Below are 57,671 nucleotides of genomic sequence, written 5' to 3'. Positions count from 1 at the left end.
TATTCACGTTCTAGAGCCGCCATATCCGCCACTATTCTCTGTTGCGTAGCTAATTGATCCGTTAATTGATTAACTAAGAGGGTGACGGCTTGCTCATTTTGGGCTAACTCAGGAGTGAGTGCTTGCTCACATGTCTTTTGCCACTGTTGGTTAAAAGCATCGAATTGTTCATTGGTTTGCTGTTGTTGCTGTAAGTTTTCGTTCTGACGTTGTTTTTGTGTGTGAAGTTGTGATTCTAACTGAGCTTGTTGCTGTTTTAATTGGTCGAGTTTATCTGTTAGTTCAATGAGTTGTTGCTGCGTTTCACTGAGATGGATTGATTGATAATCGTTAACTGCAGGGTGCTCTGTTGCACCACATAATGGGCAGGGGTTACCTGCTATGAGTTGCTGGCGCTCATGCTCTAGGCTGACAATTTTTTGTTCTAATTGTAATTTATCATTGGTTAGTTTGACGCGTGGGGCTAACTCATTAATACGTGTCAGGGCAATGCTCAACTCTTTTTGCGTTGCAGTGATACTTTGTGCTAATTCAACATCTTTTTGAATTTCTTTCTGTTTTTGTGTTTGAGTATTAAGGCATTGAGATAATATTAGGGGTAATAACTTGGCATGCTGTAATCGAGCTTGTAGCTGTTCAATGTGTTGATTGATGGTGTTAACATCATGTTTTTCTTGATTTTGTTTGTAGGTTTCTTCTTGTTTTTTGAATGCGACGGTGCTGCGCTCTAACTCGAGACGTTTTTGGGCTAATTTTTCAGTTTGCAGCTGTTGTTGCCGTTGTAACTGTGCGACGCCATTTGAAAGTATTTGTTGTTTATTGTGTAAACTTGCCAGTTTGTCGGCTAATTCGAAAATAAAATGACCTTGTTGTTGCCAACTACCTATTTGGGAACTCAGTTCAGCGTCTTTTGGGTGCGCTTCTAGGAATAGGTTGTGTTTCTTTAACTCAATGTGAGCATTTTGGATCTGACTCTGTGTCTCATTAACTAAGTGTTGTTTTTGCTGAAGAGTTGTGTGTTGTTGTTCAATTTGCTGCGTAATTTCAGACTGTTGCTGTTTCAATTGTGCAATTTGGTTATCCAGAGGCCTGACAGTTTCATCAATCAATTGATGTTGTTGTTTAGCAAAATCAAGGTGTTGTTGATACTCGGATTGTGATTTCAACAACTTCTCTTGCAGTGGGGCACGTTCAGCTTGCTGAGTTTGCAAGCTAAGTTGCAAACGTTGTTGTTTATTCGTGTATTCAGTGAGTTGTAGTTGCTGGCGTTCAACTTCCTGCCACAACGGACGAAGGGATTCTGCCGGAGCGCTGTCCGCCAACCGTTTCAACTGAGGCTGAGCAGCTTGGAACTCAAGCTCGTTTTTTTTAAGCTCATCATCAAGTGATTGCATGCGCTGGGTGAGTTGGTGATATTGTTGCCACCAATTAACCCCTTGTTGGTGGCGAGCCCGCTGTTGCTTGGTTTGAGTCTCTTGTTCAAGTAAATGGTTTTGTTGTGCCAATAACTCTTGATGCTCTGCTTCAGTGAGTAAATTAATGCTTTGTGCTTTCGCTTTTAGCAAATCTAAGTCAATTTTAGCTTGCTTGTGTTGATTAAAAACATAAATTGAAATTTGGCTATAAATTTCAGTGCCTGTAATTTCTTCAAGTAAATCAGCGCGTTCTTTCTCTGAAGCATTTAAAAACGCAGCAAAATCACCTTGAGAGAGTAAAATTGATTTAGTAAAACGCTCATAATCAAGCCCAGTTATTTGTGCTACTAATTCCTTTATCTCTGTGATTTTTACGGTCAATATTTTACCATCAGTAACCGTTGCAAGTTCCGCCTTAGGCTGTTGTAAATTGCCGTCAGGTTTTCCTCCTGCTCGTCTTTGGCTCCAAAAGGCACGATAAGCTTTGCCTTTGACCTCAAACTCCACCTCCGCAAGGCATTCCCCAGTGTGGCGAGTCATCAGTTCATTTTGTGCGTTAGAAATGGTTTTTAAACGCGGTGTTCGGTGATAAAGCGCGAGGCAAATTGCATCCAATAAAGTGGTTTTCCCTGCACCTGTGGCACCTGTAATGGCAAATAGCCCATTGCTAGCAAATGGCTCTTCAGTGAAATCAATTTTCCATTCACCTCTAAGGGAGTTAATATTTTTTAAACGTAAACTTAAAATCTTCATATTAACTTTCCTTGCTCATTTGTAATGCGTCATAAGATTGTTGAAATAACTGCACTAGGCGCTGTTCACGCTCAGGATCTTCTAATGACTCTTGGGCAAGGCGACGTAAAAAAACGTCTTCTACGGTGAGTTCACTCAATGTTTCATTGGCCAAGGTTTGGTTTTGTCCCTGTATTTGCTTGCGTGCACGGCGTAGTATCACGATTTCGACAGGGAGGTCTTGTGTCAACGCTTCAATACGTTGTTGGATATCAGCGAGGTAATCTTGTGAAGCGACTTCAATGTCAAGCCAAACTGGTTTATCACCTTGGTAATCTTTCCATATCTCTAATTGCTGTTCTATTTGGCTTAAGGAACCTTTAATGCTTTGTAATGGCTGAATAATGGGGATTTCCAAGGGGGTAATTTGAGTTAATTTACTTCCAGTGAATTCAATAAGGCAGACACTTTTTTGTTGCGCTGTTTCGTCAAAACTTAATGCAATAGGTGAACCGCAGTAGCGAATATTTTCTTGTCCTCCAATCACTTGGGGGCGATGAATATGGCCAAGGGCAATATAGTCAGCAGGGGGAAAGGCCCCAGAAGGAAACGCATCTAACGTACCAATATAAATGTCTCTCACAGAGTCAGTTAAGGCTGCGCCGACAACGGTTAAATGGCCAGTTGCAATAATTGGAATATCCAACCCTAAAGCGGCTCGTTGTTCTAGTGCGAGTTGGTAGCTGGCTTGGTAATGATCATGAATAGCGCTTTGTAGTGAGCGTTGTTTCTCTTCAATATCTTGCCCTGCGATACTCAGTTGAATATCCCGAGGACGTAAAAAAGGAATGGCACAAACTAAGCCGATAGGTTGCGCTTGTTTATTCACTAATGTAATAACATGCGGCTCACTTCCAGATGTAATGACTTGTGTATTCAAGTAACGAAGTAGAGCGCTTGACTCATTGAGTACAGAAACAGAGTCGTGATTACCGCTTAAAATAACCAGTTGGCAACCTGTTTTTTGTAAGTCGACAATAAATTTGTTGTACAGCTCACGTGCATAGCTCGGTGGTGAACCTGTATCAAATATATCACCTGCAACGATGACGGCATCAACATGGTGTAGTTCTACTTGCTCAACTAGCCAATTTAAGAAATGTTGGTGCTCAGGCGCACGGCTTTTGGTAAAAAAATACTGACCAAGGTGCCAGTCTGAGGTATGAATAATGCGCATGAGTTATCAATTCCTATCATCAATAATGAGCATGAACGTTCGATAATGAGAGTATACCTGATCCATATAATGGGTGAGGGGTGTTTGTGACTTTATTACCATGTTGCGGAAATATTTCACTTAAATGACATTTAACCGTTAAAATAAAGATTAATATGCGTTTTACCCATTGATATTCATAATTCTGTCATAAAAGTGACGCATAATGCTTTCACATTTTAAATGTCTTCTTAATTTTACAGGAACAATCATGGCAAGACGCATTCTAGTTGTTGAAGATGAAGCGCCCATCCGAGAAATGGTTTGTTTTGTATTAGAACAGAATGGTTTTCAGCCTATTGAAGCTGATGATTATGACAGTGCGATTGCACAACTCGTTGACCCGCTACCCGACCTCGTCCTACTGGATTGGATGATCCCAGGGGGCTCCGGTATCCAAGTAATTAAACATATGAAGCGTGATAGCGCAACACGTGACGTTCCTGTCATGATGTTAACTGCACGAGGAGAAGAAGAAGACCGCGTAAAAGGTTTGGAAGTTGGCGCGGATGACTATCTTATCAAGCCATTTTCACCGAAGGAATTAATTGCTCGGGTAAAGGCAATTTTACGTCGTATTTCACCAATGGCGACGGAAGATATTATTGAAATGAATGGGTTAACATTAGACCCTACCTCTCATCGTGTGACCAGCAATGACATCCCTATTGATATGGGGCCAACTGAATATAAATTACTACATTTTTTCATGACTCACCCTGAACGCGTATATAGTAGAGAACAGCTACTAAATTATGTCTGGGGAGCCAATGTGTATGTTGAGGATAGAACCGTTGACGTGCATATTCGGCGGTTAAGAAAGGCACTAGAGACGGAAGGTCATGATAAAATGGTACAAACTGTACGTGGTACAGGTTATCGTTTTTCTATCCGTTATTAAAACCCACAAAGGGAGAGGCATGCGTGCTTGAACGTTTATCGATTAAGCAGCTGATTTGGGGGCTGTTTTTATTTATCTTACCCGCCCTTATTTTATCGGTTTTTATTGGCCACCTAGCGTGGCTATTAGTGATATCGCTACTTGCTGCACTGATATGGCATGGGTATAACCTGCTCAAGCTTTCTTACTGGTTATGGCTAGATAAAAGTATGTTGCCCCCTGAAGGGCGAGGTGGGTGGGAACCCATTTTTTATGGTATCTACCAGATGCAGCAACGTAATCGAAAACGCCGCCGTGAATTAGGCCAGTTAATTAAACGGTTTCGTAGTGGTGCAGAATCACTACCTGATGCAGTGGTAATGATGACAACCGAAGGGAATATCTTCTGGTGTAATCGCCATGCGCAGGCTTTACTTGGCTTTCGTTGGCCTGAAGATAATGGTCAACATATTTTTAATTTATTACGTTATCCTGATTTTAGCCGTTACTTCACCATCAAACGTTATGACCAAGCGCTGACTATCGAGCTCAATAGTGGTGAAATCGTTGAGTTTCGTATCTTGCCATATACCGAAGGGCAGTTATTGATGGTTGCGCGAGATGTGACAGAAAAACGTCGTTTGGAAAAGGCGCGTAGGGACTTTTTTGCGAATGTGAGCCATGAATTACGGACTCCCCTCACTGTCATTCAAGGTTACCTAGAGGTTATGGATGACCAAGAAAACGTGACTGCGGTCAATAAAAAAGCACTGCATGTTATGCAAGAGCAAACGCACCGCATGGATAACTTAGTTAAGCAGCTTTTGCAGCTATCACGCATCGAAATTGCCCCTCAAATTAACCTTGATGAGCAAGTGAATATCCCTGTCATTCTCAAAATGATTGAGCAAGAAGCGCTTAGTTTAAGCCAAGGGCGTCATCAATTTGAATTTCATGTTGATGAAAAATTGCGTGTTCATGGTAATGAAGAGCAATTACGTAGTGCAGTGGCGAACTTAGTCTATAACGCGATCAGCCATACGCCTGAAGGCACCAAAATTTGGGTTGATTGGCAGAGAAGCGGGCAAGGGGCGCGTTTTAGTGTGAGAGATAACGGGCAAGGGATACCCGCAGAGCATATCCCTCGTTTAACCGAACGTTTTTATCGAGTAGATAAAGCACGTTCCCGCCAAGGCGGTGGAGGTACTGGCCTTGGGTTAGCTATTGTTAAACATGCATTACAACATCATAGTAGTCAGTTGGTGGTGACGAGCCAGTTAGGTAAAGGGAGTGAGTTTTCATTTACGTTACCAACAGTACTAATTGTTGATGATAAAAAACTTAAAAATGGGTAAATAATTCCACTTTATTAATATGATCAAAATATTAATAAAGTGGATTATTTCTATTCACCAGTCCATATAGGTATTCAATTCAATATTCATATATTTAATGCTTATAATTGTCGTCACGTTAATTATATATTCTGTTAAATAATCAATTATAATCACTAGAAAAAGATGAGTTGTTCATTTTTCGAACAAAGCATATAACGAGTATTGGGATTTTACTGAAAGTAATCACTAGTTCTGAAAATTAGTTTAGTTATTTATTCTTGTTTTTAGGTTTGCTATTGCCTTTTTGCCCTATAAAAGTTCTACTTGTTGTCAGTTATTGGCGAATTTTTCTGTTTTTTGACTTTTCATTTCGTGTGATACAAGCAAATATACTTTTTTATATTGTTAACAGTATGTTTATCAGAATTCTATCTCGCTATATATATTTCAAAGGGTTGCTAAGTGTAAACCCATAATTTTCTATTTTGTCACTTAAAAATAACATAATATGGCTCATCGTTTATCATCAAGAGATATCATCGCATTAGGCTTTATGACTTTTGCGTTATTCGTCGGGGCAGGAAACATTATCTTTCCCCCTATGGTTGGTTTGCAGGCAGGGGAACAAGTTTGGACTGCCGCACTAGGGTTTTTGGTTACTGGTGTGGGTTTACCTGTTTTAACGGTTATTGCGCTGGCTAAAGTGGGTGGGGGTATTGAAGCACTCAGTACGCCTGTTGGCAAAACTGCAGGGCTACTATTGGCGGTTGTTGCTTATTTGTCGGTAGGGCCTCTATTCGCAACGCCAAGAACGGCAACTGTATCTTATAAAGTCGGTATCGCACCATTATTCGGTGGTGAGTCCGATATGCTATTACTGATCTACAGCGTGGTTTACTTCGTTCTAGTTATTGGTATTTCATTATACCCAGGAAAACTGCTCGATAGCGTTGGGCACATTTTAGCGCCTGTAAAAATGCTAGCTTTGGCTATTTTGGGTATTGCGGCTGTCATGTGGCCTGCGGGTGATCCGATTCCGTCAACAATAGAATATCGTGAGATGGCTTTCTCGAACGGCTTTATCAATGGTTATCTGACAATGGATACCCTCGGTGCGATGGTATTTGGTATCGTTATTGTTAATGCGGCGCGTTCAAGGGGTATCGAAAACTCTTCATTATTAACTCGTTATACTATGTGGGCAGGGTTAATTGCAGGGGTATTATTGACGCTGGTCTATTTGTCATTGTTTAAGCTTGGTGAGAATAGTGGTTCGTTAATTCCAAACCCTGCTGATGGCGCTGACATTTTACATACCTACGTCCAATATACTTTTGGTAATTACGGTAGCTTCTTCCTCGCGGTATTAATATTTGTTGCTTGTATGGTAACTGCCGTCGGCTTAACTTGTGCTTGTGCAGAGTTCTTCAGCCGGTATGTACCGATTTCTTACCGTAAACTGGTATTGATCCTAGGTGTGTTCTCCATGGTGATCTCAAACTTAGGTTTGAGTAAGTTAATCGCCTTCTCATTACCCGTGCTAGTTTCAATTTATCCACCTTGTATTGTATTAATTTTATTAAGCTTTACTTTGAAGTGGTGGAAAAACCCAACGATAGTGATTGCGCCGACAATGTTAGTCAGCTTTGTGGTCGGTTTAATTGGCGCCGTAAAAGCGTCAGATCATCTGAAAGGTTATATTCCTGAATGGATGACTGCAATGCCACTGTATAAGCAAGATTTAGTCTGGGTATTACCAACTGTTGTTGTGATGGTCGTGGCAATTTTATGCGATAAGTTTGTGGCACCCGCTGCGCAGCATAAACAAGTATAGTAATTTCAATTATTGAATCGAAGGGCCGCTAATGTTAGCGGCCTTTTTTTGTGTAACCAGAGCGGTTACATAACTCGTTTTGAATGGGGCTAATGATATTTTTTTGTTGAAGTTAGTACGGAGTACTAGTAGATTGGATAGGAAATGCGCAAGGAGGTGCAAATGAATTATTTAGAGTTTGTTGAAACTAGAATTTTTAGTTAGCAACGTAAACTAATTATGGAAGATAATGAATTTCAATTATTTCAGGCCTTCTTATTAGAAAACTATGAGTATGGTGACGTAATAAGCCGCTCTGGAGGATGTAGAAAAATACGTTGGAGAGCCTTAAATAAAGGAAAACGTGGTGGTGTTAGGGTTATCTATTATAACAGAACCATGAGCGGTAGGTTGTATTTGCTTACGATTTATACTAAGAACGCAAAGGAAGATTTGAATGAACAAGAAAAAGCGATTTTACGAGCAATCATTCAAAAGCTTGCTTAATGGTTAAATATACTCGTAATCTTTCAAGTTGCAGCGGTGTTGATTACGCTCAGATAGCCGAGTCACATAGTTTATCTATGCTTTCCGTCTATCTTCCTTTATCACCTAACTGCCGCTCGAATTATTTAAAATATAGAATTGAATGAGTTATGTAATAAGGATAATGGTATGGGAAAAAAGCTTTTTGACGATTTAGTGAGTAGCTTAGAAGAGATGGTTGCTATCGAGAAAGGTGAATTAGTTCCTGCTAGTGAAAATATTCATCGCTTCGAACTACCAGATGTTAAAGCTATTCGTAAACACTCTGGTATGAAACAACAAGAGTTTGCAGAAGCGATAGGTTCTAGTGTTGATTTGGTCCGTAGCTGGGAACAACAACGTCGGTTTCCATCAGGAATGGCCCTCAAATTGTTGTATCTTTTAGAAAAGAAACCAAGCCTGATTAATGAGTTGAGGGCCATTCATATTTAATCCAACCCCATCAGTGAAGGGGTTGGATCCTTCGACAGCGATTAATCAACCCCAACTGCACTACCTGCTGGACGGCGTACATCGTTAGAGCCATAAATAAAGCCTTCGCGTACTTTTCCTGAAACAGCGGAATCATTACCCGAAGATTTGGCACTAACACCAGCGCCTTCAGGGATCGCGACCATAATCAACTCGGCAGCTCCCCATGGCGTTTGCTCAACCATCTGGTAACCCATTTTATCGAGGAGCGCTAAGGTGTCTTTAGAAACGCCTCTTTGCTCATAATAAACCTCATCAGGGAGCCACTGGTGGTGAATACGCGGTGCATTAACGGCTTCTTGTGGCGGCATACCATGGTCGATAATATTTAAAGCGGTTTGCAGCGTAATTGAAATAATCCGTGAGCCTCCCGGTGAACCGAGAACTAAAAATACCTTGCCATTTTTCGTCACGATAGTCGGGCTCATGGATGATAATGGGCGTTTACCCGGTGCAATAGCGTTGCGTTCCCCTTGTACTAAGCCATATAAATTCTTCTCGCCGACTTTTGTGGTGAAATCATCCATTTCATCGTTTAAGAAGAACCCTGTCCCCGGAGGGATAACAACAGAACCGAATCGGCCATTAATCGTATAAGTCGTTGAAACCGCATTTCCTTTTTCATCTACTACAGAGTAATGTGTTGTCTCTGGTTTTTCGTGTGGCCCTATTCCCGGTTGAACTTGGGTTGATGGCGTTGCTTGGTTGGGTTTGATTTCTTTGCGTAACTCTTCTGCATAAGCTTTACTGAGTAATTTTTCGGTTGGATTATCGACAAATTCAGGGTCACCAAGGAAGGTGTTTCTATCCATGTAGGCATGGCGCATTGCTTCTGTAAGAGTATGAATATAGTCCGCAGAGTTAAAGCCCATTTCCTTGAGGTCATACCCTTCTAAGATATTAAGCGTTTGGCAGATAGTTACCCCGCCTGAACTAGGTGGTGGAGCAGAGATAAATTGATACCCTCTATAGGTACAACTGACAGGCGCTGTATCTGTAATTGTAAAATCCGCAAAATCTTTTGCTGTTAAGATACCACCATTTTTTTTCGATGCTTCTTCAACAATTTTGGGGATTTCACCTTCATAAAAAGCGGATGGGCCATTCTGGGCAATTTTTTCTAAGGTATTGGCTAAATCTGTTTGGACTAGTAAGTCTCCCGGTTGGAAGGCACTACCATCAGGCTTTAAGAAGATACGAGCCACTTCAGGGTCTTGTTTAAAACGTTCTGTCGTGGTGTCGAGAACATCGGTATCTGCACGGGTTAGAGTAAAGCCTTCTCTGGCTAATTTTATGGCAGGAGCCATCACCTGTTGGCGGCTCATTGTCCCGTATTTTTCTAAAGCATAGTCTAGGCCTTTAACGGTACCGGGTACACCTGACGCAAGATAGCCATAGAGGCTGGCATCTTTAATCAATTTACCGTCTTTATCTAAATACATATCTGCGCTAGCGGCAGCAGGGGCAGTTTCTCGAAAGTTAATGAATAAGTCTTTCCCATCGGCTAGGTGAATAGTCATAAAGCCGCCGCCGCCAATATTACCGCAGCAAGGGTTAACCACGGCTTGTGCATACCCTACCGCAACAGCTGCATCAATGGCATTACCGCCTGATTTTAGAATATCAGCCCCAATTTGTGATGCTAAATGTTGGGAAGAAACGACCATGCCTTTTTTCGCTTCAACCGCAGGTTCGGAGGCGGCATATAGTTGACTGGAAACAAGTAAGGAAAGAAGTAGAACCGCAGGGCGTAATGATGTTTTTATCATTCGTATCTCCCAGTTAAGGTTAGGTGAGGTGTTCTATCGCACAAATATTCAATATGAATAATTTGTTAATTATTTGTGCTTTTAATGTATAGCACACAATAATACAAAACATTGAGTATTTGAGTTAAGAATTGTTAACTGAGTGGAATAATTGCTAGTAGGAAGAGAAAAGATAGACTAGGTTCACAAAAAGTAAAAAGCGGGCTTGATGCCCGCTTTTCTAAAACTCGCGTAACGAATTACAGTTTTGCAGAGTTTTTAGTCAGGTAGTCAGCAACGCCTTTTGGAGAAGCATTCATACCTTCTTGGCCTTTTTCCCACTGAGCTGGGCAAACATCACCGTGCTCTTCGTGGAATTGCAGCGCGTCAACCATACGCAGCATTTCGTCAATGTTACGGCCTAATGGCAGGTCATTAACGACTTGGTGACGGACAACGCCGTTTTTGTCAACGAGGAAAGAACCACGCAGTGCAACGCCTGCATCTGGGTGTTCAATACCGTAAGCTTTGATGATTTCGCGTTTGATATCAGCAACCATTGGGTATTTAACTTCACCAATACCGCCGTTATCTACTGGTGTTTTACGCCATGCGTTATGAACAAACTCAGAGTCAAAAGAAACACCTACAACTTCTACGCCACGTTTTTTGAATTCTTCGTAGCGGTGGTCGAATGCGATCAGCTCTGAAGGACAAACGAAAGTAAAGTCCATTGGCCAGAAAAAGATCACAGCTGGACGGCCGTTCAGGTGGGTTTTCAGGTTGAAGTTATCAACGATTTCACCATTACCTAAAACAGCTGCAGCAGTAAAGTCAGGGGCTTGACGTGTTACCAGAACCATAATTTACTCCTATGAGTTTGAATTAAAGTTTTTTGTCCTGTCTATTTAATCACTGATAAATAGTGTGGACATAGACTGCCAAAAGAATAGAAAAATATCTTTTGATAATAAAGACATTTAAACCGATTATTGTGATAGGTTTTGACTATCAATCATACTAGTTTATTAAATTAATATCAATAAGATAGTTTTATTCCATTAAAGTGCAAGCTTTAATTTATTCCTTTGTGTTAATTGTGACATTTTGTACAAAAAAATGTTGCAGCGCATTAGCCATCATTTCTGGATAAAATTGAAAGAAAATATTTTCTAACGCATCATACTGTAATAAAAAGTCGTTAAATGAACCACTTAGCGCTCCAAGCTTGGGGCGCCTTCTCGCCATACCATTCAGTGATTTACCAATATAATTTTTATCCGCATAGCGTATCAGCCACTGCTGAGGCCAAAGGAATTCATTTAACTCCTGAAATTTTTCAGGAGTATGACAAAGTTGTGGCTCAATTATTGTTCGGCAGTCACGTACAAAGCCCGCTAGCGATATTGATGGCTCAATAGTCGACCAGTGCAGCGACAAAAAATGATCCCAGACTAAATCCAAGGTTATGGGCGCAACACGGCGATATTCATCACGAAACAACAACTTAGCTTCTTTGACTAAAGGGTGGGTATCCGTAATGCGGTCGACGGCTCGATGCATAAAGATACCAGAGACAACTTCAGATGAATAAAGGCCCGTAGGGTTTCCGCGGACGTAGTCAGCCATGATGTTGCCGAGTAAGGAGCTGTCAGCGAGGTGGGCGAGGTGGAGGTGCGCTAAATAATTCACTTTAAAATGTCCGTCGTCTTTCAAACCACAGGGGTGTTAGCTCCGTAAAGCCACCCGAATCACATACTCATGTATGCTCATCGGGATATCTTCACTTGCTGCCTACCTGTGATTCGAAATCCATAGGACATGCAGCGCAGCTTAGCTAGCTTTTTGATTGCTCAAACTATAGCAGTAATTATGTTGAATTCGAAACTCACAGGACATTACTTGGCAGAGGAATAAAGCATTCCTCTAATTCGAAATTCATGGGGTATCAGTACTGAGAGAAAAAAATAAAAAAGTCGAAATAAATTTGTCATGAAAGTTTATTGAAATTGAAATAATTCATTCTTTGAATGGACAAATAGCGTACAGAATTTTTTGCTAACAAAATATTTGTTAAATAATGGTGTTTTTCTGTACTATTTTACGCTTATTTCTTGCGCCAAAGTCAGCGCGGCACTAGACTAGTCGCCTGTTTTTTTAGATTGATGTCAATACAATGCGTGTTTCTGATTTTACTTTTGAATTACCTGAAGAACTGATTGCCCACTATCCGCAGGCTGAACGTAGTGCTTGCCGTTTATTAAGCCTCGATGGCGGTTCAGGGCAGCTCACGCATGGTGTTTTTACCGATATTCTAGAAAAATTGGAGCACGGTGACTTGCTAGTGTTCAATAACACTCGCGTGATCCCTGCACGGTTATTTGGGCGCAAAGTTAGCGGTGGTAAAATTGAAGTTCTGATTGAGCGTATGCTGGATGAACACCGCGTATTAGCCCATGTTAGGGCATCAAAAGCGCCAAAAGAAGGGGCTGAATTACTGTTAGGTGAAGATGAAAGCGTGAAGGCGACCATGGTCGCGCGTCATGGTGCATTGTTTGAACTGCGCTTTGATGATGAACGTGATGTATTAAGCATTCTAAACCAAATTGGTCATATGCCTCTGCCGCCTTATATTGATCGCCCTGATGAAGAGTCAGATAAAGAACTTTATCAAACCGTGTATAGTGAAAAACCAGGGGCTGTCGCAGCACCAACGGCAGGTTTACACTTTGATGAGCCGTTACTTGAAGCATTGCGCCAAAAAGGCGTAGAAATGGCGTTTGTGACATTACATGTGGGAGCCGGTACCTTTCAACCAGTACGTGTTGATACTATCGAAGATCACATTATGCATTCTGAATATGCAGAAGTGCCACAAGAGGTCGTGGATGCCGTTTTAGCCTGTAAAGCTCGAGGTAATCGCGTTATCGCTGTTGGAACGACGTCTGTTCGGTCACTAGAAAGTGCCGCAAAAGCAAGCCAAGACACTTTAATTGCTCCATTTTTTGATGATACCCAAATCTTTATTTACCCTGGGTATGAATATCAGGTGATAGATGCACTAATCACCAACTTCCACTTACCTGAATCTACATTAATTATGTTGGTTTCTGCGTTTGCTGGATATAAAAACACCATGAATGCATACGAAGAAGCCGTTAAACAAAAATACCGTTTCTTTAGTTATGGTGATGCTATGTTTATTACCCCCAATACAAACGCTCGATTTGAGAAAATTGGTGAGTAATCAGTTTTATAAGCGGTGGCATCGGCTGCTTGCTTAGCAAATTAATATTATCGATAGCAACAGACTGTTTTTCTGCTGCTAGGAGGCAAATGTGAAATATGAATTACAAACGACTGACGGCAATGCACGCCGTGGTCGCTTAGTCTTTGAGCGCGGCGTGGTGGAAACCCCTGCATTTATGCCAGTAGGAACCTACGGTACAGTTAAGGGGATGACCCCTGAAGAAGTGAAAGAAACTGGCGCTCAAATCTTATTAGGGAATACTTTCCACCTGTGGTTACGCCCGGGTCAAGAAATCATGAAGTTACATGGTGATCTCCATGACTTTATGCAATGGCAAGGGCCAATTTTAACCGATTCAGGTGGCTTTCAGGTCTTTAGTCTTGGTGCGATGCGCAAAATTAAAGAAGAAGGTGTGCATTTTCGCAACCCTATCAACGGTGAAAAAGTTTTCCTAAGTCCTGAAAAGTCGATGGAAATTCAGTATGACCTCGGCTCAGACATTGTCATGATTTTTGACGAGTGTACGCCGTATCCAGCAGATTGGGACTATGCAAAGACATCAATGGAAATGTCGTTGCGTTGGGCTGCACGTAGCCGCCAACGCTTTGACGAACTAAACAATAAAAATGCTTTGTTCGGTATTATTCAAGGTAGTGTTTACGAAGATTTACGTGATATTTCAGTTAAGGGACTGGTGGAAATCGGCTTTGATGGGTACGCTGTAGGCGGCTTAGCCGTAGGCGAACCGAAAGAAGATATGCACCGAATTTTAGAACATGTCTGCCCGCAAATTCCAGCTGACAAACCTCGTTATTTAATGGGAGTTGGCAAACCTGAAGATTTAGTTGAAGGGGTTCGCCGTGGTATCGATATGTTCGATTGTGTGATGCCAACACGAAATGCACGAAATGGGCATTTATTTGTGACAAATGGCGTGGTAAAAATTCGTAATGCTAAGTATAAATCAGACACATCAACACTGGATGCTGATTGTGACTGCTATACTTGTCGTCATTATAGCCGTGCTTATCTGCATCACCTTGATAGATGTAATGAAATCCTTGGTGCAAGGCTCAATACCATCCATAATTTACGTTATTACCAGCGTTTGATGGCCGGTATTCGCCAAGCCATAGAAAATGGGAATTTTGAAGAGTTTGCTAAAGATTTTTACCAAAAGATTGGTAAACCCGAACCTTCATTAAATATCGAGTGAATTTAAGTGCGAAATGCCACTAATCTGTGTAGCATATCAAACTTAGCTTTTTTGTATGTAAAATTGCTTTCAATAAAACAATGAGGAAAGTTGAATGAGTTTTTTTATTTCTGAAGCAGCGGCGTCAGCAGGTGCACCAGCGCAAGGTAGTCCATACACCATGGTTATCATGCTTGTTGTTTTCGCGCTGATCTTCTATTTCATGATTTTGCGTCCACAGCAAAAACGTGCGAAAGAACACCGTAAATTGATGGAATCTATCACTAAAGGTGATGAAGTTTTAACAACTGGCGGTTTAATCGGGCGTGTAACTAAAGTGTCTGAAACCGGTTATGTGGTTCTTGAGTTGAGTGAGAACACAGAAGTAACCATCAAACGTGATTTCGTTGCTGCTGTTTTACCTAAAGGCACAATGAAAGCAATTTAATTCTGATTCTCCCGAAGGGAACTGCCGTGCTAAACCGTTATCCTTTGTGGAAGTATCTGATGTTGATCTTTGCGATCCTCATCGGTTTGCTTTATGCACTTCCAAACCTATATGGTGAGGATCCGGCTGTTCAGATCACTGGCGTGCGGGGAACCGCCGCCAATGAACAAACGCTGATCCAAGTCCAAAAATCGTTAAAAGACGATAAAATTGAGAGTAAATCTATCTCTCTAGAAAATGGGGCAATTTTAGCCCGATTCAACAACTCTGATGTTCAGTTACGTGCGCGTGAAGTGATCATGAATGCACTGGGTGACCAGTATGTTGTTGCATTAAACCTTGCACCTGCAACGCCTAAGTGGCTCGAAGCGATCGGTGGTGAACCGATGAAGCTTGGTCTTGATCTGCGTGGTGGGGTTCACTTCCTGATGGAAGTTGATATGGACACTGCATTAGGTAAATTGCAGGAACAAAACATGGATGGTTTGCGTAATGACCTGCGTCAAGAAGGCATTGCGTACTCTTCTATTCGTAAAGGCAATGATTACAGCGTGGAAGTTCGTTTCCGTAACGCGGACGATCGTAGCCAAGCTGAAAAAGCATTGTCTCGTAAATACCCAGACTTAGTCTTTAGTGATGGCAGCGATAACACCATGATTGCTGTTATGACCGACGAGCGTTTACGTGAAGCACGTAACTATGCAGTTTCTCAGAACATTACTATTATTCGCAACCGTGTAAACCAATTAGGTGTTGCGGAGCCACTCGTTCAACGCCAAGGTGCTGACCGAATTGTGGTTGAATTACCCGGTATCCAAGATACTGCTCGCGCAAAAGAAATTTTAGGTGCGACTGCGACATTAGAATTCCGTTTGGTGAATACTTCAGTCGATTCTTCCGCAGCAGAAAGTGGCCGTGTACCAGGTGATTCAGAAGTTAAATATGACCGTGAAGGCATGCCTTACGTTTTATATAAGCGTGTGATCTTAACGGGTGACCATATTACGGACTCAACCTCTGAAGCGGATGAAAATGGCCAACCACAAGTGAGTATCAGTCTTGATAGTGCTGGTGGTTCTATCATGTCTGACTTTACACGTGATAACCAAGACAAGCTGATGGCAACGCTGTTTGTTGAATACAAAGACAGTGGCAAAAAAGATGCAACTGGCCGTTCAATTTTGGTGAAAGATGAAAAGGTCATCAATGCGGCACGTATTTCTGCGCGTTTTGGTAGCAAATTCCGTATTACGGGTATTACTAACGGTACTGAAGCTCGCCAGCTTTCATTACTGTTACGTGCTGGTGCGTTGATTGCGCCAATCCAAATTGTTGAAGAACGTACCATTGGTCCAACACTGGGTATGCAAAATATCGAGCAAGGGCTGAAAGCATGTATCGCAGGCCTGTTAGCTTCTATCCTGTTTATGATTATTTATTATCGTAAATTTGGTCTGATTGCGAGTAGTGCGCTGTTAGCAAACTTGGTGTTAATTGTTGGTGTGATGTCCTTATTACCGGGGGCAACACTGACCATGCCAGGTATTGCGGGGATTGTATTAACCCTTGCAGTTGCAGTCGATGCTAACGTTCTTATTAACGAACGGATTAAAGAAGAGCTCAAGAACGGTCAATCTGTTCAGCAAGCGATTCATGAAGGGTATAAAGGCGCCTTCTCAAGTATTACAGACGCAAACTTAACGACACTTATCACTGCGATTATTCTATATGCAGTGGGTACTGGGTCTATTAAAGGCTTTGCGATTACGACAGCGATTGGTGTCGCAACCTCTATGTTTACAGCTATCGTCGGTACACGTGCTATCGTGAACCTGCTTTACGGCGGTAAACGTATTAACAAGCTGTCAATTTAAGGAGCACGTTGTGGCACAGGATTATACTGTTGAACAATTGAACTATGGTCGTAAAGTTTATGACTTTATGCGCTGGGACAACGTTGCCTTTAGCATTTCTATCGTATTACTGATTGCTTCTTTTGTGATTATCGGCATCAAGGGTTTTAACTGGGGCTTAGATTTCACAGGTGGTACGGTAATTGAAATCAACTTAAGTCAGCCAGCTGATTTGGATAAAATTCGTGATAGCTTGTCTAACTCGAACCATAAAGATCCACTAATCCAAAACTTTGGTAGCAGCCGCGACATCATGATCCGTATCCCGCCTATTGAAGGCACCGCGGGTCAAGAAGTCGGCAAAGAAATTATCACGATTATCAATCAAAGTGTGGATGATAAAGCAACCGTAAAACGCATTGAATTCGTGGGGCCAAGTGTTGGGGCTGAATTGGCGCAAACAGGGGCTTTGGCTCTGTTAACTGCGTTGATTTGTATCCTAATCTATGTTGGGTTCCGTTTTGAATGGCGCTTGGCTGCGGGTGCCGTGCTATCTCTTGCGCATGACGTGGTGATTACTTTAGGTATTCTGTCTTTGTTCCATATTGAGATAGATATGACTATCGTGGCGTCATTGATGTCGGTTATCGGTTACTCGCTGAACGACAGTATCGTTGTATCAGACCGTATCCGTGAAAACTTCCGTAAAATTCGTCGTGGGACACCGTACGAAATCATGAACGTCTCTTTGACGCAAACATTGAGCCGTACCATTATGACATCAGCAACCACATTATTAGTGGTTCTGATGCTATACCTGTTCGGTGGCGCAATGTTGGAAGGCTTCTCATTGGTTATGTTAATCGGTGTAACTATCGGTACTATCTCATCTATTTACGTGGCTTCTGCACTAGCACTGAAGATGGGTATGAAGCGTGAACACTTGATGCAAGCGAAAGTCGAAAAAGAAGGTGCAGACCAAGAGTCGTTACTGCCTTAGTTTTAAAAACGATGAGTAACTAAGCCAATTAGTGCTCAAAATAGTTCGTGTTGTAGGTAGGCGGCAAGTGTAATTAATCCCTAGGATCATACATAAAGTATGTGACTAGGGTTAATAAACGATGCCAATACCCCTACGACGGGAATTATGAAGAGTTAAGCCAATTATTAGTGCTCAAAATAGTTCGTGTTGTAGGTAGGCGGCAAGTGTAATTAATCCCTAGGAGCATACAAAAGTATGTGACTAGGGTTAATAAACGATGCCAACACCCCTACAACGCGAAATATGAAGAGCAACGAGAACACCCTAGGAGGCATCTTCTAGGGTGTTTTTTCTCGCATAGTAGGGTAAACTATCTCCCCCTAAATAGATTCAGGAAACGCTATGCACTGCCCATTCTGCTCAGCTGTAGATACGAAAGTTATTGACTCGCGTCTGGTCGGTGAAGGGTCCCAAGTCCGTAGACGCCGCCAATGCTTACTGTGCCATGAACGCTTCACAACCTTTGAAGTGGCTGAACTTGTCATGCCTAGAGTCATTAAAAGCGACGATATTCGTGAGCCTTTTGATGAAGAAAAGCTTAATCGTGGTATGCAAAAGGCATTAGAAAAACGGCCTGTAAGTTCTGATGATATTGAACAAGCTATTATTTCTATTAAATCCCAGCTTAGGGCTACCGGGGAACGTGAAGTCCCGTCGAAATTAATTGGCAGTTTGGTTATGGATGAGCTGAAAAAGCTCGATAAAGTTGCCTATATCCGTTTTGCTTCTGTTTACCGCAGCTTTGAAGATGTGCGTGAATTTGGCGAAGAAATCGCTAAATTACAGGATTAACGCCAATGATTGAACAAGACAACATGTATATGGCTCGTGCTTTTGAGTTGGCACGAAAAGGGCGTTTTACCACATCACCTAATCCAAATGTCGGGTGTGTGATTGTGCGTGATGGTACTATTGTCGGTGAAGGGTATCATCAAAAAGCGGGGGAACCCCACGCAGAAGTCCATGCACTAAGGATGGCAGGAGATAAAGCGCAAGGGGCAACGGCTTATGTCACCCTTGAGCCTTGCAGTCATCACGGTCGTACCCCACCTTGTGCAGAGGCGCTGATCAAAGCGGGTGTAAGCCGCGTTGTTGCTGCCATGCAAGACCCAAACCCTCAAGTTGCGGGCCGTGGCCTGTATATGTTGTCGCAAGCAGGGATTGAAACGCACAGTAATGTTTTACTAGATGATGCTGAAGCGGCAAACCGCGGCTTTTTAAAACGTATGCGTACCGGGTTTCCTTATATCCAGTTGAAACTTGCCGCTTCACTCGATGGCAAAACCGCCCTTGAATCAGGGGAAAGTAAATGGATTACCAGCTCGGCAGCTCGCAAAGATGTACAAGCTCTTCGAGCCGAGGCTAGCGCTATCTTAAGTACGAGCAGCACGGTTGTTGCTGATGACCCTTCTTTAACGGTACGTTGGAACGAGCTCCCATCAGACATCCAACAAGTTTATCCAGAAAACCAAGTGCGCCAGCCCATTCGTATTGTGTTGGATAACCACAATCGTGTAACTTCTGGTCATAAAGTCACTCAATTAGATGGTGAATGCTGGTTAGTGCGTTCAAACCCAGATGAAAATGCAGTATGGCAAGGGCAAGTTGAGCAACTCGCTGTTCCTGCTGATGAAAACGGCACCGATCTAGTTATTTTGATGATGCAATTGGCTAAACGTAATGTGAATAGCATTTGGGTTGAAGCAGGGGCAAAACTTGCAGGCTCATTGCTTAAGTTAGGTTTAGTGGATGAGCTGATTGTCTATATTGCGCCTAAATTATTAGGAAATAGCGCTCGAGGTCTGGTGGACTTCCCACCGCTTAATGCCCTTATTGATGCGCCAAAATTTGAATTTACAGAAGTGAAGCAAGTCGGGCCAGACCTACGCGTCAGGCTTCGTCCCGTATGGTAAGTGGTTTTTTTGAAAATCATACGTACGATACACGAAAGAATGTGATAAAATCCGCGCCCCGCGGGTTATAATTAATATTAGAGGAAGGCTATGAACGTAATTAAAGGTGTTGTTGCTGCTCCACAAGCGCGTGTTGCTATCGCTATCGCTCGTTTTAACAACTTTATTAATGATAGTCTGCTGGAAGGTGCTGTTGATGCGTTAGAGCGCATTGGTCAGGTTTCAAATGACAACATCACAATTGTGTGGGTTCCAGGCGCTTATGAGCTACCGTTGACCACAAAAGCATTAGTTGAAACTAATAAATATGATGCAGTAATTGCATTAGGTACCGTTATTCGTGGTGGTACAGCTCACTTTGAATATGTTGCAGGTGAATGTAGTTCCGGCCTATCTCATGTCGCGATGAACAGTGAAGTGCCAGTGACTTTTGGTGTGTTAACCACTGAAAATATCGAACAAGCCATTGAACGTGCGGGTACTAAAGCAGGTAATAAAGGTGCTGAAGCTGCACTGACAGCACTTGAAATGATTAATGTAATTAAGGCCATCAAAGGCAAATAATACACAATTAGCTCTTTGTTGCCGTTTTTTCGCCACAATGGTGTAGATAACGCAATGCAACAAGTGTTTTTTGTGTACAGTTTTTAAATTTAAGGGGAATCTTGTGAAACCTGCTGCTCGTCGCCGCGCTCGTGAGTGTGCTGTACAGGCCATTTATTCATGGCAATTATCTGGCAATCCAATTGCTGAAGTGGAATATGAGTTTATTGCTGAACAGGACATGTCAGACGTTGACGTAAACTATTTTCGTGAACTGTTATCAGGTGTTGCGACCAACGCGACAAAACTTGATCAACTGATGGCGCCTTATTTATCTCGTCAGCTAGAAGAGTTAGGGCAGGTAGAAAAAGCGATTTTACGTGTCTCTATGTTTGAATTAAGTTTCCGTGAAGACGTACCTTATAAAGTTGCAATCAACGAAGGTATTGAATTAGCGAAAGTTTTTGGCGCAGAAGATAGCCATAAATTTGTTAACGGTGTATTAGACAAAGCGGCACCTGCAGTTCGTCGTAAAAAATAATAATATCAGGGTTCCCTCCTGTAGCACTACGGTAATAAATAGGTAGGCTGGGTTCCAGTCTACCTTTGTGTTTATATGCTCGCGATATTTCAATGACAGGTGAGCGAAGAATAATTGTAGCCAATTAGATACGCTGTTTAGGTTAGCAATTGTGTGCTATTTACCTATTATTGAATTATTAGGGTGTAAATTATTTGCTTCGTCTCAAACGAAAATAGATATAGCGAAAACGGAAAATCTACCATGTCATATGGCGAATTTGACCTCATCGCGCGTTATTTTAACCGTCAAACCACTAACCGACGTGATGTTAATATCGGTATTGGCGATGATTGTGCGTTGATGACCATTCCAGAAAAACAGCAACTTGCAGTAAGTACTGACACTCTCGTTTCTGGTATCCATTTCCTACCTACCATTTCACCGGCTGATCTTGCTTATAAATCATTAGCATCTAATTTAAGTGACCTTGCAGCGATGGGCGCAGACCCTGCATGGGTTTCCTTAGCCATTACATTGCCTTGTGTTGATTGCGATTGGTTGCAATCTTTCAGTGATAGCTTGTTTGAACAGCTTAATTATTATGGAATGCAATTGATTGGTGGTGACACAACTCGTGGGCCAATGAGTTTAACGTATACGGTTCATGGTTTAGTACCAAATGGTAAGGCGATGTCTCGCGCAGGAGCGCGTAATGGCGATTGGATTTATGTCACTGGTACTCTCGGTGATAGCGCGGCAGGCTTAGCTATTTTGCAAGACAAACTGAATGTTGAAAATGTAGAGCATCAAGAATGGCTAATTGCGCGCCATTTACGTCCGCAGCCACGGATTTTACAAGGCCAAGCGTTGAGAAACCTGGCTTCTTCTGCAATTGATATTTCGGATGGTTTAGTTTCCGATCTTAACCATATCTTGAAAGCGAGTGGTTGTGGTGCACGGATTAATTTAGATGCATTGCCTCAATCAGAAGCGTTGAAACAAAGTTGTAGTATTGAGCAAGGGCGTTTATGGTCTTTGAGTGGTGGTGAAGATTACGAACTCTGTTTTACTGTTCCTGAAATTAATCGTGGAGCGTTAGAGATGGCATTAGCGCATACGGGGTCAGGCTTTACGTGTATCGGGCAAATTAAGCCGCAGTCTGAAGGAATTAGCTACTTTTGCAATAACCAAGAAGTTGATGTAAACCTAAAAGGTTTCGATCATTTTGTTTCGGAAGGTGCATAGAATGGCAAGTCGCCAAGAAAAAGCAGAAGCAAAAAAACGGCTGAATATGCGTAACCCTTGGCACTTATTGGCCACAGGATTTGGGAGTGGCCTTTCGCCTATTGTGCCTGGCACAATGGGCTCTCTTGCTGCGATACCTTTCTGGTTATTAATGGCAAACATGCCAATTTGGAGTGTGTGGGTACTCATTATCGTGGGTTTTTGGATTGGTTGCCTAATTTGCCAACGCACTTCCGACGACATGAAAATTCATGACCATGGCAGTATTGTTTGGGATGAATTTATTGGGATGTGGATTACGCTAATGGCGATCCCAGTTGTTGATTATGAGTGGGTCATTACCGCCTTCTTTATTTTCCGTATTTACGACATGTGGAAGCCATGGCCAATACGGTTTTTTGACCGAAAAGTCAGCGGCGGTTTTGGTATTATGATTGACGATATCATTGCGGCGATTTTTTCTTATGTCACTATTTGGTTGTTGGTTTGGTATGACATTATGCCATTCTCAACCAACTAAATACGCGTCATATTTTGCGCTGTGGCGTTGTTGGCTGCGTTCGGTTACCCGAATCACATACTTGTGTATGCTCATCGGGATAACCTCGATTGCCGCCTAGCCACAACCCAAACTATTTAGCGTATTGGTATTTATCGTATTTCAAACTAAATACGCGTCATATTTCAAATTGTAGGGGTGTTGGCTTCACTTATCCGCTCTAGTCACATACTTGTTTATGCTCCTAGGGTCCTATTCGCTTGCCGCCTACCTACAATCTGAACTATTTAGCGTATAAATACGTGTATATTTGATGTGATTGCTTATCGTGGTGACTTCTTTTACTTCTTTTACTTCTTTTTGCGCCGAATACCCATCACTGAGGTTTGTGCTAAGGTTAAACCTTTGGTTTCTGGTGCAAATAGGATAGAAACAATTAGCCCGAGCAAAGAAACACCTGCCCCCATTAACACCACCGAACTGACCCCATATTTAGTGATAAACAGCGGTAATGCCCACGTTGAAAAAATGGTTCCAATACGGCTGATTGACATAATCACCCCAACGGCGGATGCGCGAATATCTGTTGGAAACAGTTCGTTAGGGTAAAGCCATTGTAAAATACCCGGGCCGCCTGAAAAGAATGCGTAAATACCAAACATAATAATTACAAGGCAAATACCGAGGTTTGAGAATAAACCAAGTATGGCAAGAGCAAGGGTCATAATCGCAAAGCTACCAATCAATAGTGGCCGCCGGCCCATTTTATTTAACCAATACATCGCGGGTAAGCAGCCTAACATAAAGAATAAGCTGATAACCACGTTACCCAGTGCAGCATTTTTTCCTTGATCCCACCCGAGCTGACCAACAATTTGTGGGCCAAAGGTGTAAATTGCAAACATCGGGATCACTTGGCAGGTCCAAATAATGGCAGTGAATAGAACAAAAGAAAAATGGCGCTTAGTGAATAATTGGATGAAATGTGTTTTTTGTTGTTCTTCGGCTTCGAATACCACAGGCTGACCAAACAGCTTTTCCATCATTTTTTCGCATTCTTTAACGCGCCCTTTGCGGATCAGCCAAAGAGGTGATTCAGGTAAATCAAAACGACCAATCAAAATGATAATACAAGGGATCACTGAGCTACCAAGCATCCAGCGCCAGCCATCTTCCACGTCATACAACATATAACCGACGAGATTGGCACAGGTTGCACCCACATACCACATTGCCGCAATAAACCCGACAGCAAATGCGCGCTGTTTGGTATTGGAAAACTCAGTGATCATTGACGTTGCAATTGGGTAGTCCGCACCTATTACTATCCCGATTAAGAACCGCATGATAAGCAGCTCCATCGGTGTTGAGACAAACATGGTCGCCACTGAAATAGCACCAATGGCAACAATATCAATTAAAAACATTTTACGACGACCGACTTGGTCGCAAATATAGCCGAATAGAGAAGTACCGATGAATAGACCCGCTAATGTTGCAGCGCCTAATAAGCCAATCCATTCACTACTTAAGCTTAATACGGGTGTGAGTTGTTCTAAGGCAACGCCGATCAGGACTAATACATAACCATCCAGAAAAGGCCCTCCACTGCCCCAAAGCATAATCCGCCGATGAACGGAGGAAAATTGGATATCATCAAAACTTTTTGGTTTCATTATGCATCCCAGTGTCAGCGTAAATAAACGCTTGAAAACTCTCGAAGTTATTAGCTCCGAGAGTTATGCTAAATAAATCAGCCGTAACGAAATTCAATACCGAAAGTGCCGCGTGGGTATTCCCATTTTTCTAATGCACTACCTAAGCCAAGAATGCGGCAGGTTCCACATTCAAGACAACCGGCATAATCGAAACGTACTGAGCCGTCCTCTTGTTTTTTATATAATCCCGCTGGGCAAGCTTTAGTTAATGTTTCGAGCACATTCATATCTGGATGCTCTTTTATCACAATATGCGGGTTTTCTTCATCGACATTAAATTTATTAATGCCGAGTTTGACATCAACGTTGACTGGATTACTCATATTGCTCTGACTCCTTTAATTCCATCTTTGAGCAAATTCATGAAGCCCACTTTCTTCGCGTGTTGTAACATGGTCTTACGTAAAGGCACAGGCGCTTCATTTGAGATAGTGAAGAGTTTTTTGGCAATACCAACTGCCATTTCTGGGTAAGCAGAAAACATGCGAGGGTTATCCAAAAACTCAGGCATTTTTTGGTACATTTTCATGTCCCGCAGTGGGCCTTCGTTGAGCAGTGTGAGGTATTGATTTAAATTTTGTTTGCTGAAATCGTCGGTTTTCATTGCGCTAAGTACGGCTTTTGCTGCCGCTTCACCGGAGGCAACAGCTAAGTCCATACCACGAATAGTAAAACCTAAATTCATACACATACCAGCCGCATCACCAGCAATTAATACCCCATCACGTACTAATTCTGACTGCATTTTTAAACCTGCTTCAGGAACAACGTGAGCGGCATATTCGACCATTTTTCCGCCTTCAATCAACGGTGCAACGGCGGGGTGCTGTTTAAAGTCTTCAAGCATTTGCGGAACAGATTTCTTAGCGTCTTTGATGTGGTGTAAGCCACAGACTAAACCTAAAGAAATAGTATCTTCATTGGTATAAAGGAAGCCTCCGCCCATCAAGCCATCGGTCGGTGAGCCTGCAAATAGCCAAGCAACGCCCTCGTTCTCATTTAAATTAAAGCGGTTGCACAACACATCTTTTGGTAGTTCAATTAATTCTTTAACCCCAACGGCAACATGTTCTGCATTGACGCGTTTTGTCATACCAAGTTGTTCTGCCAGTAGTGAATTGACGCCATCTGCTAAAATGACTACTTTAGCTTCAAGTACATCACCATCAGCTTCCACACCGACGACCTTGCCATCGCGTTCAACTAACTTATCAACTCGAATCCCTGTAATACACTGCGCGCCTGCATTTTCGGCTTGTTCAACCAACCACGGGTCCAGTTTTCCCCTAAGTACAGACCAAGAGGTTTCATCTGGGCTTTGTGCTGCACCATTTTGGAAGTCAACAGTGACAGCACCGGTTTCGGTCATAAATGACAATTTTTCGCGTGTGATCATGCGCTCAATAGGCGCTTCTTGGGTAAAGCCAGGAATAATTCGTTCTAAGCTATGGGCATACATTCGCCCACCTGTTACGTTTTTACCGCCCGCGTAGTTTCCTCTTTCGATTAGGAGAACTTGCGCACCTTCACGGGCAAGCACCAATGCAGCCACAGAGCCGGCTAGGCCTGCACCTACAATGATTGCATCAAAAATATCATCGGACATAGTTTCTCCAAAGGTCACTAAAACAGTGAGGAAAATGCCTCACTGTTATTGAGTTTATTTCGCCAGTTGTTGCGTTAAAGCAGGTAAGATTTTGAACAGATCGCCTACTATCCCGTAGTCAGCAAATTGGAAAATAGGGGCATTTTTATCTTTGTTGATAGCGACGATAGTTTGTGCGCCATTCGCACCGACCATATGTTGAATTTGCCCTGAAATGCCGACAGCGAGGTAAAGCTCTGGTTTGAGCATTAAGTTGGAAATACCCACATAGCGCTCATGTTCCATCCATTTTTCATTTTCTGCGACTGGGCGGGAACAGGCGATTTCTGCTCCTATGGTGTCGGCAAGCGTTTTGGCAATAGCAATATTTTCTTGGCTACCAATACCCCGTCCTACACTGACAACTAAGCGTGCTTTATCTAATTCAACTGAGCTACCTGCTTTTTTCTGAATCGAGGTACGTACAATAGATTGTTTTGGTTCGACCCATTGTGTAGCTTGAGCCGTGCCGTTACGTGATGCATCACTTGGGGCTGCTTCAAATGTACCAGAGGTAAGTGTTGCAATTGAAAATGCGCTATCTAGAGTCTCTTGACCGAAGGCGAGACCACCGTAAACCATATGTTTAATTGCAGGTTTTCCAGATTCGATTGTAACTGCTGTTGCATCGTTAGAGACGACTGCTTGTAGTCTAGCCCCTAATCGTGCTGCTAGTAATTTACCTCTACGGGTATTCGGTAACAGTAATAAACCTTTATCACCATGCTGTTTGATGGTTGAAACGATAGTGTCTGCATAATCTTCAATAATACGGTCGTCGGGTTTACCTGCTAATTGAAAAACTTGGGTCGCACCAAGTTGAAAAGCTTGTGAGCTTTGCGCTTCATCTAGGGCGAAAACATTGACTTGCTCACCAAGGGTGAGAGCACCGCCGATAAGTTCAGGCAAACGGGAAGTCATGTCACTAAATACCCAAACGGTTGATAATTTGCTCATAACTCCTCCGATTAAATGATTTTTCTTAAATGTTCTGCAAATTGCGCAATTTGATCATCTCCATCACCTTCAATAATGATTCGCTGGCGAACTTTCTGTTTTGGTGCGGCGATAGATTGAGACGATAATGCGGCAACGTTATCTAAGCCAATATCTGCCATCGTCCAAGCTTGGACGGGTTTTTTAGCAGCACCTAAGATGGCTTTCATGGATGGAATAACGGGAACGTTAATATCGGAGGTAACAGCGATAATGGCTGGTAATGGAAGGGATAACGTTTCAATTTCGTCTTCCAGTTCACGCTCTACAATCACCGTATCGGCTGTGATAGAAACAATGTTTTTCACACCATTAATGGCAGGAACTTGCAGGGTTTCACCTAATAAAATACTCACTTGTTGTGCATTGAGATCTGCGGAACCATCACCGCAAATAATTAAATCAAAGCCCACTTTCTGTGCCGCGGCACCAAGGGTAATCGCAGTTTGATGGGGCAGTGCATGCTCAAGTTGGTCATCAATAACAACAACCAGCTCATCTGGGCCACGTGATAGCACATCTTTACGCGCTTTCATATTAGTTAGTGCTTTACCACCAATACTTAACGCAATTACTTTGCTGTCTGCTTGCTGCGCTTTTATTTGGTTGGCAGTTTCAATTGCATTTAAATCATATTGACTGATTTTGGTATCGGCACGTGAAAAATCTAAAGAACCATCTGAGCTATTTACAATAATATCTTGTTCATCAGGAACAGATTTATAGCATGTAATAATATTCATTACATCTCCTAAAATAATATTAATAAATATGATCCGTTTCGGTTTCGGATTATATAATTATCATGATCTGGATATTTAAAAATAAAACCTAAGTCACCAATATTGAAAACCTTAAATTAAAGGGAGTTTAATTACTCATACTGATACCCTACTCACCAATATTATAAAAATCACCTAGTTATCAATGAAATGTTCAATATTGCTACCTGAATCACCAATACTGAAGGTATTTAATAACATTAACGTTACACAATATTTTATCTCTATGTATTTATTGGTATTTAGAGTTATTTTAAATAGAAAAAACAATAACAATTATTTATCACGAATAATATTGTGACCTTAATAACAGAATTGTTAATGGGGACTAGACATGATTTAGATAGAATTTGAATTAATACTTAATTAGGTTTCTCGGGATTTAATAATAAATATAAGTTTTAAATAAATGTAAGTATGAGGTTATGTATTAGGTGTTGAGAATAATATCTATTTTAAAACTTATGTATTAAATAATAAATTGGGATCGAACTATGAGCAAAGAAAATAAAAAAGGTGGGATAGAACCGAAGGTTTTTTTTCCACCGTTGATCATTGTTGGACTATTGTGTTGGTTAACTGTCCGTGACCTTGATGCTTCAAATGAAGTTATCAACCAAGTTTTCAGCTATGTCACCAATGTGTGGGGCTGGGCATTTGAGTGGTATATGGTCGTGATGTTTGGTGGCTGGTTTTGGTTGATTTTAGGACCATATGCTAAGAAACGCCTAGGAGAAGAGAAGCCTGAGTTTAGCCGAGCAAGCTGGATTTTTATGATGTTCGCATCTTGTACTTCGGCCGCCGTGCTGTTTTGGGGGTCGATTGAAATCTATTATTACGTTTCTGCACCGCCTTTTGGCTTTGAACCTTATTCAAATGAGGCCAAAAATATTGGGCTTGCATACAGCCTATTTCACTGGGGACCACTCCCATGGGCGACCTATAGCTTCTTATCTGTCGCATTCGGTTATTTCTTCTTTGTTCGCAAAATGGATGTTATTCGTCCAAGTAGTACGCTAGTTCCTCTGGTAGGGGAAAAACGGGTAAACGGGTGGTTTGGTACGCTTGTTGATAACTTCTATCTCGTTGCGTTGATATTAGCAATGGGAACTAGTCTAGGATTAGCAACACCGTTAGTTACTGAATGTATTCAATATTTATTTGGTATTCCTCATACCTTACAACTTGATGCCATCATCATTTTCTGTTGGATCATCCTAAATGCAATTTGTGTGGCTTTCGGCCTGCAAAAAGGGGTGAAAATTGCGAGTGACGTCCGTAGCTACCTGAGTTTCTTGATGTTGGGATGGGTATTTATTGTTGGTGGCGCTAGCTTCATTGTGAACTATTTCACCGATTCTATCGGTGTCCTAATGATGTATATGCCTCGCATGCTGTTTTATACCGATGCGGTAGGTAAAAGTGGCTTCCCACAAGGCTGGACAGTGTTTTACTGGGCATGGTGGGTTATCTATGCCATTCAAATGTGTATCTTCCTCGCGCGTATTTCTAAAGGCCGTACCGTCCGTGAGTTGTGTATCGGGATGGTGGCAGGCTTGACGGCGGGAACAACGTTAATTTGGACTATTTTAGGGAGTAACACACTCCAACTTGTTGACCAAAATATTATTAATGTTCCCAAACTAATTGAAGAATTCGGCGTTGCGCGCGCCATCATTGAAACATGGGCTGCCTTACCTTTGAGCACTGTAACAATTTGGGGCTTCTTCATCCTCTGCTTTATCGCCACTGTGACACTCATTAATGCCTGTTCCTACACCCTCGCTATGTCGACTTGTCGCGCAGTGAAAGATGGTGATGAGCCGCCATTGTTAGTGCGCATCGGTTGGTCTGTCTTAGTCGGTGTTATCGGCATTGTTTTGCTGGCGTTAGGCGGATTAAAACCCATTCAAACAGCGATAATTGCCGGAGGATGCCCACTTTTTTTCGTCAACATCATGGTAACGCTCTCCTTTATTAAAGATGCCAAAGTGCATTGGAAAAATGACTAATTTACTCAGAAACAACATTTAAGAGGTTATTGATATGGATTTTAGATTGAATGATGAGCAGGAGCTGTTTGTCGCAGGGATCCGTGAACTGATGGCCAGTGAAAACTGGGAAAGCTATTTCGCTGAATGTGACCGCGACAGTAAGTATCCTGAACGCTTTGTAAAAGCGTTAGCGGATATGGAAATCGATAACCTGCTGATCCCAGAAGAACATGGCGGCTTAGATGCAGGGTTTATCACCGTTGCTGCGGTATGGATGGAGCTGGGTCGCCTGGGAGCACCAACCTATGTGCTGTACCAACTACCGGGCGGTTTTAATACAGTGCTAAGAGAAGGAACTCAAGAGCAGATTGATAAAATCATGGCGTTCCGCGGTACGGGTAAACAAATGTGGAACTCGGCGATCACTGAACCGGGGGCTGGCTCTGACGTAGGTAGCCTACAAACCACTTACCAACGCCGTAATGGCAAAGTGTATTTGAACGGTAGTAAATGTTTTATCACCAGTAGTGCTTACACCCCATACATTGTGGTGATGAGCCGTGATGCGGATTCACCAGACAAACCTGTTTTCACCGAATGGTTCTTAGATATGAGCAAACCAGGTATCAAGGTGAACAAACTTGAAAAACTGGGTTTACGCATGGATAGCTGTTGTGAAATCACTTTTGATAATGTCGAACTTGATGAAAAGGACATGTTTGGCCGCGAAGGTAATGGTTTTAACCGTGTAAAAGAAGAGTTCGACCATGAACGTTTCTTAGTGGCCTTAACTAACTATGGTACTGCGATGTGCGCGTTCGAAGATGCGGCTCGTTATGCTAACCAGCGTGTTCAATTTGGTGAAGCCATTGGCCGTTTTCAGTTAATTCAAGAAAAATTTGCACATATGGCGATCAAGCTCAATTCAATGCGCAACATGTTATATGAAACTGCATGGAAGAGTGACAACGGATTGATCACCTCTGGAGATGCAGCAATGTGTAAATACTTCTGTGCAAATGCGGCATTTGAAGTCGTGGACTCTGCGATGCAAGTACTCGGTGGTGTAGGAATTGCAGGTGAGCACCGGATCGCCCGTTTCTGGCGTGATCTGCGTGTGGATCGCGTATCAGGCGGTTCAGATGAAATGCAAATACTGACATTAGGCCGTAGCGTACTAAAACAATACCGCTAATAACTGAACGTAATGGGATGGCTTTCACGAGAGGGCCAACCCTGCTTCACAGGAGATAACAACATGGCAGAGCATCTACCTATGCCAGAATTTGGCCCTCTAGCTGGGGTTAGAGTGGTATTTTCAGGAATTGAAATTGCTGGCCCATTCGCGGGGCAAATGTTTGCAGAATGGGGTGCTGAAGTGATCTGGATAGAAAATGTCGCTTGGGCAGACACTATTCGCGTTCAACCCAACTACCCTCAGCTGTCACGACGTAATTTACGTGCATTATCATTGAATATTTTCAAGGATGAAGGGCGTGACGCATTTTTAAAACTGATGGAAACCACGGATATATTCATTGAAGCGAGTAAAGGCCCCGCATTTGCTCGCCGTGGTATCACGGATGAAGTACTTTGGGAACATAACCCTAAACTGGTCATTGCACACTTATCCGGTTTCGGGCAGTACGGTGACCCGCAATATACCAACCTCGCAGCTTATAACACTATTGCTCAAGATTTCAGTGGCTATCTGATTCAAAACGGTGATAAAGACCAGCCAATGCCTGCTTTCCCGTATACCGCAGATTATTTTTCTGGCATGACTGCCACAACGGCGGCACTGGCGGCACTGTATAAAGCACGTGAAACCGGAAAAGGTGAAAGCATTGACGTTGCCATGTATGAAGTGATGTTGCGTATGGGGCAATACTTCATGATGGACTACTTTAATGGCGGCGAAATCTGTCCACGTATGACAAAAGGAAAAGACCCCTATTACGCAGGTTGTGGTCTCTATAGCTGTAAAGATGGTTATATCGTGATGGAAATTGTCGGCATCACGCAAATTCAGGAAATTTTCAAAGATATTGGGTTAGCGCATCTGTTAGGTACACCAGAAATACCGGAAGGCACACAGCTAATTCACCGTGTGGAATGCCCTTATGGGCCTTTAGTGGAAGAAAAACTCGATGAATGGCTAGGTTCACGTTCGATTGATGAAGTGCTAGCAAGACTCGCGGAATTGAATATTGCTAGCGCCAAAGTCCTTACGATTCCTGAGCTAGAAACCAATCCTCAATACATTGCACGCGAATCTATTACCAGTTGGCAAACAATGGAAGGAAAAACCTGCCGTGGTCCTAATGTCATGCCTAAATTCAAAAATAACCCCGGACAAATCTGGCGAGGCATGCCATCACACGGTATGGACACGACAGATATCTTAAAAAATATTGGATACAGCGAAACTGATATTCGGGGGTTAGTCAATAAAGGGCTAGCCAAAATAGTTGATTAATTGAATGGGTACTCAGGGCAATGATGACTATTGAGCTGAGTATTCATCAGGGAAATGATGGGTAACAATTAATGGATGTAATCGGTAAACAAAATTTGCGTCAAATGTGGGATGACTTAGCAGTCACCCACGGTAACAGTCAGGCGCTTATCTTTGAATCCTGCGATGGAAAGGTTAGCGAGTTCAGTTACTTAGAAATGAACCAGCAAATTAATCGCACCGCCAATCTCTTTTTAGCTTATGGCATTCAAAAAGGCGATAAAGTGGCTTTACATTTAGATAATTGCCCTGAATTTTTCTTTTGCTGGTTTGGCTTGGCTAAAATTGGGGCGATTATGGTCCCAATTAATGCGCGTTATAAATACAGTGAAAGTGCCTGGATCATGCAGAACTGCCAACCCAAAATGGTGGTAACTTGCTCCTCTTTCTTAGATATTTATCAACAAGTATTCGCTGATGAAGCGACCAGCTTAGAACATATTTTTTTGATTACAGAAACGCAAATTGAACCCGTAGAGCATATTTCTGACTTTTGGCTTGAGCAGTCACAACAACATACTCAGTTGACTCAGGTGGTTGAATTGCATGTCGAGGATACGGCCGAAATTTTATTTACCTCTGGAACGACCTCGAAGCCTAAAGGGGTAATTATTACCCACTATAACCTCCGCTTTGCCGGTTATTACTCTTCTTGGCAAAACAGCTTACGCTCTGATGATATTTATTTAACAGTCATGCCTGCTTTTCATATTGACTGCCAATGTACAGCTTCTATGGCTGCATTTTCTGCTGGTGCTACGTTTGTTTTATTAGAGAAATACAGCGCACGCCGTTTTTGGCAACAAGTGGTGAAATACAAAGCGACTGTCGTCGAACTTATCCCAATGATGATCCGCACATTATTAAGCCAGCCGCTGGCGGATAACGAAAAAGATCATTGTTTACGAGAAGCCATGTTTTACCTCAATTTAAGTGAAGAAGAACGCGACCAGTTTATGGCCCGTTTTGGGGTGAAGCGGTTTTTAACTTCGTATGGAATGACGGAGACGATAGTTGGTTTGATTGGTGATAGGCCTGGCGATATGCGTCGTTGGCCATCCATTGGCCGCCCTGGTTTTTGTTATCAAGCTCAAATTCGGGATAGAAATAACCAACCTGTCGGAACAGGGGTTATTGGTGAGCTTTGTGTAAAAGGTGAACGTGGTAAAACCCTCTTTAAAGAGTATTACAACAGCCCTGAAGCGACAGCAAAAACCTTTGACGAAGCGGGATGGATGCATACGGGTGACTTTGCTTACCAAGACAAAGACGGCTTTTTCTATTTTGTCGATAGAAGCAGCAATATGATCAAACGCGGTGGAGAAAATGTCTCTTGCAGTGAAATCGAAAATATTATCGCCTCACATCCTGCCATTGTCGATGTTGCGGTGATTGGTATTGTGGATGATATCCGAGATGAAGCGATTAAAGCCTTTATTGTGCTTGAAGAAGGGGAAACCTTAACTCAGGAAGAATTTTTTGCTTTTTGTGAAAAACAAATGGCGAAATTTAAGGTGCCAACGTGTGTTGAGGTACGTAAAGATTTACCGCGTAACTGTTCTGGAAAAGTATTGAAAAAATATCTGCAATAATCGACAAACTTGATTAATTTTGCATACGTTTTCGGGTTGCACATGTGCAACCTGAAGCGTCACTGCACGACGAAGAAAGGATTATATTATGAGCGAATCATTAAAAATCACTCGAAATGGCGCTATTTTAGAAATCATACTCGATAGACCTAAAGCAAATGCAATAGATGCAAAAACTAGTTTCAAAATGGGAGAAGTTTTCCTTAATTTTCGCGATGACCCTTCTCTGCGTGTCGCCATTATTACCGGGGCAGGAGAGAGATTTTTCTCTGCGGGTTGGGATTTAAAATCTGCGGCGGAAGGTGAAGCACCTGATGCTGATTTTGGTCCAGGAGGCTTTGCCGGTTTGACTGAAATTTTTAATTTAAACAAACCTGTTATTGCTGCGGTGAATGGATATGCGTTTGGCGGTGGTTTTGAACTGGCTTTAGCGGCAGATATGATTATTTGTTCTGAAAATGCCAGTTTCGCATTACCTGAAGCCCAACTCGGGATTGTTCCGGATAGCGGTGGTGTTTTACGTTTACCTAAAATTTTACCTGCGCCAATCGTGAATGAAATGGTGATGACCGGCAGACGAATGGATGCGCAGGAAGCATTACGTTGGGGAATTGCTAACGATGTGGTTCCTATTGAGAGCCTGATGGATAAAGCCCGTGAACTTGCAGAACAAATCACCCAAAGTGCGCCACTTGCTGTCGCTGCACTGAAAGAAATTTTCCGCGCTACAGGTGAACTTACAGTTGAAGAGGGGTATAAACTTATGCGTAGCGGCGTGCTGAAAAACTACCCTGCGGTTTTACACTCAGAAGATGCAACAGAAGGCCCGCTGGCGTTTTCCGAAAAACGTTCACCGAGTTGGAAAGGGCGCTAGTACGCTAGCAGTGAGGTGAATCTTGAGTTTTTACGCTTTTGAAGGGGTGATCCCAGTTGTTCATCCCACCGCATATGTACATCCATCAGCGGTAGTGATTGGTGATGTGATTATCGGTGAAGGAGTGTTTGTCGGGCCTAACGCCTCTTTGCGTGGGGACTATGGTCGTTTGATCATAGAAAAAGGTGCGAATATTCAGGACTGTTGCATTATGCATGGCTATAGTGATGTTGAAACGATTGTCCATGAGTGCGGACACATAGGTCACGGTGCTATTTTGCACGGATGTATTATTGGTCGTGATGCTTTAGTCGGTATGAATAGTGTGATCATGGACGGTGCTGTCATTGGCGAGCAAAGCATTGTTGCTGCGATGAGTTTTGTTAAAGCTGGGTTTCAAGGAGAATACCGTCAGATGTTAGTCGGAAGTCCAGCCCGTTTTTTACGCTTAGTGACTGATGAAGAACTGCATTGGAAGCAGTTAAATACTAAGGAATATCAAGACTTAGCGTGCCGGTATCAGCAACACTTACAGGAAACCCAGCCACTAATAGAGCTTGAAGCTAATCGACCCCAATTATTTGGTACAACGGATGTAAAACCTAAGGGGCAATGATTCACAAAAAGGCCGTAAAATAAAAAACGCAGATAGTGAAGTCTGCGTTTTTTATTGATGTGAAGCTAAGAAATAGGTTTAACGACGTTGTGCTTTTGATAGCATCCATTGCCATTTTTGCTCTCGATTTAATTCACTTGGTGGCATAGAGGCTGCTTTTATAGGAGAATCGATAGTGACTTTTTCAGCTTGATGATTTCTTAAACGTGCATAAAGCTGGTTATCAATTTTCTTAACTTTAATAAGCCGCTGGCATTGGCAGCCTCGTCCCGATAATTTATTTGGGATCATTTTTACTTCACACTGAATTTCAGCAACATCAGATAAAATATAAGAAACAATATTGACTGCATTAGGATGCGGGATATCAAAGTTGTTAGATATCTCTCTAGCTGTAGTCCAGCGGCCTTGTTTCATTACCCAGTTTGCAATAGATAAATACAAGGGTTCATTAATATATTGTCCACACATAAGCGCTCCCAAATCTATTTATTAAAATCGACTAAATAAAAATAAACCATATGAAAATTGTAGTTGGAATAGCGTTTATTTGTTTCCTGGTTTGTTAATTAAGAAAACAAAATAATTACTTATTAATTTCTGGTTAAAATTGTTAAAATAATATATTCGTTATAAAAATAAATTATCATTTCTTACATATAAAAAATAATATTTTATAATGATATGTGACGAATATAATTCAGAGACTAAATTACGCTGTCATACAGTGACAAAGTTCATATTAATAGATTTTAAAATAATTTGCATGCCTTTATTGTGAAAATTTACATTCAAGATAAAAGCTTTGTTTGTATTCTTATTTCAGGTAAATAGCTGAATATCGTTGTAGATAAACTGATTATATTTGGTTTTATATTTTATTTTAATGATCTTGAAATATAATAAAAATGTGACATAGGTGATTTTTTTAAATGAACATTAGTGAGTCAGTAATAATAGGGAACTAAACACTTTTTTAGCGTATTAAGAAAAGGAATAAGAGTGATTGGCTTTGTGATTGAATAGGGCATTGTATTGTTAATGCAATGCCCTGAAGATAAAAACTATTTGGCTAAGTAGTTATTAATAGAATTAACAATACCTGTGGAATCTAAGCCCAGTTCAGCAATAAGTTCCTCTTGGGTACCCTGAGAAATAAAATAGTCAGGTAAACCAAGGTTTAAGGTTGGAATGATTTTTTTCTCATGCATTAGGAACTCATTCACACCGCTACCAGCACCACCCATGATGGCATTTTCTTCGAGAGTGACAAGTACATTATGGGTATTGGCCATTTCAAGGACCAGAGCTTCGTCTAAAGGCTTCACAAAACGCATATCTACAACAGTTGCATTGAGTTGTTCAGCAGCAACTAATGCGTGGCTTAATAATGTGCCAAAACATAAGATAGCGACTTTTTCGCCTTGGCGACGAACAATACCTTTACCAATAGGCAGTGGCGATAACGGCTGTAATTCAGCGCCTGTTCCTGTACCTCGAGGGTAACGAACCGCACATGGGCCATCTTGGTAATGGTAGCCAGTATGCAGCATTTGGCGGCACTCATTTTCATCACTTGGAGCCATAATAACCATGGTTGGTATACAGCGCAGGAATGAAATATCAAATGAACCTTGGTGAGTTTGTCCATCAGCACCAACAATGCCTGCCCGGTCAATTGCAAACATGACAGGTACCTTTTGGATAGCCACATCATGAATGACTTGGTCATAACCGCGTTGCAAGAAAGTGGAATAGATAGCAACGATAGGCTTATAGCCACCAATGGCGAGGCCTGCCGCAAAGGTGACAGCATGTTGCTCCGCGATTGCGACATCGAAGTATTGCTCTGGGAATTCTTTAGAAAACCGAACCATACCAGACCCTTCACGCATCGCAGGGGTGATAGCCATCAGCTTGCTATCGTCTTTGGCCTCTTCACACAGCCAATCCCCAAAGATTTTAGAGAATGTTGGCCCCGTCTCTTTGCTTTTAGGTAAAGTGAAGGTACTTGGGTCAAATTTAGGAACAGCATGCCAGCTAATAGGGTCTTTTTCTGCTGGCTCATAACCCCGGCCTTTTTTGGTCATGATATGTAAAAATTGCGGGCCTTTTAAATCACGCATATTTTTTAACGTTTGAACTAAGGCAACAACATCATGGCCGTCAACAGGGCCAATATAATTAAAACCTAATTCTTCAAACATGGTCCCCGGTACGACCATGCCTTTAATGTGTTCTTCTGTCTTTTTCAGTAACTCTTTAATAGGTGGCATGTTAGAAAAAACTTTTTTTCCACCTTCACGCAATGTTGTGTAGAGTTTTCCAGAAAGCAAGTGAGCTAAGTGGTTGTTTAGTGCGCCAACATTTTCTGAAATAGACATTTCGTTATCATTTAAGATAACCAACATGTCAGGTGCAGCATCGCCAGCATGATTCATCGCCTCAAATGCCATTCCTGCGGTAATGGCGCCATCACCAATCACACAAACCGTTTTACGGTTTTGTTTTTCTTTTTCTGCGGCAATGGCCATGCCTAAACCGGCACTAATGGATGTTGAGGAATGGCCAACGCTTAAAATGTCATATTCACTTTCTTCACGCCATGGAAAGGGATGTAAACCATTTTTTTGACGAATGGTATCAATACGGTCACGGCGCCCCGTTAATATTTTATGTGGGTAGGCTTGGTGACCGACATCCCACACAAGGTTATCAAACGGTGTTTTATAGACATAATGTAGTGCGACGGTGAGCTCAACAGCGCCAAGACCAGAAGCAAAGTGACCGCTAGAGCGACCGACGCTACTCAGTAAAAATTGTCTGAGTTCATCACAAAGCTTGGGCAAACTCTCTTTAGGCAACAGACGAAGCTCATCTGGTGTCTCTGCCAAGGCTAGCGTTGGATATTTAGCGATATCAATACTCATTAGTTGCTCACTTATAATTAATAAAAAACCCAACTTACTTAGCCATAACAAAATGACTATTTTCAGTATTTAGCGGCATAAAGCCTCTATGTGCTGTTGGGTTGCCTTCGTTTATCGTGCCTATAACTCGAGTGATTAAGAAGTCATCCATCTATTTTGTTGTGTTATAGGAATGATTCGAAGATACATTAGGGTAATAAATTGCCGTAATTATCGATCTTCTTGTAGCCAAAAGGCAAAGCATATTGTCAGCTTTTACGTTCAATAATGAAATTAGCTAAAGCGCTTAACATTTCTATATTATATCCATGGGACTGGAGTGTCTCTAAAGCATCTATTGCATCATGATATAGCTCACGTGCTTTTTTCTGCGCCGCTTCAAGCCCTAATAGCGATGGATAGGTACTTTTTTCATGTTCGGCATCAGTTCCTTGGCGTTTACCCGTGACTTCACTATCACCGATAACATCTAGAATATCGTCCTGTACTTGAAAGGCAAGACCGATGGATTGTGCATATTTATCTAAAACAGGTAACAATTGTTGACCTTTTTCACCTGCCGCAAAAGCACCAAGACGGATTGCAGCACGAATCAATGCCCCTGTTTTATGTTGATGAATGCGCTCGAGAGATTCAAGGTCAACTTGCTTCCCTTCTGCATCTAAATCAAGTGCTTGTCCGCCACACATACCTGCTAAGCCACTTGCGTATGATAACTCTGCAATCATCGCTATGCGGTCTTTGTCTGTTACATCTGGCATTGGTGCAGATGACAGCAATTGGAAAGCCAATGTTTGCAATGCATCTCCAGCAAGCACCGCATTGCCTTCACCGTATTTAATATGGCAAGTCGGTTGGCCACGACGTAAATCATCATCATCCATTGCAGGTAAATCATCATGGATTAATGAATAAGCATGAATACATTCGACTGCAGCAGCAGGGGCATCAAGGTTTTCTTGGCTAACACCAAACATCGAGCCGATGGCATAAGTTAAAAATGGACGTAAGCGTTTTCCACCTAATAATGTGCCATAGCGCATAGCTTGCGCTAGAGGGAGGTTTGCAAACGGCAGCGCATTTAAGGCATCTAATAGGTATTGATTGACTCTGTCGTAAGCTTGCTTTTGTTGCTGCGTAAAGCTATCTAAATGTTGTTCAGACATAATTTATTCTGTATCAGGTGAAAAATCGGCTAGAGGTTTATTTTCGTCATCGCTTAGCAAAATTTGTACACGTTGCTCTGCTTGCTGTAATACTTTTTGACCTTGTTTAGCAATTTGAACACCACGTTCAAACTCATTAAGGGCATCTTCTAAGGGAAGTTCACCGGATTCTAGGCGAGCGACGATCTGTTCTAGCTCTTGAAGTGAGTTTTCAAAACTAACAGTCGGAACTTGCTGAGTTTTTTCTTTAGCCATAGTCTTTAGCCACTAATGTGAAATCAGTTAATTCGAGGGATTTTAAATATTCAGCAGACTAACGCAGTCTTGCTACGGTTACAATTTATTATTGGGGTTTTTAGATTCAACCCGCAAGATAGTGTTATAATACGCCTCTTTATTGACAATTGGTAACGTGTCATGTGTCTCTGTTAAGGCACATTCGTTTGCCCCCAACCACCATGAACATGCAGCTATTATGAAGTTTATCATTAAGTTATTCCCAGAAATTACCATTAAAAGCCAAACTGTTAGGCTACGTTTCATTAAAATTTTGACCAGTAATATCCGTAACGTGCTTAAACCACTTGGCGAAGAGATTTCGGTTGTCCGTAATTGGGATAACATTGAAGTGCGTGTGAAGGGGGAAACAAAACACGATGAAATTTGTGACATGCTAGGGCGTATCCCAGGTATTCACCATATTCTCGAAGTGGAAGAAAAACCGTTTACTAGTCTGCATCATATTTACGAAATGACACACGAAGCCTATGGCGAGTCATTAGAAAATAAAACATTCTGTGTGCGGGTGAAACGTCGTGGTAAACATGAGTTTTCATCCATCGATGCTGAACGCTATATCGGTGGTGGGTTAAACCAGCACATTGCATCTGCAAAAGTTAAGCTTAAAGACCCTGACACCACGATTCACTTAGAAATCGAAGATGATAAACTTATCTTAGTTAAAGCACGAATTGAAGGCATTGGTGGTTTCCCTATAGGGACCCAAGAGGATGTGTTGTCACTCATTTCCGGTGGTTTTGATTCAGGTGTCTCGAGCTATATGTTGATGCGCCGTGGCTGTCGTGTTCACTATTGCTTCTTTAATTTAGGCGGAGCTGCACATGAAATTGGTGTGAAGCAAATCGCACATTATTTGTGGAACCGTTTTGGTAGTTCCCATAAAGTCCGTTTTATTGCTGTAAATTTTGAGCCAGTTGTGGCTGAAATTTTAGAAAAAGTGGATGATGGCCAAATGGGCGTTGTGCTCAAACGTATGATGGTAAGAGCGGCATCTAAAGTTGCTGAGCGTTATGGCGTGCAGGCGATTGTCACAGGTGAAGCGTTAGGGCAGGTATCAAGCCAGACTTTAACAAACTTGCGTTTAATTGATAATGCTTCTGATACTCTCGTATTAAGGCCGCTAATTTCCCATGATAAAGAACATATTATTAAGTTAGCTCGCCAAATTGGTACTGAAGATTTCGCAAAAACCATGCCTGAATATTGTGGTGTAATCTCAAAAAGCCCAACAGTTAAAGCGGTGAAAGCGCGGATTGAAGCGGAAGAGGCCAATTTTGATTTTAGTATTTTAGAGTCTGTTGTTGAGCAAGCTCAAAATATAGATATTCGACAAATTGCACAAGAAAGTCTTGAAAAAGTTCCTGAAATTGAAATGGTGAGTGAGCTTTCAATTGAAAATGAAGTGATTTTAGATATTCGTTCAATTGATGAATTCGAAGACAAACCACTGAATGTAGATGGAATGGAAATTAAGCACATTCCATTCTATAAGTTGAGCACGCAATTTGGTGACTTACCAAAAGATAAAACCTATTTATTATATTGTGACCGTGGGGTAATGAGCCGCTTGCAAGCGCTATACCTAAAAGAACAAGGTTATGAAAATATAAAGGTTTATCGCCCATAACTTAAAACAGGGTGCTTGTATCACCAACTCACGATCAGAGAGAAATGTGGGGGAAATTTCCCCCACAAGACTAGTTATCGCAGGATAACGTAGCTTGAACCAGCGTGTTTCCGCTGCTGATACTGAAAGAGCACAGTCTTTCTTGCATCAATAACGAAAAACACAATACCGTCAGACACACGGTAACTAGCCCCGGAAGGGCAATTTTGGCCATTCCTCTTGACTCCTTTTCTAAAAGGAGACAGAATCCAATTGTGTGAGTTGGAGACTGCCTCGGATTAAGATTAACATCTAAATTCGGGGCTTTCGTCTTTTTGGCTCTCACTAATGCTTGAACCAAATGATCCAAGCACCCGCGGCAATCATAGCAAAAAATCACTCTAAACAAATGTTTTTATCGTTCATTATTGAAAATAAAATATTTAAATTCAGTTGGTTATAATGGTTTCGATATCATTGATATTAATATGATTACTGATGCAACTGAAATAGAAATGACAAAGTGAGCTGAATAAAAATAAGTAGAGAATAAAAACAGAGTGCTTGTATCACCAACTCACAATCAGAGAGAAATGTGGGGGAAATTTCCCCCACAAGACTAGTTATCGCAGGATAACGTAGCTTGAACCAGCGTGTTTCCGCTGCTGATGCTAAAAGAGCATAGCCTTTCTTGCATCAATAACGAAAAACACAATACCGTCAGACACACGGTAACTAGCCCCAGAAGGGCAATTTTGGCCATTCCTCTTGACTCCTTTTCTAAAAGGAGACAGAATCAAATTGTTGTGTGTTTGAGACTGCCTCGGATTAAGATTAACATCTAAATTCGGGGCTTTCGTCTTTTTGGCTCTCACTAATGCTTGAACCAAAATGATCCAAGCACCCGCGGCAATCATAGCAAAAAAGTACTCTAAACACAGATTTTTTACTATTTAATTTTTATTATTCAATAAGTTAAGTTTTATTTCTAATTCGTTTTTTATAATGAGTTTTATATTTAATCTTCTAAATAATCGTTAATACCATTAGGTAAAACGAGTTGAGCGGCAACTTGGGCCGCAGTCTTTCGGCCTACCAATAATTCAATTAACTTTAATGCAAAGTCAAAAGAAGTGGCGGGCCCTTGGCTAGTTAATAGATTGACACGTTCATCAAAGTAAACTCGGCGATCGACCCATTTATGAGCTGCGATTTTATCTTTCATTGATGGAAAACAGGTCATATTACCTAGTGGAAACAATTGGTGATATTCAAGTACAAGCGCTGGTGCTGCACAAATAGCTGCTACGATTTTACCATCAAGATGCATACGGCGAACTTTTTCAACCACCAGTGGGCTATCGCGGAACGTTTCTGCTCCCGCCATACCACCAGGCAGCACAATGGCATCAAAAGGTTCATCAGCGACTTTAATCAACGGAGTATCGGCAATAATTTTTAGGCCTCGTGAGGCTGTAATGGTTAAAGAGCCATCTTCAGTCACACTCGCTAAGGTCACATCGATACCTGCTCTAACTAATAAATCAGCAGTAATAGTAAATTCAATTTCTTCACTCCCATGAGCGATGCAAACTAGAGCGGAAGTCGTCATATTGTTGTTCTCTATTTTTGACTAAATGATAAAGGCGATCGTTTTCAGGTGTACTGATCCCATGAGCTCGTGCTTGTTTGATTAAAAAGCCAGTGATGTAATCAATCTCTGTACGGCGATTATTTCGCATATCTTGTAACATAGAGGAATAGTTATCAGCGGTATTATTGATAATGCCGTAAATATACTCAGTCAGTTCTGCTTTATCCGTATGCAGCCCTTCTGCCGCCATAACATGACATATTTCATCAATGATCTGAGATATCTGTATGGAATGTTGGATTAATTCACCATTTTTACAGGTATGTTCGACGGTAAGGGGGTTAATGACACAGTTCACAATCAATTTACGCCAGCAAGTGGTTAAAATATTATTATGCCAAGCCACATCAGGTAAGGCTTCATGCAAGATATCTGCTATTGGGTAGTAAGCTTGTGCTTGGGAATTGATAGCGCCGATATGTGTGATGCCATTTGCGACATGAAATACTTGGTTATTTTCTTGCCAAGCTGCATGGGTTGTGACGCCCGCTAAGATAGGATGACGTAAAGGCGCCAGCTCTTCAATCGTCCCCATACCATTATGCAGTAATAGAATAGGCGTATTTTCTGGGATAGTATTAATTAAAGGTAATAAAGCGTCAGAAACTTGCCATGCTTTTAAACAAACAATGATCAACTCACTGGTTTGCAAGTGGTTAATATTATTACAGGGAATCAGCTCTCGGAAACTACGCCCATCAGGTTCATTAACATCGACGAATAAATCAGACTGTGCAACACGTAGCCAACCTTGTATGTCATGCCCTTGTATTGCAAGTGAAGCAAGCCACAGTTTACCTATCGCACCACAACCAATTAGAGTTATTTTCATTGTTTCCCCTTTGAAAATGGGACTTTAACGTCTTATAAGGTAAGGCGGAAGTGATCTCTTATCATTATAACCTTTTACGATACGAAGTTGTAGTTAACGAAGTATCACAGACCTTGATAACTTGAAGTGATGTGAATAAAAACGTTATCATGCGCACAGTCTAAAAATTATCAGTGAGGTTCTAGCTATGCCATCATTTGACATTGTATCTGAAGTGGAAATGAATGAAGTACGTAATGCGGTGGAAAATGCGCAGCGTGAGTTAACCAGCCGTTGGGATTTTAAAAATGTTGAAGCTAGTTTTGAGCTAAATGACAAAAATGAATCAGTTAAAATCACTAGCGAGTCTGATTTCCAAGTACTCCAGTTAGTTGATATCTTAAGAGAAAAAATGGCAAAACGCGGTATTGATGGTGCTGTATTGAATGTGCCAGAAGATATTGTTCATAGTGGAAAAACCTATAGCGTTGAAGTTACGTTCAAGCAAGGTATTGATGCTGCAACTGCTAAAAAAATCGTTAAATTAATTAAAGACAGTAAACTGAAAGTCCAAGCACAAGTTCAAGGTGACCAAGTACGTGTGACGGGCAAAGCCCGTGATGATTTACAATCGGTTATGGCATTAGTACGTGGCGGGAACTTAGGCCAACCTTTTCAATTTAATAACTTCCGCGATTAGTTATTTTTCAAGCATTCATTTAAAGCCCTCGATAGCGGGCTCAGACTGCTGACAAACATATTATGTTTGGCGGCAAGTCTAATAGGTTTTGAAAATAAACTAGGAAAATCAATTTATTGATTTTCGGCTGATAACACAAAGCGGGAAAAACCACGCTTTTATCCTGCTTTGTCAACAACCTCAGCCCGCGATAGCGGGCTGATTTTTACTGATTTATTAATGCTTCAAGTTGCTCTCGATTGATGATTTTTCTATCAACTTTAACATAAGCACTAAATTCCTCGTCAACGACAAGCGCTTCCATCACCCCTTCTTGAGCTTGTAATTTTTTCTCAAGAGCTCTTGTATCTCCAATATGGTTGGGTAATTCAATACGAATACTGCTGACATAAGGAGGCTGCTGCATTGTCAGGCTAATGATAAACCAGATAATGGTCAAAATTAAACCACCAATAAAAACGGTACTAGCTCCTTCAAAACTGTATAACCACCCACCAACAATACCCCCGATGGCAACGCCTAAAAACTGGCTAGTGGAGTAAACGCCCATGGCAGTTCCTTTATAGCCCGCAGGTGCCTCTTTGCTTATGAGTGACGGTAAAATGGCTTCCATGATATTGAAAGCGATAAAAAACAGTTGAATACCTAAGAAAATCACCCATAAGTGACTACCAGAAAACCATAAGGTAATTTCGGCCAATGCTAAAACGGCAATACAGAATAAGAAGACTTGTTTCATTTTGCGGTATTTTTCCGCATAAATAATGAACGGAAGTACGGTGACAAAAGCAATTAACATCGTGACTAAATAGGCTTTCCAATGGTCTTTCGCTAAAAAGCCAGAGTCAGTCATGATAAGAGGCAGAGCAACAAAACTGGACATCAGTAGGGTGTGTAAGCTGAGGATCCCTATATTTAATTTGAGTAATTGGGGGTGCATTAAAACCGTTTTTAAATTACCTTGCACAAATGCAGACTCACGATTTAAGACATGAGTATTAGTATTAGGAACAACAAAAACAGTCACTGCAATAGCACCAACTGCAAGTAGCGCTATCCCCCAAAATAAGCCACTTAAACCAACCCAATTAGCGATAATTGGGCCAAGTACGAGGGCGATAGCAAAAGTTAAACCGAAACTAATACCTAAAAATGCCATGGCTTTAGTGCGATTTTGCTCTCGAGTTAGGTCAGAAAGTAATGCCATGACGGCAGCAGAAATTGCTCCGGCGCCTTGTAAAGCCCGACCAATAATAATTCCCCAAATAGAATCGCTTAATGCTGCAACGATACTTCCGATAATAAAAATAACTAACCCAATAATAATTAAAGGTTTCCTACCAATCTTATCTGACATTAAACCAAAAGGGATTTGAAAAACGGCTTGGCTAAGGCCATAGATACCAATAGCAACACCCACTAAGAACTCGCTAGCACCTTGTAAATGCATCCCATAGCTGGTCAAAATAGGTAATACCATAAACATTCCAAGCATTCGCAAGGAGAAAACGGAGCCTAATCCCCAAGTGGATCTAAGCTCTGCGGATGTCATTTTGTTATCATTCATTTTTATTCTTCATATTTCGTGCTGTAGCGGTGTTGACTTCTCTCAGCTAGTTAGGTCACACATTAATAAATACAACAAGTTGAATAAATACGTATATGTTGTGGCAATATGTTTTTAATCTCAACCTATTAGCATTTTTAATAGTGCATTTGATATCTAGCTTATCAATAGCAAGCGGCTATTTAACCATAAAATAGATTCATAAGGATAGGCAGAATAAGTAAAAGTGAGTTGTAAAAGCAGTTAGAGACAAATAAAAACGGCGGGGAAGGCCCGCCGTTTAGACATCGTTATCATCAGTAAACAGATAAGTTATCTGACGAGAGCTATAACAGTATCGCTTGAAACGATAGGGTCAACTGACATCATTACGCTCAATGAAGTAATCGCTACGATTGAGAAAATGAACAGTTTTCTTGCCCAGACCCGGTCGTCATTTTCGGTTTTGAAGCCCGAAATTGCCATACCTAGCCACCATAAGCTGACTGCTGCACCTACGATGAGGTACTTATAGCCCGCGTATCCACTGATAGCTAACATTAATGTTGCGACCATAAACGCTAGGATATACAGGAAGATGTGCGTTTTCGCGACGGAAATTCCTTTAATAACCGGTAACACAGGAATGTTTGCGGCTTTGTAATCCTTAAAGCGGAAGATAGCAATGGCATAAGAATGAGGCATTTGCCACAAACTGAATATCAATAATAGGATAAGTGCACCCATATCGAATTCATTTGTAACAGCGCAGTAACCGATAACTGGTGGTGCCGCGCCTGAAAGACTGCCAATCAGTGTGCCATAAACGGATTTACGTTTCATATATAGGCTATAAATACCTACATAAACAATGAAACCGATAACTGCAAGCAGCATTGCCAGAGCATTGGCTGCTACAAGTAGCAGTACCATACCAGCAATACCTAATGCAGCAGCGTAAATCAGGCTAACTTTCGGATCAATCAACCCTTTAACTAAAGGGCGATTCTTCGTTCTTTCCATGATACGGTCGATATCACGGTCGATGTAGTTGTTAAAAACACAACCAGAAGCCACGACCAGTGATACACCCAGCAAAGTCGCAACGAACAGTGGATAATCAATTGACCCTTTTGAAGCCAATAAAAAACCACCGATCACAGAAATCAAGTTTCCGAATATAATTCCTGGTTTGGTCACTTGCAGGTATTGCTTAAACATATCGGCAACTCTTTAGTCGAGCATCATATTGATGTTCAGGTTGTACATAATCCACAGTGAGCCAATGACCACAATGCCAACAATAAGCATGGTGAACAGGAAGGCAACTAAATTCCAACGCTCATCTGATGATGTATTCATATGTAAGAAACAAACCAAATGAACCAGAATTTGCACAACCGCCATGCCTACAACAGTCCAAAGGATTGCTGAAGTTGACGCTGTACCTTCCATCACCATCCAGAAAGGGATCACTGTCAGGATAACTGATAGGATAAAGCCAATCAGGTATGTTTTAACGCTACCGTGGCTTGCTCCAGTGTGAGCATCTTTTGCATGACTCATTTAAATAGCCCCCAGAAGATAAACAACGGTAAATACACAAATCCAAACAACGTCTAAGAAGTGCCAGAACAAACTTAGGCAGTTTAAACGTGTTTTATTTACATCAGTCAGGCCACGGCGAGTGACTTGGATCATCATGATAATAATCCAGATCAGGCCCGCAGTTACGTGTAGACCGTGAGTCGCAACGAGTGCGAAGAAGCCAGATAAGAAACCGCTACGGTCAGGACCAAAGCCTTCTGCAATCAATTCATGGAACTCATAGATTTCCATGATGACGAAGCCAAGACCTAACAGGAACGTTGCAAATAGCCATAAGTTAACAGCAGCTATCTTACCTTTGTGCATCGCTATCATTGCGAAGCCGTAAGTGATACTACTCACTAACAGTAAGAAGGTTTCGCCTAATACGAACTTCAGACTGAAGATATCTTTACCAGCAGGACCGCCAGCAGTTCCATCGGCCAAAACAACATAGGTAGCAAACAAACAAGCAAACAGGATCAAGTCGCTCATAATATAGAGCCAGAAACCGAATACTTTTGTTCCACCTGCATCGTGGTGCCCATGCTCAGCATGGGCGATATTTTGGTTAGTCATTGTATTAGTTGACATCGTTCACACCTGCCTTACGCAATTCTTCAAAGTGCTTATTCTCGATTTCTTCGATTTCAGCCACAGGTACGTAGTAATCAACATCTTCGTCGAAGCTTTTTGCAATCCAAGTTACGATCATTCCACCGAAACCAATGATTGCGAGCCACCAGATGTGCCAGATCATTGCGAAACCTAAAACTAAGCTAAATGCAGCGATAATAACGCCTGCGCCTGTGTTTTTCGGCATATGAATTTCTTCATATGAAGTTGGTTTCTTATGAGCAAGGCCTTTCTCTTTCAGATCCCACCATGCATCGCGGGTTTGAACGTGTGGTTCAATCGCAAAGTTATAGAAAGGTGGTGGAGAAGATGTCGCCCACTCAAGTGTACGTCCACCCCATGGGTCACCGGTTAAATCACGGTTTTCATGACGGTCACGGATACTCACAATGATTTGGATAACTTGGCATGCAATACCGATTGCGATTAACGCAGCACCGCCTGCAGCAACAACTAACATTGTGTGGTAAGTCGGGTCAATATTCTGACTTAAACGACGGGTCATACCCATAAAGCCAAGAATGTACAGTGGCATAAAGGCTAAGAAGAAACCGATGATCCAGAACCAGAAGGCACGAACACCCCATTTCTCATTTAGCGTGAAGCCATACGCTTTCGGGAACCAGTAAGTCATACCCGCGAAGCACCCGAATACAACACCACCAATGATAACGTTATGGAAGTGAGCAATCAGGAATAGACTGTTATGCAGAACGAAGTTTGCACCTGGAACAGCAAGCAGAACACCAGTCATACCACCAACAGAGAAGGTGATGATGAAACCGATAGTCCACAGCATAGGTGATTTAAACTCGATACGGCCTTGGTACATGGTAAACAACCAGTTGAAGATCTTAACCCCTGTAGGGATTGCGATAATCATTGTGGCGATACCGAAGAAGGCGTTAACGTTCGCTCCTGAACCCATCGTAAAGAAGTGGTGCAACCAAACGATGAAGGACATAACGGTAATAACGATTGTCGCCCAAACTAATGAGGTATAACCGAATAAACGTTTTTTCGAGAAGGTTGCTGCAACTTCAGAGAATACACCGAACACTGGCAGAACAAGGATATACACCTCAGGGTGACCCCATGCCCAAATCAGGTTGATGTACATCATCATGTTGCCGCCCATATCATTAGTGAAGAAATGGGTACCTAAATAACGGTCTAACGTCAGAAGCGTTAATGTAACAGTTAAGATAGGGAAAGCAGCAACAATCAATACGTTAGTACATAACGCAGCCCAGCTGAATACAGGCATTTTCATCATCGACATACCCGGCGTACGCATACGGATAATAGTCGCGATGAAGTTAACCCCTGTTAATAGTGTACCAATACCGGATATCTGGAGACTCCAGAGCCAGTAATCGACCCCGACCCCAGGGTTGTACTCCAAGCCGGATAATGGCGGATAAGCCAACCAACCAGTTTGTGCGAATTCACCTACCCCTAGAGAGATGTTGATTAACACAACACCAACAACAAAGAACCAGAAGCTCAATGAGTTAAGGAATGGGAACGCAACATCACGTGCACCAATTTGCAGAGGCACAACTAAGTTCATCAGACCAACAACGAATGGAGTTGCCATGAAGAAAATCATGATAACGCCGTGTGCGGTGAAGATTTGGTCATAGTGATGAGGATTCAAGAAACCCTCTTGGCCAGCAGAAGCAAGAACTTGCTGCCCACGCATCATGATAGCATCCGCGAAGCCACGGAATAACATAACCATTGCGACAATGATGTACATGACACCAATTTTCTTATGGTCAACAGAGGTTAACCATTCTTTCCACAACCACTTCCATTTACCAAAGTAAGAAATCACACCTACTAAGCCAAGTCCACCTAGGACAATAGCAATCAGGGTGACAACGATAATCGGCTCATGGAGCGGAATTGCATCTAGTGTTAATTTTCCGAACATGCCCTTATTCCTCAGCGCCAGCAGCATGAGCACTATGGCTCATTTGCATTGAATTGCCTGTAGCATCGTTATGGTCAGTCATTGAATGACTTTGATTTTCTACAGGAGCGTGACCTTTATGGTGCTCATGACCAAACTTCAGAACGATATCTTCATAAAGTTTAGGCTTCACGCTAGAGAAGTAGGTAACAGGAACGTTCATGCTTGGCTTAGCGACTTCGTCGAACGCCTGCATGGTATCCATTGTTTTAGGAGAAGCTTTTACCTTTTGAACCCACTCATCAAAACCTTGACGGTCTGGAGTTGCAATAGCATTGAACTTCATGTCAGAGAAACCGTGGCCACTGTAGCTTGCTGAGAAGCCTTTGTAGGTACCTGGTTCATTAGCGATTAAATGAAGTTTAGTTTGCATACCTGCCATCGCGTAGATTTGGCCACCTAAAGATGGAATGAAGAATGAGTTCATCACCGAATCTGACGTGATTTTGAAGTTAACTGGCACACCTGTAGGGAATGCGATTTCATTAACTGTTGCAATGCCTTGCTCTGGATAAATAAATATCCATTTCCAGTCAGCAGAAATAACTTCAATAGTGACAGGTTCCTGATCACTCACTAATGGCTGATACGGGTCCAGCTCATGTGTTGTCTTCCAAGTGATAGCACCTAGAATAATGATAATGATGATAGGAACGGTCCAGCAGACTAACTCAATTTTATTTGAGTGAGCCCAATTAGGACGGTAGGTTGCTGACGTGTTGGATTCACGGTATTTTCTTGCGAAGATAATCGTCATGAAAATAACAGGAATAACAACAAGTAGCATTAAGCCAATTGCAATAAGAATTAGCTCTTTTTGTTTAACGCCAACGGCGCCTTTTGGATCCATCAACACCATATCGCAACCACCTAGTAGTAAGGCAGCTACAACGAGTGAGATTGCTCCGATGCTTTTTTTGTAGTTCATAAGTCTCATCCACGACCCCAAATGACAAAGATTCTAATTGTCGTTTCATCAGTGCGGGCATTTTACGGTAAGGTTATGCGAGTGTAAATGATTGTAAGGCAAAGAAACTGAATTGTTAGCTCTTTATGTTAATATGATCACATGTAAAGAACTTATAAACAAAAAGTTAAAATTGATACGGATTATAAGTATGTATTGATAAAACTCTATTAATACTAAATTATCTTGGTAATTTTTCAAAGAAAAATATATACAAAAGAAATGAAAAAATAGTGAAACTGATATAAATGATTAGCAATTTGCTAAGGGAAATTACAGTTTTTATTGCCGATAAAGCTATTTTGGTTGCTTTATCGGCTAAATCATAAAGAAAAATTCTTATTTTACTGATAAAAATAAGAAAATAGTTAACTTCTGATGCAATGTTCTATAGTGCGCTAAAAGGTATACTTTAATGTATAAATGATTGCATCTTGGTAGAAAGTATCTCCTAATTTATTATCAGCATAGCGGTATTGTACCCCTGCAGAAACATGGTTTGTTGCATTCCACCAAAAAGCGAGGGCGCCATTTATGCCATTACGCTTATCCCCGTTATAGCGTTTATTCCTCGCGAATTCCATTTCATGCCAGTTTGTTATCATGAAATTTTCTTCGAATACGCTGAAATTATAGCCAGCCACCCAACCTGCTACATATCCATTATTACCTGAATAGAATGTCTGGTCGGTGTAATTAAGAGCAATAAAAGGTTTAAACCATAAATCACCGAATGCAGTGTTATAACCAATACCATATAACGTATTCACATCGTGGAAATTACCACCATACTTGGCTCCAGGTAATGACCAAGTGCCATAAACGTGCCCGTATAGGTTGAAACCAGTATCACCTAAATAAAAGCGGCCTGTTGTTTTAATGGTATAGCGTTTATTTCGTCCTGAATCGGTGTGTTGGCTATGGAATGGGTTTTCGAGATCAAAAAAGCCATATAACTCACCCCAATTAAAATTGGCACCGCCTTCAAGCTCAATATAGGCAAAATCTTTCTTACGTGTCGTGTTTTCTGTTTTGGTTTCAGTACGATGTGACCAATCTAAATAGTTTACATTGACATCAGCAAAGCCATTTTTATAGCCAATAATATTGTCAGAATATGCCGTACCTGCTAGAGAAATTAAGGCGGTCATGTAAATGATTTTTTTCATGTATAGATTATTTTCACTTATTGATTAATGGAATTTAGTAGTGCGTTAGTTATTAACACTTTAGCTAACCAATTTGTAACTTGTGATATATTAGACTTTAAAATTGTAATTAAGAAATATTTTACACACATGAAGTGATCGCAATCACGATATTTAGATGTTATTGCTTTGTTTTGCTATTTAGATCTAATTTATACAAAAGATCAAATTCCCTAAACAAATAAGCTTTGCTTAGGGAATTATGAAAAGAATGAGAAAGAGTATTGGGAGGGTTATTGCTGTACTGTTTTGCGAACGGCGAGGAAATCTAAACTACCACCAATAACTAAGCTGATAGCACCAATGCTAATACCAGTATTAAAAATAAGGTTTTGGTAGTGGGGTAAACTCAGCCAAAATTCAATGTGTGTCGTAAACAGATAAACTTTCATATCACTAAATGAAAATATAAGTAATGAAAGTAGCCAAATAGCAAGGAAGCTAACGGCAGTAATAAGAGCATAAACGGCAATGCGATACCCTTTCGCATACAGCTGACGCCGTTGAAACAACCCTGTTGTTTGTGTGTAGATTAAGGATGTCCGACAAGCTAATAAAAGCAAAACACCAGGGACTGCAACTGCGATCGAAATAAGGTAGAACAGTGGCCAGCCATAATTACTGACAAAAATACTTGCGACTGGGCCAATATAAACACGACCAACGGCGGAAAGAGCAGAAAGAAGTGCAAACTGCGTTGCGGATAGCGACTTATTACATAGTGTCATTAATAGGGCGACAAAAGCGGCGGTTCCCATACCAGAGAAGATATTTTCTAGAAAGATAATCGACCCCATGGTTAAGATATGGGGCGGTGTTATCGCTAAGAACCAATAGCCTATATTAGAGCCGCCTTGTAGAAGCCCAAAAATAAATAGAGCTTTAAATAAGCTCATATTTTTCATGAGATAACCACCAAGTAACGCTCCAACAATAGTTGCAGCCATACCAACAGTTTTATTGACGGTACCCACTTCGCTTAAACTAAAACCAAGAGCATTTAATAGAAAGTTAGTATTAAGCGCCATGACAAAGGCATCACCGAGCTTGTAAAAAACTAACAGTAGTAAGATTAGCCAAGCATTGTTTCGGCTAAAGAATTCAGCGAGTGGTTCGTATATTGCTTTTTTTAGTGATGTTGGTGCAGCGCAGCTTTCTTCGGGTTCTTTCGCGAGTAATGTTGCGATAACGCCGATAATCATCAGCCCTGCCATGACTAAATATAGTTGTTTCCACGTTAAAAACTTATCCGCTAACCAAAGAGCAAGGCCGCCTGAAACTAACATGCTGATCCGGTAACCCATAACTGAGGTTGCAGCACCAATTCCGCGTTCTTCCGCACTCAGTAAATCAGTTTTATAGGCATCAAAAACAATGTCTTGTGATGCTGAACAAAATGCAACAGTAACCGCCAGCGCAGCAAGGTACCACAAATGCTCTGAGGGGTTCATAAAGCCCATAGCGGCAATGCTGATAATCAACAGAATTTGCGTGGTTAATAGCCATCCTCTTCGACGACCAAGAAAGGGCGGAGTATAGCGGTCCATCATTGGGGACCAAAGAAATTTCAACACATAAGCCTGTCCGACTAATGAAAAGAAACCAATAGTTTTAATATCGACATTTTCAACAGTTAGCCAAGCTTGTAATGTACCTGCAGTTAAAGCTAAAGGTAGACCAGAAACAAAGCCTAAAAGGATTAAAGTGATGTTATTTGGTAGAGTAAAACGAGGCATTATTTCCCTCTAAGCCAGTGTGATATTGCTGCAATACATTGCGCTGCAGAGGTATTGGCTGCGCTATGCTACCCAAGCTCAATCAGTGAGAGCTTAGGTAGCTTAATACTTAATGATAATGATTGCTCAGTTAATAGCGTGAATTTTGTCTGATAAAATCGGTGATTTCTTGGTCTGTTGCCATATCTGCAATTAAATCAGTGAGTGCGCTATTGATAGCTGTTGCTATCTTGTCATTATTGGCTGCTAATAACTCTTGTGTATTAAAATTGCGGGTAAATGAACGTGTTTTTGTCGAACCATTTGGGGCTGTTGCAATAATACTCACACTGGAGTTTACGGTAATATTATGGCGCAAGCTGCCTTCACTGACTTTGGTATCGAGTTTATTCAATTGAACGACTAGATTCACATTTGCTGGTGATGTCACCATAAAGCCACGTGCAGCCATTTGTTTTTCGACGGCTTCTTGCATCAGATAACGAGGATCGCGTGAAGGGTTCAGTACGACTAAACTGCCATTGCGGTTGACTTCCGCTAAGGATTTATTCGTACGATTGTCTACACTGCTAACACTGATTGAAGTTGCATTCAGTGTGGGGTTTTTTGCAGGTAAAGCTATCTTAGGCTCAAGTGATAATGTATTGCTGCTGGTTGCACAGCCCGCAAGAAGAAATAACCCTAAAAGTGGAAAACACAGTTTTCTTAACATAATTTTTTCCAGTTCATCTTTCCTAATTGAAAATGTTTCGTTATGGTGCGGGTAGCCGTCGTTCAATATAAAGCTTAGTGGCTTATTTATCCTGAACTATTAGACAACAATTTTTGAAAAAATTCGCATCAATGTGCCGCTATCATAACATTGGCAAGTTATTATCGGATATTTCTATAATAAGAAGATAGCAATAATCAACACGTACAATAAAAGATAATTGCCTCTGAGCATAATTTTTAATTAAGGAGCATTTTATGGTCGCTAATGCAGCTCAAAGTATGCAATCTCTCGTGAGCAAAAAATTACAAGCTGCTTTCGAACCTACACATTTGGAGGTAATTAATGAAAGCCACCAACACAATGTGTTACCGGGCTCTGAAAGCCATTTCAAAGTTATTTTAGTGAGTGATAAATTTGAAAATAAACGAATGCTTGCCCGCCACCGCGAAATTTATGCTATTTTAGCCAGCGAATTATCGGGAGGGATCCATGCCCTTGCTTTGCATACATATACGCAACAAGAGTGGAATGAGCTTGCTGACACTGCGTTAAAATCACCTGCTTGTCGTGGTGTCGGCGGTGTTAATCGGTAATTTTTCGTTTCAGTTAATACACTGAGACTATGCTGTACTTAATCAGCTATGCTCGATGATGAGCTTGGTGAATGTTTTTTCTTCAAATTAGGTGAAAAAACAAAAAATTTAGTCAGAAAAGTCACAAATAATGAGGAAAAAACGCTTCTTTTCTCAGCTTTTCTCGACTCAGGGCGCATGCATCGGTATAATGCTGCGTCTAATTTTCAGTAAGGTTTCGGGACGCTTCTGATATCAGGGATTGACCGTTACGAAAGTAACGCCCCCCGGTTCTGGAAGGGAGACAGCCGTTATGATTTAATGGCATAACTCTGGAGTAGACCGATCACTAAGATTTATTTTGAGGTAAGAAGATGCAAGTTTCTGTTGAAACGACTCAAGGCCTTGGGCGTCGTGTAACAATCACCGTTCCTGCCACTGATATTGAAAAAGCAGTTAATAGCGAATTAGTTAGTGTTGCTAAAAAAGTACGTGTTGATGGTTTCCGTAAAGGGAAAGTACCAATGAACATCGTTAAACAGCGTTACGGCGCGTCTGTTATGCAAGACGTTCTGGGCGATGTAATGCAACGTAACTTCATCAACGCAATTATTGAACAAAAAATCAATCCAGCGGGTGCGCCTAGCTACAAACCTGAGCAACTCGAAGACGGTAAAGATTTTGTTTATTCAGTTGAATTCGAAGTTTACCCAGAAATCGAATTAACAGGTTTAGAAACGATTGAAGTTGAAAAACCAGCTGTATCTGTAAAAGATGAAGATCTGGAAAACATGTTAGAAACTCTGCGTAAGCAACAAGCGCAGTGGAAAGAAGTTGAAGCGGCAGCAGAAGCTGACTCTCGCATCACTATCAACTTTATCGGTTCTATCGATGGTGAAGAATTCGAAGGCGGAAAAGCAGAAGACTTCGCACTCGTTATGGGCGAAGGTCGTATGATCCCAGGCTTCGAAGAAGGTGTTGTTGGTCATAAAGCGGGTGAAGAATTCGATATCGAAGTTAACTTCCCAGAAGACTACCATGCTGAAAACCTGAAAGGTAAAGCGGCGAAATTTGCTATTGTTCTGAAGAAAGTAGAACAACGTGAACTGCCTGAATTCACTGAAGAATTCATCAAGCGTTTTGGTATCGCTGATGGTTCTTTAGATGGTCTGCGTGCAGAAGTACGTAAAAACATGGAGCGTGAGCTGAAAAATGCCGTGCGTAACCGTGTTAAAGCACAAGTTCTTGATGGCTTAATCAAAGCTAACGACATCGAAGTTCCAGCAGCAGTTGTTGATGGTGAAATTGATGTTCTGCGTCGTCAAGCGGCACAGCGTTTTGGTGGCGACGAAAAACAAGCGATGGAATTACCTCGTGAACTGTTTGAAGAACAAGCAAAACGTCGCGTAGTGATCGGTCTGCTGTTAGGCGAAGTGATCAACAAAAACGAACTGAAAGCTGACGAAGATCGCGTTAAAGCGCTGATCGAGGAAATGGCTTCTGCGTATGAAGATCCAGCTGAAGTTATCGAATACTACAGCAAAAATGAAGAGCTGATGAATAGCGTTCGTAACTTAGCTTTAGAAGAACAAGCTGTTGAAACTGTATTGGCTGTTGCTAAAGTGACAGAAAAAGAAACTAACTTCACTGAACTGATGAACCAAGTTCAAGCAGGTTAATTCTTTCTTGCTGTACAAAATAATGAAACCCGTGGTGTAATACTACGGGTTTTTTGTCAATTAAAGCCTTTAAATTATCACTTTAGCGAATTTAATTAGGATCCCCTTGAAAAACACATTTAAACCCTAATTATATTATCTATACTTCAAGTAGTCTAAGTGGGGCTTTAATTGCAATTTGAACTATTTTGAATAGCTTAATATTGTAGAAATAGTGATATTAACTAATCGAGTTATTTCGTCATTTTTGAAAATCAAGTATGGTTTTCTAATGGTATAATTCCGTGTAACCCAATAGACTTGTGTTAAACTCTTTTACAGAGCGTCTTGTTTACTGCAGCATACTTAGCTGCATTTTCTTCTTATTTCGCCAGTTGCTTGGTTAAATATTAGCTAAACTAGAAAATAAGAGAATT

Annotated in this window: 53 protein-coding genes (1 of these 53 only partly in view); 26 read left to right on the top strand and 27 right to left on the bottom strand. The window is 41.5% G+C overall.

Going from position 1 to position 57,671, the window contains the following annotated elements; genetic code table 11:
* On the bottom strand, nt 1-2,168 hold the 5' portion of the coding sequence (locus tag SJ312_RS10665) for an AAA family ATPase (protein WP_319867637.1). The gene continues 1,516 nt to the left of window position 1, outside the view; only the first 2,168 of its 3,684 coding nucleotides appear in the window; its start codon is at nt 2,166-2,168; the stop codon falls past the left edge of the window.
* 1 nt (nt 2,169) lies between these two features.
* Nucleotides 2,170-3,384 (bottom strand): exonuclease subunit SbcD, encoded by a 1,215-nt coding sequence (gene sbcD / locus SJ312_RS10660; protein WP_153673725.1) that lies wholly within the window; start codon nt 3,382-3,384, stop codon nt 2,170-2,172.
* Between the two features lie 250 nt (nt 3,385-3,634).
* On the opposite strand from sbcD, the gene phoB reads away from it, so the two are divergent.
* The 5 genes from phoB (at nt 3,635) to nadS (ending at nt 8,431) form a co-directional block, all read left to right on the top strand.
* Nucleotides 3,635-4,324 (top strand): phosphate regulon transcriptional regulator PhoB, encoded by a 690-nt coding sequence (gene phoB, locus SJ312_RS10655; protein WP_036958559.1) that lies wholly within the window; start codon nt 3,635-3,637, stop codon nt 4,322-4,324.
* 23 nt (nt 4,325-4,347) lie between these two features.
* A complete protein-coding gene (gene phoR / locus SJ312_RS10650) occupies nt 4,348-5,658 on the top strand; it encodes a phosphate regulon sensor histidine kinase PhoR (protein ID WP_004905567.1) in 1,311 nt (436 codons plus the stop codon).
* A 490-nt stretch (nt 5,659-6,148) separates the two neighbouring features.
* The gene (gene brnQ / locus SJ312_RS10645; protein WP_004905565.1) at nt 6,149-7,474 is read left to right on the top strand and encodes a branched-chain amino acid transport system II carrier protein; all 1,326 of its coding nucleotides are present in this window, start codon (nt 6,149-6,151) and stop codon (nt 7,472-7,474) included.
* 219 nt (nt 7,475-7,693) lie between these two features.
* Nucleotides 7,694-7,960, top strand: a complete 267-nt coding sequence (locus SJ312_RS10640; RefSeq protein WP_243154737.1) for a type II toxin-antitoxin system RelE/ParE family toxin — start codon at nt 7,694-7,696, stop codon at nt 7,958-7,960.
* A gap of 168 nt (nt 7,961-8,128) precedes the next feature.
* The gene (gene nadS, locus SJ312_RS10635; RefSeq protein ID WP_096864520.1) at nt 8,129-8,431 is read left to right on the top strand and encodes a NadS family protein; all 303 of its coding nucleotides are present in this window, start codon (nt 8,129-8,131) and stop codon (nt 8,429-8,431) included.
* A gap of 41 nt (nt 8,432-8,472) precedes the next feature.
* Here the strand turns inward: nadS and ggt are convergent, their stop codons facing one another.
* The 3 genes from ggt to SJ312_RS10620 form a co-directional block, all read right to left on the bottom strand.
* Complete coding sequence (gene ggt, locus SJ312_RS10630) at nt 8,473-10,239, bottom strand: gamma-glutamyltransferase (protein WP_004905560.1); 1,767 nt, start codon at nt 10,237-10,239, stop codon at nt 8,473-8,475.
* 239 nt (nt 10,240-10,478) lie between these two features.
* On the bottom strand, nt 10,479-11,081 hold the full coding sequence (locus SJ312_RS10625) for a peroxiredoxin C (protein WP_004905550.1): 603 nt from the start codon (nt 11,079-11,081) through the stop codon (nt 10,479-10,481).
* 217 nt (nt 11,082-11,298) lie between these two features.
* A complete protein-coding gene (locus SJ312_RS10620) occupies nt 11,299-11,910 on the bottom strand; it encodes an ACP phosphodiesterase (protein WP_096864519.1) in 612 nt (203 codons plus the stop codon).
* Nucleotides 11,911-12,394: 484 nt separating this feature from the next.
* Between SJ312_RS10620 and queA the strand changes: the two genes are divergently transcribed.
* From queA to pgpA, 11 genes are all read left to right on the top strand, one after another.
* Nucleotides 12,395-13,465 (top strand): tRNA preQ1(34) S-adenosylmethionine ribosyltransferase-isomerase QueA, encoded by a 1,071-nt coding sequence (gene queA, locus SJ312_RS10615; protein WP_165880586.1) that lies wholly within the window; start codon nt 12,395-12,397, stop codon nt 13,463-13,465.
* Nucleotides 13,466-13,556: 91 nt separating this feature from the next.
* Nucleotides 13,557-14,684, top strand: a complete 1,128-nt coding sequence (gene tgt / locus SJ312_RS10610) for a tRNA guanosine(34) transglycosylase Tgt (RefSeq protein WP_004905543.1) — start codon at nt 13,557-13,559, stop codon at nt 14,682-14,684.
* A 94-nt stretch (nt 14,685-14,778) separates the two neighbouring features.
* The gene (gene yajC, locus SJ312_RS10605; protein ID WP_004905542.1) at nt 14,779-15,111 is read left to right on the top strand and encodes a preprotein translocase subunit YajC; all 333 of its coding nucleotides are present in this window, start codon (nt 14,779-14,781) and stop codon (nt 15,109-15,111) included.
* Between the two features lie 26 nt (nt 15,112-15,137).
* On the top strand, nt 15,138-16,985 hold the full coding sequence (gene secD / locus SJ312_RS10600) for a protein translocase subunit SecD (protein ID WP_319867628.1): 1,848 nt from the start codon (nt 15,138-15,140) through the stop codon (nt 16,983-16,985).
* Between the two features lie 10 nt (nt 16,986-16,995).
* The gene (secF, locus tag SJ312_RS10595; RefSeq protein ID WP_140172095.1) at nt 16,996-17,964 is read left to right on the top strand and encodes a protein translocase subunit SecF; all 969 of its coding nucleotides are present in this window, start codon (nt 16,996-16,998) and stop codon (nt 17,962-17,964) included.
* Between the two features lie 384 nt (nt 17,965-18,348).
* Nucleotides 18,349-18,798, top strand: coding sequence for a transcriptional regulator NrdR (nrdR, locus tag SJ312_RS10590; RefSeq protein ID WP_004914623.1), 450 nt, complete (start codon nt 18,349-18,351; stop codon nt 18,796-18,798).
* A gap of 5 nt (nt 18,799-18,803) precedes the next feature.
* Nucleotides 18,804-19,919 (top strand): bifunctional diaminohydroxyphosphoribosylaminopyrimidine deaminase/5-amino-6-(5-phosphoribosylamino)uracil reductase RibD, encoded by a 1,116-nt coding sequence (gene ribD, locus SJ312_RS10585; RefSeq protein ID WP_110592405.1) that lies wholly within the window; start codon nt 18,804-18,806, stop codon nt 19,917-19,919.
* A 90-nt stretch (nt 19,920-20,009) separates the two neighbouring features.
* Nucleotides 20,010-20,483, top strand: coding sequence for a 6,7-dimethyl-8-ribityllumazine synthase (gene ribE / locus SJ312_RS10580; RefSeq protein WP_004905531.1), 474 nt, complete (start codon nt 20,010-20,012; stop codon nt 20,481-20,483).
* A 103-nt stretch (nt 20,484-20,586) separates the two neighbouring features.
* Nucleotides 20,587-21,003, top strand: a complete 417-nt coding sequence (gene nusB / locus SJ312_RS10575; RefSeq protein WP_036958557.1) for a transcription antitermination factor NusB — start codon at nt 20,587-20,589, stop codon at nt 21,001-21,003.
* 243 nt (nt 21,004-21,246) lie between these two features.
* Nucleotides 21,247-22,230, top strand: coding sequence for a thiamine-phosphate kinase (gene thiL / locus SJ312_RS10570; RefSeq protein ID WP_004905525.1), 984 nt, complete (start codon nt 21,247-21,249; stop codon nt 22,228-22,230).
* A gap of 1 nt (nt 22,231) precedes the next feature.
* Complete coding sequence (gene pgpA, locus SJ312_RS10565) at nt 22,232-22,750, top strand: phosphatidylglycerophosphatase A (RefSeq protein WP_004905523.1); 519 nt, start codon at nt 22,232-22,234, stop codon at nt 22,748-22,750.
* Nucleotides 22,751-23,079: 329 nt separating this feature from the next.
* Here pgpA and SJ312_RS10560 read toward each other — a convergent pair whose 3' ends face one another.
* From SJ312_RS10560 to fixA, 5 genes are all read right to left on the bottom strand, one after another.
* Nucleotides 23,080-24,405, bottom strand: coding sequence for an MFS transporter (locus SJ312_RS10560; RefSeq protein WP_004905520.1), 1,326 nt, complete (start codon nt 24,403-24,405; stop codon nt 23,080-23,082).
* Nucleotides 24,406-24,482: 77 nt separating this feature from the next.
* A complete protein-coding gene (fixX, locus tag SJ312_RS10555) occupies nt 24,483-24,770 on the bottom strand; it encodes a ferredoxin-like protein FixX (protein ID WP_004905518.1) in 288 nt (95 codons plus the stop codon).
* Complete coding sequence (fixC, locus tag SJ312_RS10550; RefSeq protein ID WP_319867625.1) at nt 24,767-26,053, bottom strand: FAD-dependent oxidoreductase FixC; 1,287 nt, start codon at nt 26,051-26,053, stop codon at nt 24,767-24,769. Before fixC ends, fixX begins: the two co-directional genes overlap by 4 nt.
* 54 nt (nt 26,054-26,107) lie before the next feature.
* A complete protein-coding gene (locus SJ312_RS10545; RefSeq protein ID WP_004905511.1) occupies nt 26,108-27,049 on the bottom strand; it encodes an FAD-binding protein in 942 nt (313 codons plus the stop codon).
* An 11-nt stretch (nt 27,050-27,060) separates the two neighbouring features.
* Nucleotides 27,061-27,831: a putative electron transfer flavoprotein FixA gene (gene fixA / locus SJ312_RS10540; RefSeq protein ID WP_004905507.1), complete on the bottom strand. Its 771-nt coding sequence runs from the start codon at nt 27,829-27,831 to the stop codon at nt 27,061-27,063.
* 533 nt (nt 27,832-28,364) lie between these two features.
* On the opposite strand from fixA, the gene caiT reads away from it, so the two are divergent.
* The 6 genes from caiT (at nt 28,365) to caiE (ending at nt 35,464) form a co-directional block, all read left to right on the top strand.
* Entirely contained in the window at nt 28,365-29,882 is a 1,518-nt protein-coding gene (caiT, locus tag SJ312_RS10535; protein ID WP_004905502.1) for an L-carnitine/gamma-butyrobetaine antiporter, read from the top strand.
* 34 nt (nt 29,883-29,916) lie between these two features.
* Entirely contained in the window at nt 29,917-31,059 is a 1,143-nt protein-coding gene (gene caiA / locus SJ312_RS10530; RefSeq protein WP_004905499.1) for a crotonobetainyl-CoA dehydrogenase, read from the top strand.
* Nucleotides 31,060-31,122: 63 nt separating this feature from the next.
* Entirely contained in the window at nt 31,123-32,343 is a 1,221-nt protein-coding gene (caiB, locus tag SJ312_RS10525; protein WP_319867622.1) for an L-carnitine CoA-transferase, read from the top strand.
* 71 nt (nt 32,344-32,414) lie between these two features.
* Nucleotides 32,415-33,974, top strand: a complete 1,560-nt coding sequence (gene caiC / locus SJ312_RS10520; protein ID WP_110592399.1) for a crotonobetaine/carnitine-CoA ligase — start codon at nt 32,415-32,417, stop codon at nt 33,972-33,974.
* A gap of 88 nt (nt 33,975-34,062) precedes the next feature.
* Nucleotides 34,063-34,848 carry a crotonobetainyl-CoA hydratase gene (caiD, locus tag SJ312_RS10515; protein WP_094961958.1) on the top strand — a complete coding sequence of 262 codons (786 nt, stop codon included), beginning with the start codon at nt 34,063-34,065 and terminating at the stop codon, nt 34,846-34,848.
* 22 nt (nt 34,849-34,870) lie between these two features.
* Nucleotides 34,871-35,464 (top strand): carnitine operon protein CaiE, encoded by a 594-nt coding sequence (gene caiE, locus SJ312_RS10510; RefSeq protein WP_004905486.1) that lies wholly within the window; start codon nt 34,871-34,873, stop codon nt 35,462-35,464.
* A 78-nt stretch (nt 35,465-35,542) separates the two neighbouring features.
* Here the strand turns inward: caiE and caiF are convergent, their stop codons facing one another.
* The 4 genes from caiF to xseB form a co-directional block, all read right to left on the bottom strand.
* A complete protein-coding gene (caiF, locus tag SJ312_RS10505; protein ID WP_094961959.1) occupies nt 35,543-35,935 on the bottom strand; it encodes a carnitine metabolism transcriptional regulator CaiF in 393 nt (130 codons plus the stop codon).
* A gap of 593 nt (nt 35,936-36,528) precedes the next feature.
* Nucleotides 36,529-38,394 (bottom strand): 1-deoxy-D-xylulose-5-phosphate synthase, encoded by a 1,866-nt coding sequence (gene dxs / locus SJ312_RS10500; protein WP_110592397.1) that lies wholly within the window; start codon nt 38,392-38,394, stop codon nt 36,529-36,531.
* Between the two features lie 248 nt (nt 38,395-38,642).
* Complete coding sequence (gene ispA / locus SJ312_RS10495) at nt 38,643-39,560, bottom strand: (2E,6E)-farnesyl diphosphate synthase (RefSeq protein ID WP_004905476.1); 918 nt, start codon at nt 39,558-39,560, stop codon at nt 38,643-38,645.
* A 3-nt stretch (nt 39,561-39,563) separates the two neighbouring features.
* A complete protein-coding gene (xseB, locus tag SJ312_RS10490) occupies nt 39,564-39,815 on the bottom strand; it encodes an exodeoxyribonuclease VII small subunit (protein WP_004914571.1) in 252 nt (83 codons plus the stop codon).
* 220 nt (nt 39,816-40,035) lie between these two features.
* Here xseB and thiI point away from each other — a divergent pair, with 220 nt between their 5' ends.
* On the top strand, nt 40,036-41,487 hold the full coding sequence (thiI, locus tag SJ312_RS10485) for a tRNA uracil 4-sulfurtransferase ThiI (RefSeq protein ID WP_004905472.1): 1,452 nt from the start codon (nt 40,036-40,038) through the stop codon (nt 41,485-41,487).
* Nucleotides 41,488-41,557: 70 nt separating this feature from the next.
* Here the strand turns inward: thiI and SJ312_RS10480 are convergent, their stop codons facing one another.
* The 4 genes from SJ312_RS10480 to panE form a co-directional block, all read right to left on the bottom strand.
* The gene (locus SJ312_RS10480) at nt 41,558-41,701 is read right to left on the bottom strand and encodes a Hok/Gef family protein (protein WP_004905470.1); all 144 of its coding nucleotides are present in this window, start codon (nt 41,699-41,701) and stop codon (nt 41,558-41,560) included.
* 384 nt (nt 41,702-42,085) lie between these two features.
* Nucleotides 42,086-42,229 carry a Hok/Gef family protein gene (locus SJ312_RS10475; protein ID WP_004905468.1) on the bottom strand — a complete coding sequence of 48 codons (144 nt, stop codon included), beginning with the start codon at nt 42,227-42,229 and terminating at the stop codon, nt 42,086-42,088.
* 255 nt (nt 42,230-42,484) lie between these two features.
* Nucleotides 42,485-43,078, bottom strand: coding sequence for a protein deglycase YajL (gene yajL / locus SJ312_RS10470; RefSeq protein ID WP_110592394.1), 594 nt, complete (start codon nt 43,076-43,078; stop codon nt 42,485-42,487).
* Nucleotides 43,038-43,952, bottom strand: coding sequence for a 2-dehydropantoate 2-reductase (panE, locus tag SJ312_RS10465; protein ID WP_004905466.1), 915 nt, complete (start codon nt 43,950-43,952; stop codon nt 43,038-43,040). The genes yajL and panE overlap by 41 nt, the downstream gene beginning before the upstream one ends.
* Before the next feature lie 187 nt (nt 43,953-44,139).
* Here panE and SJ312_RS10460 point away from each other — a divergent pair, with 187 nt between their 5' ends.
* Nucleotides 44,140-44,631, top strand: coding sequence for a YajQ family cyclic di-GMP-binding protein (locus tag SJ312_RS10460; RefSeq protein ID WP_004905465.1), 492 nt, complete (start codon nt 44,140-44,142; stop codon nt 44,629-44,631).
* A 205-nt stretch (nt 44,632-44,836) separates the two neighbouring features.
* On the opposite strand, the gene SJ312_RS10455 is transcribed toward SJ312_RS10460, so the two are convergent.
* From SJ312_RS10455 to SJ312_RS10415, 9 genes are all read right to left on the bottom strand, one after another.
* Nucleotides 44,837-46,198, bottom strand: a complete 1,362-nt coding sequence (locus tag SJ312_RS10455) for an MFS transporter (protein ID WP_319867615.1) — start codon at nt 46,196-46,198, stop codon at nt 44,837-44,839.
* A 312-nt stretch (nt 46,199-46,510) separates the two neighbouring features.
* Nucleotides 46,511-47,398: a heme o synthase gene (cyoE, locus tag SJ312_RS10450; protein WP_004905461.1), complete on the bottom strand. Its 888-nt coding sequence runs from the start codon at nt 47,396-47,398 to the stop codon at nt 46,511-46,513.
* Between the two features lie 12 nt (nt 47,399-47,410).
* The gene (locus tag SJ312_RS10445) at nt 47,411-47,743 is read right to left on the bottom strand and encodes a cytochrome o ubiquinol oxidase subunit IV (protein ID WP_004905459.1); all 333 of its coding nucleotides are present in this window, start codon (nt 47,741-47,743) and stop codon (nt 47,411-47,413) included.
* Complete coding sequence (locus SJ312_RS10440) at nt 47,744-48,358, bottom strand: cytochrome o ubiquinol oxidase subunit III (protein ID WP_004905456.1); 615 nt, start codon at nt 48,356-48,358, stop codon at nt 47,744-47,746.
* The gene (gene cyoB / locus SJ312_RS10435) at nt 48,348-50,339 is read right to left on the bottom strand and encodes a cytochrome o ubiquinol oxidase subunit I (RefSeq protein ID WP_036958554.1); all 1,992 of its coding nucleotides are present in this window, start codon (nt 50,337-50,339) and stop codon (nt 48,348-48,350) included. Before cyoB ends, SJ312_RS10440 begins: the two co-directional genes overlap by 11 nt.
* 4 nt (nt 50,340-50,343) lie before the next feature.
* A complete protein-coding gene (gene cyoA, locus SJ312_RS10430; protein ID WP_004905454.1) occupies nt 50,344-51,315 on the bottom strand; it encodes a cytochrome o ubiquinol oxidase subunit II in 972 nt (323 codons plus the stop codon).
* A 428-nt stretch (nt 51,316-51,743) separates the two neighbouring features.
* On the bottom strand, nt 51,744-52,514 hold the full coding sequence (locus SJ312_RS10425) for an outer membrane protein OmpK (RefSeq protein WP_094962140.1): 771 nt from the start codon (nt 52,512-52,514) through the stop codon (nt 51,744-51,746).
* Between the two features lie 272 nt (nt 52,515-52,786).
* Nucleotides 52,787-54,289, bottom strand: coding sequence for a muropeptide MFS transporter AmpG (gene ampG, locus SJ312_RS10420; protein ID WP_004905450.1), 1,503 nt, complete (start codon nt 54,287-54,289; stop codon nt 52,787-52,789).
* Between the two features lie 130 nt (nt 54,290-54,419).
* On the bottom strand, nt 54,420-55,001 hold the full coding sequence (locus SJ312_RS10415; RefSeq protein WP_036958553.1) for a YajG family lipoprotein: 582 nt from the start codon (nt 54,999-55,001) through the stop codon (nt 54,420-54,422).
* A 257-nt stretch (nt 55,002-55,258) separates the two neighbouring features.
* On the opposite strand from SJ312_RS10415, the gene bolA reads away from it, so the two are divergent.
* Together bolA and tig are read left to right on the top strand one after the other, a co-directional pair.
* Entirely contained in the window at nt 55,259-55,597 is a 339-nt protein-coding gene (gene bolA, locus SJ312_RS10410) for a transcriptional regulator BolA (RefSeq protein ID WP_110592392.1), read from the top strand.
* A gap of 353 nt (nt 55,598-55,950) precedes the next feature.
* Nucleotides 55,951-57,255: a trigger factor gene (tig, locus tag SJ312_RS10405; protein WP_319867613.1), complete on the top strand. Its 1,305-nt coding sequence runs from the start codon at nt 55,951-55,953 to the stop codon at nt 57,253-57,255.
* Nucleotides 57,256-57,671 lie beyond the last annotated feature (416 nt).

The sequence above is a fragment of the Providencia sp. CIM-Carb-044 genome (assembly GCF_033901115.1).
GTDB lineage: Bacteria > Pseudomonadota > Gammaproteobacteria > Enterobacterales > Enterobacteriaceae > Providencia > Providencia hangzhouensis.
This window is presented reverse-complemented; position numbering and strand designations above follow the sequence as displayed.

Coding starts and splice junctions, on each gene's coding strand:
- pgpA (WP_004905523.1), top strand. CDS start 22,232: ATGGCAAGTCGCCAAGAAAAAGCAGAAGCAAAAAAACGGCTGAATATG.
- phoB (WP_036958559.1), top strand. CDS start 3,635: ATGGCAAGACGCATTCTAGTTGTTGAAGATGAAGCGCCCATCCGAGAA.
- SJ312_RS10640 (WP_243154737.1), top strand. CDS start 7,694: ATGGAAGATAATGAATTTCAATTATTTCAGGCCTTCTTATTAGAAAAC.
- cyoA (WP_004905454.1), bottom strand. CDS start 51,315: ATGAGACTTATGAACTACAAAAAAAGCATCGGAGCAATCTCACTCGTT.
- SJ312_RS10480 (WP_004905470.1), bottom strand. CDS start 41,701: ATGGCCAAAATTGCCCTTCCGGGGCTAGTTACCGTGTGTCTGACGGTA.
- fixC (WP_319867625.1), bottom strand. CDS start 26,053: ATGTCCGATGATATTTTTGATGCAATCATTGTAGGTGCAGGCCTAGCC.
- caiF (WP_094961959.1), bottom strand. CDS start 35,935: ATGTGTGGACAATATATTAATGAACCCTTGTATTTATCTATTGCAAAC.
- bolA (WP_110592392.1), top strand. CDS start 55,259: ATGGTCGCTAATGCAGCTCAAAGTATGCAATCTCTCGTGAGCAAAAAA.
- queA (WP_165880586.1), top strand. CDS start 12,395: ATGCGTGTTTCTGATTTTACTTTTGAATTACCTGAAGAACTGATTGCC.
- cyoB (WP_036958554.1), bottom strand. CDS start 50,339: ATGTTCGGAAAATTAACACTAGATGCAATTCCGCTCCATGAGCCGATT.
- SJ312_RS10455 (WP_319867615.1), bottom strand. CDS start 46,198: ATGAATGATAACAAAATGACATCCGCAGAGCTTAGATCCACTTGGGGA.
- yajC (WP_004905542.1), top strand. CDS start 14,779: ATGAGTTTTTTTATTTCTGAAGCAGCGGCGTCAGCAGGTGCACCAGCG.
- caiA (WP_004905499.1), top strand. CDS start 29,917: ATGGATTTTAGATTGAATGATGAGCAGGAGCTGTTTGTCGCAGGGATC.
- SJ312_RS10445 (WP_004905459.1), bottom strand. CDS start 47,743: ATGAGTCATGCAAAAGATGCTCACACTGGAGCAAGCCACGGTAGCGTT.
- ggt (WP_004905560.1), bottom strand. CDS start 10,239: ATGATAAAAACATCATTACGCCCTGCGGTTCTACTTCTTTCCTTACTT.
- SJ312_RS10440 (WP_004905456.1), bottom strand. CDS start 48,358: ATGTCAACTAATACAATGACTAACCAAAATATCGCCCATGCTGAGCAT.
- SJ312_RS10560 (WP_004905520.1), bottom strand. CDS start 24,405: ATGAAACCAAAAAGTTTTGATGATATCCAATTTTCCTCCGTTCATCGG.
- panE (WP_004905466.1), bottom strand. CDS start 43,952: ATGAAAATAACTCTAATTGGTTGTGGTGCGATAGGTAAACTGTGGCTT.
- cyoE (WP_004905461.1), bottom strand. CDS start 47,398: ATGTTTAAGCAATACCTGCAAGTGACCAAACCAGGAATTATATTCGGA.
- caiC (WP_110592399.1), top strand. CDS start 32,415: ATGGATGTAATCGGTAAACAAAATTTGCGTCAAATGTGGGATGACTTA.
- ampG (WP_004905450.1), bottom strand. CDS start 54,289: ATGCCTCGTTTTACTCTACCAAATAACATCACTTTAATCCTTTTAGGC.
- SJ312_RS10545 (WP_004905511.1), bottom strand. CDS start 27,049: ATGAGCAAATTATCAACCGTTTGGGTATTTAGTGACATGACTTCCCGT.
- caiB (WP_319867622.1), top strand. CDS start 31,123: ATGGCAGAGCATCTACCTATGCCAGAATTTGGCCCTCTAGCTGGGGTT.
- ribD (WP_110592405.1), top strand. CDS start 18,804: ATGATTGAACAAGACAACATGTATATGGCTCGTGCTTTTGAGTTGGCA.
- ispA (WP_004905476.1), bottom strand. CDS start 39,560: ATGTCTGAACAACATTTAGATAGCTTTACGCAGCAACAAAAGCAAGCT.
- caiD (WP_094961958.1), top strand. CDS start 34,063: ATGAGCGAATCATTAAAAATCACTCGAAATGGCGCTATTTTAGAAATC.
- ribE (WP_004905531.1), top strand. CDS start 20,010: ATGAACGTAATTAAAGGTGTTGTTGCTGCTCCACAAGCGCGTGTTGCT.
- nrdR (WP_004914623.1), top strand. CDS start 18,349: ATGCACTGCCCATTCTGCTCAGCTGTAGATACGAAAGTTATTGACTCG.
- caiT (WP_004905502.1), top strand. CDS start 28,365: ATGAGCAAAGAAAATAAAAAAGGTGGGATAGAACCGAAGGTTTTTTTT.
- SJ312_RS10415 (WP_036958553.1), bottom strand. CDS start 55,001: ATGTTAAGAAAACTGTGTTTTCCACTTTTAGGGTTATTTCTTCTTGCG.
- nadS (WP_096864520.1), top strand. CDS start 8,129: ATGGGAAAAAAGCTTTTTGACGATTTAGTGAGTAGCTTAGAAGAGATG.
- fixA (WP_004905507.1), bottom strand. CDS start 27,831: ATGAATATTATTACATGCTATAAATCTGTTCCTGATGAACAAGATATT.
- thiL (WP_004905525.1), top strand. CDS start 21,247: ATGTCATATGGCGAATTTGACCTCATCGCGCGTTATTTTAACCGTCAA.
- fixX (WP_004905518.1), bottom strand. CDS start 24,770: ATGAGTAATCCAGTCAACGTTGATGTCAAACTCGGCATTAATAAATTT.
- SJ312_RS10425 (WP_094962140.1), bottom strand. CDS start 52,514: ATGAAAAAAATCATTTACATGACCGCCTTAATTTCTCTAGCAGGTACG.
- yajL (WP_110592394.1), bottom strand. CDS start 43,078: ATGACGACTTCCGCTCTAGTTTGCATCGCTCATGGGAGTGAAGAAATT.
- xseB (WP_004914571.1), bottom strand. CDS start 39,815: ATGGCTAAAGAAAAAACTCAGCAAGTTCCGACTGTTAGTTTTGAAAAC.
- SJ312_RS10475 (WP_004905468.1), bottom strand. CDS start 42,229: ATGGCCAAAATTGCCCTTCTGGGGCTAGTTACCGTGTGTCTGACGGTA.
- brnQ (WP_004905565.1), top strand. CDS start 6,149: ATGGCTCATCGTTTATCATCAAGAGATATCATCGCATTAGGCTTTATG.
- thiI (WP_004905472.1), top strand. CDS start 40,036: ATGAAGTTTATCATTAAGTTATTCCCAGAAATTACCATTAAAAGCCAA.
- dxs (WP_110592397.1), bottom strand. CDS start 38,394: ATGAGTATTGATATCGCTAAATATCCAACGCTAGCCTTGGCAGAGACA.
- SJ312_RS10625 (WP_004905550.1), bottom strand. CDS start 11,081: ATGGTTCTGGTAACACGTCAAGCCCCTGACTTTACTGCTGCAGCTGTT.
- SJ312_RS10460 (WP_004905465.1), top strand. CDS start 44,140: ATGCCATCATTTGACATTGTATCTGAAGTGGAAATGAATGAAGTACGT.
- sbcD (WP_153673725.1), bottom strand. CDS start 3,384: ATGCGCATTATTCATACCTCAGACTGGCACCTTGGTCAGTATTTTTTT.
- tig (WP_319867613.1), top strand. CDS start 55,951: ATGCAAGTTTCTGTTGAAACGACTCAAGGCCTTGGGCGTCGTGTAACA.